Source organism: Streptomyces sp. NPDC043867 (assembly GCF_056435845.1).
In genome coordinates this window covers 57,672-115,342 of the sequence record NZ_JBWKDS010000006.1, presented here as the reverse complement: position 1 = coordinate 115,342, position 57,671 = coordinate 57,672, and the positions used below count along the sequence as shown (strand labels likewise).

Sequence of the window (57,671 nt, the reverse complement as noted above, 5' to 3'; positions counted from 1 at the left end):
GCTGCGGCCACGGCAGCACCGCGGCGCGTATCGTCGCCCGCCACGCCGTGGAGATCACCGGCATCAGCGTCAGCGACTACCAGGTGAACCTGGCCCACAGTCGTCCCCTGTCCCCGGCCCTCCCCGGACGGGCCACGTTCCGGCTGGCCGACGCCATGGAGAACCCCTTCGATGACGAGACCTTCGACGGCGCGTACGCCATCGAGTCCCTGATGCACATGAAGGACAAGAAGGCGGCCCTCGGGCACATCGCACGGGTCCTGCGTCCCGGCGGCCGGCTGGTCATCGCCGAGCACAGCCTCGCGGGCAAGCTCGCCGCGCCGGACGCGGCCCGCATGGCCGACGCGTACGCGTACTTCAAGTTCTCGCTGACCACCGACATGTACGGGGAGCTGCTGCGGGAGGCCGGTCTCGAAGTGGTCGACCACACCGACATCACCGAGAACGTCCGGCGCTGCTACGGCAGCATGATCAGCGGCTGGCGGAACGCCGCGGACAACTCCAGCGGCGAGACGTCGCGCGAATGGGCGGCGGCGGCCGACCTGGGCCACTGGTTCTTCTTCGAGGTCCCGGAGCTCCGCTACGGGCTCCTGACCGCGGTTCGCCCCTGAGTACCGATTAACCACCGTCCACCGCTGGACACCGTTCGCCGCCGTTCGTCACCGAGCGCCGTTCGCCGCCGTTCGTCGCCGAGCGCCGTTCGCCGCCGTTCGCCGCCGTTCGTCGCCGAGCGCCGAGCGCCGAGCGCCGAGCACCGCCGTTCGTCGCCGAGCACCCCTACCGCCGCCGAGGTCGTCGCCCATGCCCTCCCCGCCCTCCCGCGACCGCTGCCCCTACCGCCTGGACGGCAGCGCCGCGGACATCCACGGCGAAGCCGGGGCGCTGCGCGCGCTGGGGCCGGCCGCCCGGGTCGAACTGCCCGGCGGCGTACTGGCCTGGTCGGTGACCGATCCGGGTCTCGTCCGGCGATTACTGGTCCACCCCCGAGTCTCCAAGGACGCCCACCAGCACTGGCCCGCCTTCGTCGACGGCGACCTCCCCGCCGACTGGCCCCTGCGGATCTGGGTCGACATCCGCACCGTCCAGACCGCTTACGGACCCGACCACACCCGGCTGCGCCACCCCTTGGTGCCCGCGTTCGGCGCCCGCCGCGTGCGGGCGCTCGCCCCGTGGATCGAGGAGACCACCGCCGTACTCCTCGACGACCTCGCGCGGGAGGCGGCCCTCGCCCCCGACGGGGTCGTGGACCTGCGGAAGTGGTTCGCCACGCGGTTGCCGTGGCGGACGGTCACCACGCTGGTCGGGCTTCCGGAATCCATGCACGACGGCTTCCAGGCCGTCAACGACATGGTCTTCACCACCGACCTGAGCGCGGAGCAGGCGAGTGCCACCGAGGCGGAGGCCGCGCGGCTCCTCGCGGAGCTGATCGTGCTCAAGTCCGAGCGGCCCGGCGACGACATCGCCACCGCGCTGGTCGACGCGCATCGCGAGGGCCTGCTCGACGAGCGGGAGGTGGGCGACAACATCTGGATGGTGCTGGGCGCCGGTTACGGGACCACGGCGAACCTGCTCGACCACGCCGTGGTCAACCTGCTCACCCATCCGGAACAGCGGGACCTGGCCGTGACGGGCCGGGTCGGTTGGGGCCGGGTCGTGGAGGAGACGCTGCGTCACCAGGCCCCGGTGGCCGCCTTCATGATGCGCTTCCCCACCGAGGACCTCCACGACGAACCGACGGGACTGACGTTCGAGCGGGGCGACGCCCTCGTCATCAACTACGCCGCGGTCGGCCGCGATCCCGGAGTTCACGGCCAGGGGGCCGACCTTTTCGACATCACCCGCCCCACCGTCCGCGAGCACCTGGCCTTCAGCCACGGCCCGACCTACTGCCTGGGAGCCGAACTCGCCCGGCTGGAGGGCCGTATCGCGCTGTCCGCGCTCTTCTCCCGGTTCCCCGGCCTCGGACTCGCCGTCGGCCCCGACCGCCTTGCCCCCCTGCCCTCCCTCATCTTCAACGGCCACCGGGAGATCCCGGTACGGCTCGAAGGAAACCCCCACAGTTGAGCACCCACCTCGGATCACCGCGCCCGTTGACGTCGTACCAGCGAGACATCTGGTCCGTCGGATCCCGAACGCCGGAATCACCGCAGTTCAACTGCGTGCTCCACGAGCGTCTGCACGGTGGCGTCGACCACCGCAGGCTTGCCGCCTGCGCGGAACGCGTGCTGCACCGCCACGAGACGTTCCGGCTGCGGTTCGCCGACAGCGCCGGCGTCCCCTTCCAGCGGGTGGCGCCGGAGACGGTCCCGGTCACCGTGGTCGACCTCTCGGGCGCGCCCGAACCGGACACCGCCCGCGCAGAATGGATGCGCGCGTCGATGGGGCGCGCCCTGCCGATGAACGGCGGCCCTCTGGTCGAGGCCACGGTCCTCCTGGAGGGCGCGGACGTCACGCACCTGCATGTCAAGGCGCACCACATCGTCGCCGACGGCTGGACCCTCGACCGGCTGGGTCACGAGATCCTCCGGGAGTACGCCCGCGCTTCGGAGGGCGACCGGCGGAAGACCGACGGGGAAGCCCCCTCCTACCTGGCGTTCGTCGGAGAGGACGCCGCCTACCTCACGGGGCCCGACGGCGACCGCGACCGCGCCTTCTACCGGGAGTACCTCGCGGACGTGGCACCCGCCCTGTTCACCCGTACGACGGGCGACGGCCCGCGCGAGCGGGGGCGCCACTCGTTCGTCGTCGACGGCGCCCTCGTCGAGCGCGTCCGCGCCGCGGGCCACTGGCCCTCCACCTACGTCGCGGCCATGCTCGGCCTGTGGTTGACGCGCCTGCACCGCAGCGAGGAGGCGGTGCTCGGCGTTCCCTTCCTCAACCGCCCGACGAAGCGGCACAGGGACGTCCTCGGCCAGTTCGCCAACACCCTTCCGCTGCGGATCGCGGCCCCCGGCGGACTGACCGTCCGGGAACTCCTCGCCGAGGTCCGGGACACGACCCGCCGGCTCCGGCGCCACGAACGGCTCCCGCTCGGCGAGGTCCTGCGCGAGGCGTCGCCGGCGGCCGGGAGCCCGCGGCAACTCTTCGACGTGACGCTCTCCTCCGTGAACTGGTCCCGGCCGGACGTCCCGGGAGTCGTCCGGCGCAGCGCCCTGATGGCCCCCTCGCACGACCAGGCGGCGTTGGGCGTCCTGGTCTCCGCCTTCGACGACACCGCCGACATCCGCGTCGACCTGGACTACGCCCGCGACGTCTTCGACGAGGACCTCCCCGTCACCGCCGCGGCCGGGCACCTCAGGACGCTCCTGGAGCACGGGGTGGACCTGCTGGACCGGCCGCTCCGCGACGTCCCCATGCTGACTCCGGCCGAGCACCGGGACCTCACCGCCGGACGCGCGCACGGCCCCCGGGTGCCCTACGCGGACCAGGCGACCCTGCACGGGCTGTTCGAGGCCCGGGCCGCCGCCCTGCCGGAACGGGCCGCCGTCGTCACGGCGTCCGGCGGGACGCTGACCTACGCCGAGCTCGACGAGCAGGCCAACCGCGTCGCCCGCGCCCTGCGGGCGGCGGGCGTCGGCCCGGACGACCGCGTCGCGGTGATGATGGAGCGGGGGCCGCGGCTGCCGGTCGCGCTGCTCGGCATCCTGAAGGCCGGCGGCGCCTACGTACCCGTGGATCCCGATCACCCGGCTGAGTGGGTGGACTTTCTGCTGCGCGACAGCCGCGCCAAGATGGTGATCGCCGATGGGGGGCCCGCCGGCCTCCCCTCGGACGTCGACGGCGAGCCGACCGGCCTCTCCCCGGGCTCCGACGGCGTACCCACCAGCCCCTCCCCGGGCTCCGACGGCAAGCCCGTCACCTTCCCCCCGCACGTGGCCGTCCGACCGATCGACGACCTGCTGACCGGCAGCGGGGCCCCGGTCGAGCCGGTCGCCACCTCCCGGAACCTCGCCTACGTCATCTACACCTCCGGCTCCACCGGGCGGCCCAAGGGCGTCATGGTCGAGCACCGCAGCGTGGTCAACCGCCTCGCGTGGATGCAGCGCCATTACCCGCTCGGGGAGGGGGATGTGCTTCTGCAGAAGACGCCGGTCTCCTTCGACGTCTCGGTGTGGGAGCTGTTCTGGTGGGCCGTCGAGGGCGCGACCGTGGCCCTGCTGCCGCCCGGCGGTCAGCGAGACCCGCGCGAGGTTCTGCAGGCCGTCCACGAGCACGGAGTCACCGCCGTGCACTTCGTTCCCTCGATGCTCGGCCCGTTCCTCGACGTGCTGGAGGAGCCGGCGGCCGCACGCGAGGTCCTCGGGACCCTGCGGTACGTGTTCTGCAGCGGTGAGGCCCTGCCCTGCGCGCGGGTCGAGGACTTCAACCGCCTCGCCGACCGGTATCGCCGTGAGAGCGGCGCCGAAGCGTCGGCGAGGCTCGTGAACCTGTACGGCCCGACCGAGGCGACGATCGACGTCTCGTCCTACGACTGCCCGGCCGACCCCGGCCGCGCCGTCGCACGGGTCCCCATCGGCCGGCCGATCGACAACACCAGGCTGTACGTGCTGGGCGGCGACGACCTGCCGCAACCCGTCGGCGTCGCGGGCGAACTGTGCATCGGCGGCGTCGGCGTCGCCCGGGGGTACCTCGACCGCCCGGAGCTGACCGCCGAGAAGTTCGGCGACGACCCGTTCGTGCCGGGCGGCCGTCTCTACCGAAGCGGGGACCTGGCCCGGTGGCTCGCGGACGGCACCCTGGAGTACCTCGGACGGATCGACGACCAGGTCAAGATCCGGGGGCAGCGCGTCGAGCCCGGCGAGGTGGCGGCAGCCCTGCGCGCCGTCTCCGGGGTGCGCGACGCCGTCGTGGTGGGACACGCCACCGCCGACCGGGGAACCGTCCTGGCCGGCTACTACGTCGCCGAGACCGCGACCGACCTCGACGCGGCGCTGCTGCGCGAGCGGCTCGGGCGGGCGCTGCCGGCGTCCATGGTCCCGGCGTCCTTCACCCGGATCGACGCGATCCCCCTGTCCGCCAACGGCAAGGCCGACCGCCGCGCTCTCCCCCCGCCGGACGACACCGCCGGGACCGCCGCCGGAGCCCTCGGGGGCGGGCAGCCGCGCAACCGCACCGAGGCGGTCCTCGCCGAGGTCTGGGCCCGCGTCCTCGGTCACGACGCGGTGGGGGTGCACGACGACTACTTCGCCCTCGGCGGCGATTCGATCACCATGCTCAGGGTGCGCGCCGAGGCGGAGGCCCGGGGCCTGCGCCTCTCGCTCACCGACATCCTGCGGAACCCGACGGTGGCGGGCCTCGCCCCGTACGCCGAGGAGTGCGACGCGTCCGGCGCCGAGGCCGGCCCGGTCCCGTTCGCCCTCGTGGCCGACGTGGACCGGGCCCGGCTGCGGGACGCCGAGGACGCCCATCCGCTGACCCGGCTCCAGCTCGGCCTGCTCTACCACAGCCGTCGGCACGAGTCCTCGGCCAGGTACCGGGACGTCTTCCGGTACACCCTGGAGATGCCGTGGGACGAGAAGGAGTTCCGCCGCGCCTTCGACCGGCTGACGGCCCGGCACCCGGCGCTGCGGTCTGCCTTCGACCTGAACGGCGCCGAACCGCTGCAGGTCGTCCTGCCCCGGGCGCGCGGTGGCCTGGAGATCACCGACCTGTGTCCGCTGGACGACACGGCGGCCGAAGCCGAGGTGGCCGCGCACATCGAGGAACGCCGCCGCCACCCCTACGCGTTCGACCAGCCGTCGCTGTACCTGTTCCGCGCCCACGTACGACCCGCAGCGGTCGATCTGGTACTCAGTTTCCACCACGCGCTCCTTGACGGCGGCAGCGTCGCCACCCTGCTCCAGGAGCTGCTCCAGGACTACGCCCACCGCCTCGGCCTGGACATCGGCCCCGTGGACGGAGCGGCGCCCCCCTCGCCGGCGGCCCACGTGCGGTTGGAGCGGGCCGCCCTGCGTTCGCCGGAGTCCCGGCGATACTGGCGCGAGAAACTGGCCGACTGCGAGCCCCTGCCGGTCGAGTCGTTCTCGCCCCACCTGCCCGGCACCGGACACCGTCCGGCCTCCCGGCGGGTCGACCTGCCCGCCACCCTCGTCGAGCGGGTGCGGAGCCTCGCGGCCGAGCACGCTCTGCCCGTCAAGTCCGTGCTCTTTGCGGCGCACGCCCTGACGCTGGCGGCGCTCGCCGGCACCCGTGACGTCACCACGGGCCTCGTCACCCACGGCCGCCCGGAGACGGCCGGTGCGGAACGCACCGCGGGGCTCTTTCTGAACACCGTGCCCGTACGCCTGGACACCGCGCGGGACAGCTGGCTGGAGGTGGCACGCGCGAGCTTCCGCCAGGAACAGGAGGACCACCCCCACCGCCACTACCCGCTGAGCGCCGTCCAGGAGGACCACGGCGGCTCAGTGCTGGACACCGCCTTCAACTACGTGCACTTCCGCCAGCTCTCCCGCGTGCTCGACGTGCCCGGTCTGCGTCTGACCGGGTTCCGCACCTGGGAGGAGAACGACTTCCGCCTCCTGGTGAACGCGATCACCGAGCCGGACGGCACCGGCACGTGGCTGCGGGTCGACTGCGACGGGGAGACCTTCCCGGCCGAGCAGGGTGACCTCTACGCGGACTGCTACCTGGACGTCCTGCGCCGTCTGGTGGAACACCCTGACGAGGCACCGGACTTCGCCTTCCTCGCCCCCCGCCCCGTCCTCGCCCCTCCGGCGGAGCACCCCACGGTCGTCTCCCGCTTCGCCGAGCAGGCGGCCCGCACCCCGGACGCGACCGCCGTGGTGGCGGGCGGGGAACGGTGGAGCTACGCCCGGCTGGCCGAGGCCGCGCAGAACGTGGCCGGGCGGCTGCACGCGCTCGGCGCGCCGGCGAACGCCCGGATCGGGGTCGCCATGAACCGGTCCCCGCTCACCATGGCGGTGCTCCTGGGCGTCATGCGCGCCGGATGCGCGGTCGTCCCGGTGGACGTCAGCTATCCGCCCGCGCGGCTGGCCACCATGGTGGAACAGGCCCGGCCCTTCCGCGTCGTGGCCGAGGCCGCGCACGCCCACCTCGCCGGCGACCCGGCGCTGCTGCTGCCCGCCGAGTCGGTGGCCGCGCCCGCGCCGGACGGGCCGGCGCGGGGCGGACCGGACGGGCCGGTGGCAGGGGACGGACCGGGCGGCGAGGACACCGCGTACGTCCTGTTCACCTCGGGCTCCACCGGGACCCCCAAGGGCGTCGTCATGCCGCACCGCACCCTGGCCGCCCTGGTGGCCTGGCAGGCGACGGCGCCCAGCGCGGTCCCCGGCGGCGTCACCCTCCAGTTCGCGCCGCTGAGTTTCGACATCTCCTTCCAGGAGATCTTCTCCACCCTGTGCTCCGGTGGCACCCTGTGCCTGGCCGACGACGCGCGGCGGCGTGACATGCCCGCGCTGCTGCGCCTGCTCGACCGCGAGCGCGTCGAGCAGGTCTTCCTCCCGCCGGTGGCCCTCCAGCAACTCGCGGAGTCCGCAGGGGCACTGGGCGTCTCCCCGCCGGCCCTGCGGGCGGTGATCACCTGCGGCGAGCAGCTGCGCGTCACCCCGGAGATCCGCGCCTTCTGCGCCGGGCTCCCGGGGGTCGTCCTGGAGAACCACTACGGCCCCACCGAGACGCACGTGGTCACCGCGTTCACCATGACCGGGGACCCCGCGGCCTTCCCCGCGCTGCCGCCGATCGGCCGCGCCGTCGACGGGGCCGAGGTGCACGTCCTGGACAAGCGGATGCGCCCGGTGCCGATCGGGGTGCGGGGCGACGTGTACCTGGGCGGCAACTTCCTGGCCGACGGCTACGAGGGTCGGCCGGACCTGACCAAGGAGCGCTTCCTGCCGCACCCGTTCGCGGGCGGGGACCACCGGCTCTACTACACGGGCGACGTCGGCATGGTGCTTCCGGGCGGCGACGTCGTCTTCCTCGGACGCGACGACGCGCAGGTGAAGGTCCGGGGTTTCCGCGTGGAACCGGCCGAGGTGGAGCTGGCCGTCACCGGCCTGGCGCACGGCTGTCCCGGCCTGCGCGACGCCGCGGTCGTGGCCCGCGAGCGGGCGGACGGCGAGACCTTCCTCGCCGCCTTCCTCCTCGGCGAAGGCACGGACGAGGACCTGGCCGGCGTCCGCGAGGGGTTGCGCGCCGTCCTGCCCGCCCACATGGTCCCCTCCCACCTGCAATGGGTCTCCCGGTGGCCGCTGACGCCCAGCGGCAAGCGCGACGACGCCGCACTGCGCCGCCTCCCGCTGGCCGTCCCCGACCGCGCTCCCGACACCGGTCCGCGCGACGCGTACGAGCGGACACTGGCCGAGATGATGGCGGACGTCCTGGGTCTGGACGCGGTAGGAATGCATGACAGCCTCTTCGACCTCGGCGGCACGTCGCTGACCGCGATGCGGCTGGTGGTCCGGATCGAACAGCTCTACCGAGTGCACCTCCCCCTGGCCGAGTTCGTCGCAATGCCCACCCCTGCCGGGCTCGCGGCACGGCTGCGCGAAGGCGGGGCGAAGGCCGCGTTCGACCCCCTCGTACCGCTCCGCCCGCAGGGCTCCCGCCCGCCGCTGTTCATGGTCCACCCGATGGGCGGCACCGTGCTGTGCTACGTCGCGTTCGCCCGGCACTTCCCGGCCGACCGGCCGCTGTACGCGTTCCAGGCGGCCGGAGCCGACCCCGGCACCACGCCGCTGCGCACGGTGGAGGACCTCGCGGACAGCTACCTCGCCGCGCTGCGGAGGGTGCGCCCGCACGGCCCGTACACCATCGGCGGATGGTCCTTCGGCGGCTTCGTCGCCTTCGAGATCGCCCGCCGGCTGCGGGCGGAGGGCGAGCGGGTGACCCTGCTGGTGGTGGACACCACCGCCCTGGACCAGGGGCCACGCTCCTCCCACGACGACGAGGCCATGCTGGAGTGGTTCTTCCATGAGCTGCTCTGGCCGCGCGACGGCGGCGCGGCACCCGCTCCGGCCGTCCCGGGCGGGCCCGGCTCGCCGGAGGAGAGGTTCGCGTCCATGGCCCGCGTCGCGAGCGAGCGGGGCATCCTGCCGGCCGGAAGCTCCGGGTCCGTCGTACGCCGCCTGTTCGACGTCTACCGGGCGAACTGGCACGCAACGCTGGCCTACCGCCCCCCGCGCGAGGACCAGGACCTCACGCTGTTCCGGGCCGCCGAGCCGCTGCCCACCGTCCTGTCCGCCATGCACGGCGCCGCCCGCACCCGTCATCAGGACCCTTGCAACGGCTGGAGCGCCGTGACCGGCGGACGGATCCGGACGGTCCGGGTCCCCGGGGACCATCTGACAATGATGGAAGAGCCGCACGTGGCCCGTCTGGCGAGCACCCTCGCCGAGCTGATCGACGCATCCGACCAAGACCACGGGGTGGGCTGACGCCATGCCATCGGGACGTCCTGCGAAAGCCCTCGTCATCGGTGCCGGCATCGGCGGTCTGACGTGCGCGGTCGCACTCAGGCGCGTCGGCGTCGAGGTCGAGGTGTACGAACGCGCCACCGAGCTGCGCGAAGCCGGCTCGGGCCTGTCGGTCATGAGCAACGCCGTCACCGCCCTCGCCGGCCTCGGCATCGACCTGGCCCTGGACAAGCGCGGCCGGGCCGTGGAGTCGTTCAGGATCATGGACCGGCGCGGCCGGCTCATCAGGGACCTGCCGTTCGGGGAAGCATGCGAGCGGGCGGGCGCGCGGAGCTTCTGCCTCAGCCGCGCGGACCTCCAGGAAGCCCTGCTGACGGAAGCCGGCGACTGCCCGGTCCACCTGGGGGCGACCGCCACCGGATTCGACACCACGGGCCCGGGGGTCACCGTCCGCTTCGCGGACGGCCGTTCGGCGAGCGGGGACGTCCTCGTCGGCGCTGACGGGTTCCACTCGGCCGTACGACGCCACCTCGTCGGGCCCGAGCAGCCACGGGACTGCGACCACCTCTTCCGGCTCGGCATCGTCCCCTTCCAACACCCGCGCCTCACCGAGGGGGCCGTACGCCACTACTGGGGGCGCGGGCAGCGCTTCGGCCTCATCGACATCGGCCACGGCCGGTGCTACTGGTGGGCCGCCATGAGCACCACCCCCGGAACGCCCGCCCCGGACCACGTCAAGGACACCGTCCGACGGGCGTACGAGGGGTGGGCCGACGAGGTGCGGGCGGTGATCGAGGCCACCCCCGAGGCGGACATCCTCACCGTCCCCTCGCGCGACCGGCCCTTCCTGGAGCGGTGGGGCGACGGACCCCTCACCCTCCTCGGCGACGCCGCCCACCCCATGCTGACCACGCTCGCCCAAGGGGCGGGCACGGCCATGGAGGACGCCGTCGTCCTGGCCCGGACGCTGGCCGATCCGACGACGGGCGACGACCCGGTACGGGCCCTGCGCGCGTACGAGGAACTGCGCCGTGACCGCGCGCGGGCGATGGTGGCCGGCTCCCGCAGCATGAACAGGCTGACCCAGGGCGCCCGCCCGCACCGGCGGCTGCTCCGCGACGCCTACTTCCGGCTGGTGCCCCGCCGCGTCCTCGTCCGGCAGACCGCGCAGGCCCTCACCTACCCGGGCGGGCGGGGCGCCGGGCCCGGTGACGTCCGCCGGGACCTGAGTCCCCTGGAACGGTTGTACTGGATTGCCGACCGGACCTCGCCGCTCAACGTCGTCGCCCGCGCCCGGGTCCACGGACGCATGTCCCCGTCACTGCACCGCCGCGCCCTGGACGTCCTCCAGCTGCGGCACCCCCTGCTAAGCGTCGCGATCACCGACGACGGCGCCGGGGCACACCCCGCTTTCGTCCCCGTGGACGGACGACAGATCCTGCTCCGGCGCGTCCGCGTGCGACCGGGCGACCCCGCAGCCGACACCCGGTGGCAGCACGAGGTCGACAACCGCGAACTCGCGGAGGGCCTGGACTGGCGTACCGGGCCGCTGCTGCGCGCGGTGGTGATCACGTCGGGAGGGACGGAAGGCGAAGTCGAGTTCCACGACCTCCTGTTGACGGTCTCGCACGTCGTCGCCGACGGCAAGACGTGCCTGTCCCTGGTCCGCGAGTGGATCGAGATCGCCGCACAACTGGACCGCGGAGTAACACTGCCGACCACTCCGCGGCGGATCCTCCCCGCGACGGACGACCTGCTCCCGCGCCGCCACCGGGGCGCGGCGGGCGCCGCCGGGTTCCGGGCCCTGATGCGCCGGGAGGAACGGGCGTCCCTGACCCGCCCCGCACAGCGGATCGTCCCCGACGGGCACGTCCCGTTCGAGCGGCGGCGCACCCGGATGACGCACCGGTCCCTCACCGCCGACCAGTTGGAGCGCCTCGTGCGGGCCGCCAAGAGGCACGGCACCACGGTCCACGGAGCCCTGGCCGCCGCGATGGTGTCGGCGGTCGCTCGGGACGCGGGCACCCCGGCCGCCGCATACTTCTCGATCGGTTCGCCGGTCGACTTCCGCGCCGACCTCGAACCGTCCGTCCTCCACGACGAGGTCGGCACCTACGTGGCCACGGTCCCCACCCGCGTCCGGTACGAGCCGGGCGGGTCGCTGTGGCCCATGGCCCGGGACATCAGCCAGGACCTGGTGCGGCGCCGGAAGCGGCAGGACCACCTGGCCACGATCAGCCTGCCGCGCGTGGCGGGTCCCGGGTCGCTGGCGGACGGCGAGTCGTTCATGCGGTTCATGGACGAGAAGGGACCGATCAACCTGTGCCTGTCCAACGTCGGCCGCTACGACTTCCCCGAACGGGCCGACTCCTGGCGGATCGACGGCGCCCAGTTCCTCACGGGCGTCTCGGTGATGGGTGCCGTCGTGGCGACGGCGACCACCGTGCACGGCCGGCTCGCGTGGAACTTCGGCTATGTCGAGGGCCTGGTTACGGAGTCACGCGCGCGGCGCATCGCCGACGACTCCGTACACGTCGTGCTGTCCGCCCTCACCGAGTGACCGGCCGGACCGGACACGCGCCGGTCATGGCGAACCCCTTGGTTCCCTCCTCCGCCCCTCCCCTCCGAAAGGTCCCGTTCCGATGACCAGTGCTCCCGACCGCACGCCGACACGACGACGTGTCCTGCACGCCGGCGAGAGCGGTTCGCTGTGGCAGGTCCGGCCCTCATGCGGGATCTTCGAGTTCCGCGGCACGCGTCTGCGGCTCATGGTGGAAGACCCCTCAGAGGTCCTGTTCCCGACCGACTGCGGGCTGAGCCTGCTCAGCGCCCTCGACGGCACCGGCGCTCCCGTACTGGAGGGAGTCAACGCCCTGGACATCGGCGCCGGTTCCGGTCTCTACAGCGTCGCCCTGCTCGCGGCCGGTGCCGAGCGGGTGACCGCCCTGGACATCAACCCCGCCTCCGTCGCCCAGACCGTGGCCAACGTGACGGCCAATGGGCTCGACCGCTCACGGCTGACGTGCGTCACGTCGCCGCTGGAGGAGTACGCGCCGGACGAGCGGTTCGACCTGGTGATCACCAACCCGCCGCACCTCCCCCACGATCCGAGCTACGCCAGGACGGACGGACTGGAGACGGCCCTCGTCGCCCGGAGGGGCGGCCGCGCGGTGTACGACGCCGTCGTCGACCGCGTGGACGGGTTGCTGGCGCCGGGCGGCTCCCTGCTCATGGCGCACTCCTCCCTCGCCGACATCCCCCGGACCGTCGCGGAGCTCACCTCACGCGGCTACGAGGCCGAGACGCTGGAGGTCTTCGAGATGGACATCCCGCTGCTGGCGTACGCCGAGCACATGGAGACCCTGCAGACCCGCCTGAAGGAACTGCGAGCGGAGGGCCGGGCGGAGTTCGACGGATCGCGTTTCACGGTGCACGCCCTGCTGTTCCGACGCCCCCGGCGCGCAGCCCGCCGCTGACGCCCTTCGCGGGTACGGCCGGCCGGTCTCAGACCGACGCGTCCTGCCTGCCCTGCCTGTCCTGCTCTTCCTGCATCAGCCGCGCGATCTCGGCGACGGTGCCCGCTTCCGAGAGCTCGTCGAAGCCGATCCTCAATCCGGCCTCCTCCTCCAGCACGAAGGACAGCTCCACAACGAACAGCGAGTCCAGGCCCAGGGCCGGTGGGGTGGCCTCGGGGGTCACCAGCTCGGGCCGCACCTGGAACCTGCCGGTCAGGATGCCGACCAGGGTGTCGTACATGCCGTTCCTCCGAACTGAGCGGGACGAGTCAGTGCGAGCGTGCGAGGCGCGGCCACACGAGGGTGGTGGCGCCCCAGGCGAGGCCGCCGCCGAAGGCGGTGAGCAGGACCCGGTGTCCCGGTTCGAGGTCTCCCGCGCGGTCGGCACGGTCGAGCAGGATCGGGATCGAGGCGGCCGAGGTGTTGCCGACCTGCTCGATGTCGGACAGCACGCGGTCCGCCGCGACGCCCAGCCGCTGCGCGAGCACGGCCAGGATCCGCGCGTTCGCCTGGTGTGCGACGATCCGGTTCGCCTCCTCCGGCTTCCACCGCGCGGCGTCCAGCGCCGCGCGTGAGGCGGAGGTCATGTGCTCCACGGCCCGCCAGAACACCTCCCGCCCCTCCAGGCGCATGTACGGGTCCGCCGGGGCGCCACCACCGGCCGCTGAGCGTTCCTCGGAACCTCCGCCCCGTACGGTGATCAGGTCGCGGCCGTCGCCGTCGCTGCCGAGGACGCAGGTTCCGAGGGCGCCGAGTTCCTCGTGGTGGCCCGAGCGCAGGACGACGGCACCGGCGCCGTCGCCGAAGAGCATGCTCGTGGGGTCGGCCGGGTCGACGTTCAGCGAGAGCGTGTCCGTGCCGACGACCAGGACGCTGTCGGCCGTGCCTGCGGCGATCAGGCCCTGGGCGACCCCCAGGCCGTAGACGAAGCCGGCGCACACGGCCTGGACGTCCAGCGCGGCCGCCCCGGTCATCCCCAGGCGCGAGGCGACGCTGGGTGCGGTGCCGGGGCACGGCCTGTCCGGTGTCGTGGTGGCGACGACCACGGCCGCGACGTCGTCGACCGCAGCCCGGGAGAGGGCCTCGCGGCCGGCCGCGACGGCCAGGTCCCCGCTGGTGGTGCCCCGCTCCACGACGTGCCGGAACCGGATGCCGGAGCGCTGGAAGATCCAGTCGGGCGACCGCCCCAGGCGCTCCGCCAGCTCCTCGTTGGCCACCTTACGCGGCGGCACGTACGACCCGACTCCCGCCAGGACGGACGCCGGGACCGCTCGGTTCCTCACTGCCCCTGCCCTCGCTCCGGGAGACGGGCCAGAAGCCTCACGGGGATCGCCGCTCCGCACCTTCGACAGCTCTCCCGAACAAAGCTCCATGTGCCCACATGCATGCGCAAATCCCCCGTGGGGCACAGTCGTACCACGCCCGGAAGCCCGACGATCCGAGCGACGCGCGATCCTGGACCACGAAACGCCGCCGGCGACTGCTCGGAAGCAGCCGGCCGCGTGTCAGTGGGCCTTTCCCGCCCGCTGACGGGCAGGTCGTGCCAAGGCATCCCGACACGCACCTGTGCGACCTCATCCGCCAGCCGTCCGCACGCCGCCGGAGGATCGCCTGCTGCCGGCCGCCGACCCGAAATGCCGAGCGAAGCGCCCTATCCACAGCGACAGCGACCATTCACCCCGAGTAGGCGTCCCGCTGGGCGCGACTACGAGAGGATCCGGGAGGAGAGTCACGCTGACGTACTCCTCGACGTCCTGGCGCTGCGCACGCGCCTCCCCATTCTCCCGAGGCACCCCAGGGACCAGGCGGGATGGAGCGCGGCGGCCGACGCGTCGGGACAACTCGCGGGCCTGGCCCAGGTGGTGACCCTGAACTACGTGACCGCACAGGCCGTCCGCCGCGCCCACGAGCAGGTGGCCGTACCCAGCGGTGGCGCCCGGCTGGTCCGGCCCGACCTCGGCCTGGAACACCCCGCCTACTCACGTGAGGAGGTGTCTCAGACGTCCTTCGTGGAACGGCGGCTGATGCCGTCGCTCGCCCCTCTCTCTGTCTAGCCCGCGGCAGTGACACGGCGTGGGAGCGTGCGCGACAGGCGTCGTACCGCGCGGGAGCCCGCAGGGCAGCGGAGCAGTTGTCGCGCGCCCAGGCCGCCGGAGACACGACGGCCGAGCTCGAAGCACTGCAGAAACGTGTCCGGCAGCTCGAAGAGGACGCCACATCCTGGGACGACATGGCACAGAGCTGCATGGAGGAACGCGACAAGGCGCGAGACGATGCCGCCACCGCTGAGGCCCTGCGTCAGGACCGGGACTACTGGAAGAACGAGTACCTGAACCTGTCGAAGGGCGGGAGCGGGCAGGCGGCCACATTCGACGCCTGGAGCGAGATCCCACCTCTGGGAACGGACGCCGTGCCCACTTTCGAAGCTCTCGCCAAGGCGTCGGAGGAGCACATCGTGTTCACGGCGAGCGATGTCGGCCTGTCCATTCGGCGCCACGCGGCTGGAAGACGGATGGAGCCGGTAGCGGGCCGGTCCGCCATCTCGGGCTCCTCGTCGACCAGGTTGAACCCACCAAGGTCCGCGCACCGGCGGGTGCGGTCCCCGAGGAGTAAGCGCAGGCTCGGCCATGAGGCTTGTTTGACGCTGTGGAGGCCGGCAAGCCGGGGCGAGAACGGCCGCCTGGTCTGGTATCCGCCGCCCGGCACGGCCGCACCGTCTGAACGTTCAAAGTCACTCAGCGAGGGTGAGTGAACGAAGGTCGGCGTCCAGCTTGCGAATCAACTCACCAACCCGTCCGCCGCCACCCGGCGCCGTCGGGAAGCGTTTGAGCACGTCGACGACGACCGGCGTCGCATGATGCAGCGTCTGCTCAAGATGTTCGGCACCAACGCTCCGATCGTCGTCCGCGACGAGTTCGACCGCCCTGGCCGCATGAGCGCCAGCTCCGAGAATGTGCTTGACCTGGGTGGCCTTGGCCAGGGGGTGCAGGTAGGCGGCGCCTGCCGCAGACATCGCTGCCCGAGCCGCCTCGCGCGCAGCCGCAGTGTCCGCGCTCTTGGCTGCCTTGAGTGCCGCCCACGCTCTGTCGCGCAGAGCCTTCCCTCGCTCACCACCTCGAGCGAACTCCCACGCGGCGCCGACAGCGTCTCGAGGCCGCAAGTCGGTCGGCTGGTCGCCCTCGAATACGCCGAGCACCCCTTCCGCGCACGCTGCAGCGAACGCGGTGACCTCCCGAAGATCTTGCTTACTCAGAGCGATCTCGCTCACTTCCCCTGTCATGACTCCATCGTCGACCATTGTGCTGGACAGCCAGGCGGCTGGGGCGGCTTCGGACCGGCCCCATGCCGACTGGCTCCCGCGCAGACCGGATCGTGGAAGGCCGCCCGGCCACAGCAGACAGCACATCACCGACCTCGGGGTCGGGCAGGGAGCGGGCGACGTCGGTCTGGGCGACCATGCCGACCAGGTCGTGCCCGTGGATCACCGGCAGGCGGCAGCGCACCGACCCAGGGACAGCCGCGCGGTCTTCGCCAGGCGTGGCCCGGGGCGCGGCGGTTTCTCGTCCGCCATGACTGACACACGGCCACTTGCCCTGATCACCGGCGCGTCCAGCGGAATCGGCCAAGAGCTGGCCCGGCAGTTCGCCCTGCACGGTTATGACCTGGTGGTGAACGCGGAGGACGAGCGGCTGGAGACCGCCGCACAGGAGCTACGTGAGACGGGTGCGCAGGTCCGCGCGGTGCGCGCCGACCTACGGACCGGCGAGGGGCGATTCCGGCTCCTGGACGCGCTCGACGGTCTGACGGTCGACGTAGCCGCCCTCAACGCCGGGACGGGCCAAGGTGGCGCATTCGTCGACACCGACCTCGCCGACGATCAAAAGGTCATCGACCTCAACGTCACCGCGACCGTGCGGCTGGCCAAACCGCTGCTGCGGGCCATGGTGACGCGCGGCGCGGGCCGGCTCGCCTTCACTTCGTCCGTCGCCTCGACGTTGCCCGGTCCCTTCCAGCCCGTCTACAACGCGTCCAAGTCGTTCGTGCAGTCCTTCGCCCAGGCGCTGGCGGAGGAGACGAAGGGCACCGGTGTGACGGTCACTTCGTTCATGCCGGGCCCGACGGACACGGGCTTCTTCGACCGGGCGGGTATGGCGGAGGACACCCGGATCGGCACCATGAAGAAGGACGATCCGGCGCAGGTGGCCGAGCAGGCGTTCGCGGCGATCGTGAAGGGCGAGAAGAAGGCCGTGACCGGGTCGTTGAAGACCAAGGCGCAGGGCCTGGCCGGGAAGGTGCTGCCCGACGGGGTGAAGGCGGCGGCCCACCGGCGACTGGCGGAACCGGGGACCGGTGCCGAAGAGGGTCGCGGGGGACAGGAGTGACGCCGGGGCCGCCGTTGCGGCCGTTGGACGGTGCCGGTGTCACCCGCACCGTCGTGGGCACTCCAGAAGCCATGAGTGCCAACCGACTGGTTCCCGAGTCCGTGGCCCTGCTGACCGAGGGTTCGCCTGGCTGCCCGACGTGATGCGCGCCGAGAACGACACATCGCTGAGCCTCCGCGTTCACGCACATGGCACGGACCGCGGCGACAAGGGCGGAGGGGAAGGCGGCGGCACGCCGCCCGAGCAGCAGCCGGACTCGGTCAGATCTTGAGCCCATCGGAAGATGGCCGGGCCCCGGATCCGGTGACACTGAAGCTGACGGCTGAGACTTGCGAGGCCGAGGGCCTGAGCGCCTTCGGCCCTGGGGAGGCAGCATGGCGATCACAACCGACGTCGCGTACGCCCGTATCGGACGGGGGGTGACCGCTCGCGCCCAGCAGCTATGGGAGGTCGCACTGGAACTGCACCGCGCGCCTGAGCTCGCCTTCCAGGAGCACCGGGCGGTCGAGTTGCTGACCGGCCACTTCGAGCGGGCGGGCTTCCTCGTCGAGCGTGACGTGGCGGGTCTGCCCACGGCGTTCACCGCTCGGACGGGTGACGGCAACGGGCCCTGCGTCGCGCTGCTCATGGAGTACGACGCGCTCCCGGAAATAGGGCACGCCTGCGGACACAACCTGATCGCCGCGGCGGGACTGGGAGCGGCGCTCTCGCTGCGCGACGCGCTGGAGCAGGTGAACGGCACGCTCCTCGCGGTCGGCACCCCGGCCGAGGAAAGCGGCGGCGGCAAGGTGACGCTCACCGATGCAGGGGTCTTCGAAGGCGTCGACGCCGCCCTGATGTTCCATCCGGGCGTGCACACCTGGACTTGGGCGCCGTTGACCGCGCAGTGCCAGGTGCGCGTGGGGTTCCACGGCCGTGCGGCGCATCCGACGGGGAACCCGACCGAGGGCGTCGACGCGCTGGCGGCGCTCGTCCAGCTGTTCAACGCGCTCGCCGTGCTGGGCCGGCGCCTGCCACCTGGATCGCACGTCCAGGGCATCGTGACGGAGGGCGGCACGGCCACCAACATCGTGCCGGCCTTCGCCGAGGGCCTGTTCGGACTGCGGGGCGGCACCACGGCCGCGCTCGACGACCTGGTCGCCGAACTGGCGCGGTGTGCCGAGGGCGTCGCGCTGTCCACCGGTACCACGGTCGACACGGTTCGTGTGACGGCCGGGTACGAGCACTTCCGCGACAACGACGTGCTGTCCGGACTGTTCGCGGAGCATCTCGCACGGGCCGGCATTCCCGCCCGCGAACCCGAACCGGGGGTCTACCTCGGCTCGTCGGACATCGGGAACGTCAGTACGCGGGTCCCCGCCATCCACCCCTTCGTGGCGATCATGGACGATGCGGACAGCGACCACACCCCGCAGTTCGCTGAGGCCGCCGCCGGTGAGCGCGGGCGTGCCGCGATGCTCGCCGCGGCGGAGGCGCTGGCCTGTACGGCAGCGGACGTGCTGCTCACTCCCGGGACGGCGGAGCGGGCGCGGCGCCGCCTGCTGGAGAAGGCGGAGGCCGGCCTGTAGCGGCGCGGGCCCGGCCTGTGCGGGCTGGTGAGCCGCCGGGCCGGCGCCGCCCGCCGAACGGGTGCGCGCCCGGTTCCGGGGTGCACCTGCACGGCCGCATCCGGCGGCAAGCCGTTTCCCTCCCAGGAGGCCAGGGCAGTCGAGGCACATGGACCACTCGAAAGCGCCGGTACTCGAAGCCCTGGCGGCGTACCACGCCGAGAAGCAGACCCCCTTCACCCCGCCGGGCCACAAGCAGGGACGCGGCGCCGACCCCCGGGTCCGCGAGGTACTCGGAAGCGCGGTCTTCCACTCCGACGTACTGGCGACCAGCGGGCTGGACGACCGGACGTCTTCCCACGGCGTCCTCGAAGAGGCACAGACCCTGATGGCGGACGCCGTCGGGGCCGAGCACACCTTCTTCTCCACCTGCGGCAGCTCGCTGTCGATCAAGGCGGCGATGCTGTCGGTGGCAGGGCCGCACGAGAAGCTGCTGGTGGGACGCGACGCGCACAAGGCGGTGGTCTCAGGACTGATCCTTTCCGGTATCCGGCCCGTCTGGGTCACCCCGCAATGGGACTCCCGGCTGCACCTGGCTCACCCGCCGTCCGCGGAGGCGTTCGAGGCCGCCTTCGCCGAACACCCCGACGCGAAGGGCGCCCTCGTCACCACGCCCACGCCGTACGGCACCTGCTCGGACCTGTCCGCCATCGCGCGGGTCTGCCACGAGCGGGGCAGGCCGCTCATCGCGGACGAGGCGTGGGGCGCGCACCTGCCGTTCCATCCGGATCTGCCCACCTGGGCGATGGACGCCGGAGCAGACGTCTGCGTGACCTCTGTGCACAAGATGGGATCGGGACTGGAGCAGGGTTCGGTCTTCCACCTCCAGGGCGAACTGATCGCCCCCGAGGTGCTCAAGAACCGTGAGGACCTTCTCGGCACGACGAGCCCCTCGGTCCTCGTCTACGCGGCCCTGGACGGCTGGCGCCGCCAGATGGTCGAGCACGGTCGGGCCCTGTACGACGACACGCTGGCCCTCGCCGCATCCGTACGGGACCGGATCGCGGACATCGAAGGCATGCACGTACACGGGCGGGACGACTTCTGCGGTACCGGCCTCGCGGCCGACATGGACCCCCTCCAGATCATCATCGACATCACCTCGCTCGGCACGACCGGCTACCGGGCGGCCGACTGGCTGCGCGAACACCACCGGATCAACCTCCACCTGTCCGACCACCGCCGCATCAGCGCCCAGTTGACCCATGCCGACGACGAGGACTCCGCGCGGGTCCTCCTGACGGCTCTGCGGGACGTCGCCGCACACGCGGACCAACTGCGTCCCGCTGAGCAGGTCGACGTCCCGGACCCCGAACAGATCCGGCTGGAGCAGGTCATGCTCCCGCGCGACGCGTTCTTCGGGCCCACCGAACAGGTGCCGTGGGAGAAGGCAATCGGACGGATCGCCGCGGAGATGATCACTCCGTACCCGCCTGGCATTCCCGCCGCAGTGCCCGGCGAGCGCCTGAACGCCGAAGTCCTGCGTTATCTGCGTACCGGCGTCGACGCCGGCATGGTCGTGCCGGACGCCGCCGACACATCGGTCGAGACTGTGCGTGTCGTTGCCGAGGACTGAACCGACCACGAGTTCGGCATGACGGGGCCGGGCGCCCACATCGTAAGGCGGGCGGTCAGCGGCCGAGAGCCTTGGCCAGTTCCTGCTTGTTCATCGAGGAGCGGCCGTCGACACCGCGCTTCTTCGCCTCTGCGTACAGCTGGTCCCTCGTCGGCCCCTGGGCGCCGCTGTGGGAGCGCTCGCCGCCGCGCTGCGGAGCGGACTTCTTGTCCCGGGTGGTATACGCACCTCGCGGCGGGGGTCGAACCGTGCCAGGTGTCGTGATGGGTACAGGCGGCGTCAATCCTCCATTCGGACGGCGACGCCATGGACATCGCCGTCGTGGACGGCCGCATGGCAGGGGTACGAGGCAGGGCGGACGACCGCGTCAACCGGGGCAGGCTGGGGCCCAAAGATCTCTTCGGCTGGCAGGCCAACACCTCCTCCGACCGTCTGACCAGGCCGCTCGTCCGCCGGAACGGCCGTCTGGTGGAGTCGGACTGGGACAGCGCCATGGAGTCGATCGCGGCCCGCTCACGGGACCTGCCGGCAGAGCGCGGCCCCGGCTCTACACCAGCGGGCAGTTGTTCCTGGAGGAGTACTACACGCTCGCGGTGCTTGCCCGGGCCGGCATCGGCACCAACCACCTGGACGGCAACACCCGCCTGTGCACCGCCACCGCCGCCGAGGCACTGAAGGAGTCCTTCGGCTGCGACGGACAGCCCGGCAGCTACGACGACATCGACCACGCCGACGTCATCGCGCTGTTCGGGCCACAACATCGCCGAGACCCAACCCATGCAGTGGATGCGAATCCTGGACCGGCTGGCAGGCCAGGACCCGCCCAGGCTGCTCTGTGTCGATCCGCGCCCCACGCAGGTCGCCCGAAACGCGACCGTGCACCTGGCTCCCCGCAGCGGTACGAACGTGGCACTCCTCAACGCCCTGCTTCACGAGATCATCCGAACCGGCCGCATCGACGGCCACTACATCGCGCAGCACACGGTCGGCTTCGACGGCCTTGCCTCTCAGGTGGCGCAGTGCACCCCCGAGTGGGCGGCGCGGATCTGCGACGTACCGGCTGCGCGGATCCGCGAGGCCACGGAGCTGATCGGTTCCGCCGAACGGCTCCTGTCCACGGTGCTGCAGGGGGTGTACCAGTCCCATCAGGCCACCGGCGCGGCCGTGCAGTTCAACAACCTGCACCTGCTCCGCGGAATGATCGGACGGCCGGGCGCCGGCATCCTGCAGATGAACGGGCAACCCACCGCCCAGAACACCCGCGAATGCGGCGCCAACGGGGACCTGCCAGGATTCCGGAAGTGGCAGAACGACAGCCATGTGGCCGACCTGGCGCGGGTGTAGAACGCCTGTTCCTGACCGAGACCGCCCAGTTGGCTGATGTGGTGCTGCCAGCGGCGACATGGGGGAGAAGACCGGGACCCTGACCAACGCCGACCGCACGTCCTGTTCAGGGGCCGGCACTCGTTCCCGGTCCTCGCGTGCGGACCGTCGGCCGTGGCGTTCCGGTGCCGGCCGTCAGGGTGTGGAACTCACGCCCGAGCCGGGCCGCACCGGCCGGCGGTTCCGGGCCGCCGTGCTCGGGTACGAGTACCGCTTCTGCGGCCTCGGCGGCCGCGAGGTGCCGGCCGTGGTCGTCGCCCGGCCGTCCGTCATGCGCGGGGCCACCGTTGGCCGGTCTGGCCGTTGCAGGTCCACAGGACCAGAGGGGTCCCGTTCGCGGTGCGCGCCCCGTCGGTGTCGAGGCACAGCCCGGCGTGGACGTTGCGGATCGTCCCGTCGGAGCCGAGGGTCCACCTCTGGTTGTCCTGGCCGTTGCAGGGCCAGGTGATGACACGGGTGCCGTTGGTGGTGCCCTGGTCAGAGGCGTCCAGGCACTTGTCGCCGTAGACCCGGATCTCGCCGCCCGCCCAGGTGGTCCACAGCTGGTTGGCGGCCGTGTGGCAGTCCCAGAGCAGTACGGTGGCCCCGGCGGCCGTGGAGGCGTTGTCCACATCCACGCAGCGGCCGGACGTGCTGCCCCGCAGACGCGAGGTGGCGGCGGTCAGCGGGGTGCCACCGGTCACCCGGAACGTGGCCACGCCGTGCGCGGGGACGCTCGCGGAGATCGGCCCGGACGAGCTCGACGTGCCGCCGTTCCACAGGTCCGTGAGGGTGAAAGGCCCGCCGGACAGGCCGACTTGAGCGGCCGTCGTGGTGACCGTCGCGGTGCCGGCGCCCCGGTTGAACAGGCTCACGGCGACCGAACCGTCCGACAGGGGCTTGGCGAACACCTCGGTGGCACCGTCGTCGCGCACCCTGCGTCCGCCCGCGCCCAGCGCATCCTGGTTCACCGCCAGCAGCCGGGGGTTGCGCAGGATCGCGCTCACGTCGGCGGACATGGTGCGGATGTCGTTGCCGGCCATGAGCGGGGCACCCAGCAGCGCCCACAGGGCGAAGTGCGAACGGGACTCGGTCGTCGACAGGCCGGGGCGGCCGACGACCAGCATGTCGGGGTCGTTCCAGTGTCCCGGGCCGGACTGCGCCGCCAGCGGCGCGGTGACGTCCAGGACGTTGCCGACGCCCATCGGATAGCTGTTGGTGTTGCCGTTCTGCCAGATGTCCAGCAGATCCTCGGTCGTCCGCCACAGGTCGGCGACCTCTCCCCAGTTGTAGGCGGCGCCGGTGATGGCGTGCAGGCTGTTGGGGTTGATGCTGTAGACGATCGGCCGCCCGGTGGCCCGCAGGGCGTCGCGCATGAGCGTGAACCGCGCGACCTGCTCGTCACGGGTACCGCTCGACGAACACCAGTCGTACTTCAGGTAGTCGACGCCCCAGGAGGCGAACGTGGCGGCGTCCTGCGCCTCGTGGCCCCTGCTGCCGGTGGACCCCGGATAACCGCCCGTGGCCTGCGCGCAGGTGCGCTCCCCGGGCACCTGGTAGATGCCGAACTTCAGCCGCTTGCCGTGGATGTAGTCCCCGAGCGCCTTCATCCCGCTCGGGAACTTGGCCGGATCGGCCCGCAGGTTGCCCGCCGCGTCGCGCTGCGGGTCGAACCAGCAGTCGTCGACCACGACGTACCGGTAGCCGGCGTCGCGCATCCCCGAGGACACCATCGCGTCGGCGGCCTGGCGGACCTGGGCCTCGGTGATCGAGCACCCGAAGCTGTTCCAGCTGTTCCACCCCAGCGGCGGGGTGAGCGCCGGGCTGCCCGGCGCGGCCGTGGCGGTGGAGTGGGAGGAGGCGGTCACGGACGCGGCGACCGTCAGTACGGCGGTCGCGAGGAGACGGAGCAGTCGTCCGCCTGTTCGTCTGGGCACCTTGGCTCCTTTTCCCGGGGAATCGCCCGAGAGGGTTCGAAATTTCGGACACCGTTCGGAAATCTGGTGTCACGGATGGTAGGCGCGGGGTCGGCTGTGTCAACACCGCCCGGGGAAACGGCCTCGCTCCGGCGCCAAATGCCGGTCCGACTCGGCCATTTGACGGCTCGGCCTGCGTCGCGTCCTCCACGGAGTCCTGCGAATGTTTCGACGCTTCTCGCGATTCTTGCGAGAGGTATTGACGTCGGCCACCGGTTCCCTATCGTTCTGGTTGCTCGATGTGCCGACCGCCTTTCGATATCTCGAACGCGGCGATCCCGGGCGACCGTACGCCGCACCACACCGACAGTCCGGACAACCTCTGACGAGGCCAACCGGAACCACTTACTCGAGGTTTGGGAAGTCTTCATGCGCAGAGGAAGTTTCAGTCGCGGGCGGCTGTCCGTGGTGCTCGCCGCCGCGGTCGCGGTCCTGGTCGCGCTGGCGGCGTTGCTCGTCGCCAACCCGGCTCAGGCGGCCACCAGTGGCGCCTTACGCGGTGTCGGTTCGGGCCGGTGTCTCGACGTGCCGGACGCGGGCCAGACCAACGGCACGTACCTGCAGATCTACGACTGCTGGGGCGGGGCCAACCAGCAGTGGACGCTGACGGACGGCAACCAGCTCACCGTGTACGGCAACAAGTGCCTGGATGTTCCGGGCCACGCCACCACGGCCGGTACCCGGGTGCAGATCTGGACGTGTTCCGGCGGTGCAAACCAGCAGTGGCGGGTGAACTCCGACGGCACGGTCGTCGGTGTGGAGTCCGGGCTGTGCCTGGAGGTCACGGGCACCGGTACGGCCAACGGCACGGCGGTGGAGATCTGGACGTGCAACGGCGGCAGCAACCAGAAGTGGACCGGCCTGTCCGGGACGACCCCGCCCGGCACGTGCGCGCTTCCTTCGACCTACCGCTGGACGTCGACGGGTGTCCTGGCGCAGCCGGCGAACGGGTGGGCCTCGCTGAAGGACTTCACCAGCGTGGTGCACAACGGCAAGCACCTGGTCTACGCGTCGAACGTGTCGGGATCGTCGTACGGCTCGATGATGTTCGGGCCCTTCACGAACTGGTCGGACATGGCGTCGGCCGGTCAGACCGGGATGAGCCAGGCGGCGGTGGCGCCCACGCTGTTCTACTTCGCGCCCAAGAACATCTGGGTGCTGGCGTACCAGTGGGGTGCGTCGCCCTTCGTCTACCGCACGTCGAGCGACCCCACCAACCCGAACGGCTGGTCCTCGCCGCAGCCGCTGTTCACCGGCAGCATCTCCGGCTCCGGCACCGGCCCGATCGACCAGACCCTGATCGCCGACGGGCAGAACATGTACCTGTTCTTCGCCGGTGACAACGGCAAGATCTACCGGGCGAGCATGCCGATCGGGAACTTCCCGGGGAGCTTCGGCTCGTCGTACACGACGGTCATGAGCGACACGACGAACAACCTGTTCGAGGCGGTGCAGGTGTACAAGGTCCAGGGCCAGAACCAGTACCTCATGATCGTTGAGGCGATGGGTGCGAACGGGCGCTACTTCCGCTCGTTCACGGCTTCCAGTCTGAGCGGTTCGTGGACCCCGCAGGCCGCCGCCGAGAGCAACCCCTTCGCCGGCAAGGCCAACAGCGGCGCCACCTGGACCAACGACATCAGCCACGGTGACCTGGTCCGCAACAACCCCGACCAGACCATGACCGTCGACCCCTGCAACCTGCAGTTCCTCTACCAGGGCAAGTCACCCACCGCCAGCGGCCCCTACGACCAACTGCCGTGGCGGCCGGGTGTCCTGACCCTGCAGCGCTGACCTTCCCGGTCCCCGGCGGCCGCGATGCCCGTGCGGTCCGCCGGGGGTCCGGGCGAGCGGTGTCAGCGCGCAGGTCCCGCCTCCGCCGTCTCCGCCGCTGCTGTCGCGCTCGGCGACGGAGACTGCGTGGGTGAGGGGGTGGTGCCCGGGCAGGTCGGGCCGGGCTCGGGAGCCGAGGGACCGGGGCTCGGGGCCGTCGTGGCCGTCGGGCAGTCCGTCGGCGGGGTCGATTCCCCCGGATCCGTGGGCGTGCCCGTGTCCGTCGGGCCGGGCGTGGGGGAGGGGGACCCGGCGGGCGGCGTCGGCCTGGTCGTCGGGCCGTGCGTCCCGCTCGGCGACGGTGTCGGCCGGGGCGTGGGGCTCGGACTGCCGGACTCCGACGGGTCGGGACCGACGACGATGCCACCGCCGTCCGAACCGTCGTCGACCGGCTTGGTCGCGGGTGTCCTGCCGCCCGCACCCGGGCTGCGCGGCACGACCCCCTTGCCGTCGGGCACCGTGTGCGCGCCTGTGCGGTAGAAGGCGAACCACTGCCGCACGGTCCGCAGATACGCGTCGGAGTGGTTGTAACCGAGTACGGCGGCGTCGAGGTCGCCGGCGCGCGAGAGGTCGCGGCTTCCGGCGCACAGGTAGTGCCCGGCGGCCAGTGCCGCGTCGAAGACGTTGCTCGGGTCGCGGACGCCGTCGTGGTTGCCGTCGGCACCCCAGTGGTGCCAGGTCGATGGCAGGAACTGCATCGGACCCACCGCCCGGTCGTACACCGTGTCCCCGTCCAGGGACCCGCCGTCGCTGTCACGGATCAGCGCGAACCCGACGCCGTCGAGCGCCGGGCCGGCGATCCGCCCGCGCGTGGTGCCATCGGCCGTGACGGCACCGCCCCCGGCGTGTCCCGACTCCACCTTGCCGATCGCGGCGAGCAGTTCCCAGGGCAGCCGGCAGCCCGGGTCCGTCCGGGCCACCGCGGTCTCGGCCGCCCGGTAGGCACGTAAGACCGTCGCCGGGATGCCCGACTGGGCGACGTAGGCGGCCGGGAGCCGGACCGACGTGGGCAGGTCCGGGCTGACCAGCGGGGGGAGTTCCGTGTGGTAGGAACCGTCGCCCGACCCGCCGGTCCCGGGTGCCGCGGACCCCGTCCGGGCGGGGCCGTCCTGATCGGCGGCGGGCGCGGCCCGGTGCTCCGTGCCGCCGCTCACGGCCTCGGGAGCGCGGGAAGCGGTGAGGACCGCCAGTGCCGCGACGGCGATCGCGGTCGTCCGCACACCCTTGCGGGTACGGACGGACGGACGTGGCAGACGCAGTGCGGACATCTCAAGCTCCTGTCGATGGGGGAGAGCCGACCGGCGCGCGGTGTCAGCGGCCGAACGTGTCGATGCCGGAGACCAGCCACCGTCCGTCGTGGCGCACCACGTCCACGGCGAGCACGGCACCCGCGTACGTGCCCCGGTCGTCGGTCTTGGCGCTCTTGGCGGCGGTGCTGACGCTGCTCTGGTCGGCGTAGACGAGGACCCGGGCACGGTCGCCGTCGATCCGTTCCACACCGCTGTCGGTGACCGTCGTCGTGATCACGGCCTTCTGCTCGGCCGCGCGGTCGCGCACCTTTGCGAAGAGGTCACGGTGCTGCGCGACGGCCCTTCCGGTGAGCAGCTTGCGGGCGGCCTCGTCGAAGGCGGCCGGGTCGGCGTGGTCGTACGAGAAGAGCGCGGCCACCGCGCGCGTGGTCTGGCCCTTGATCTCGCTGGTGGCGGCGCTGTCGGTGAGCGCCGTGTTCTGGCGTGCGGGCTGCTCCCGCAGTGTGTCGGCCCGGGAGTGCGCCCACCCCGCGAAGCCGCCGAGCAGCAGCGTCAGTACACACAGGGCGCCCACGGCGTAGGGGGTGCGGCGCGGACGGTCCGTGGTGTCCGTGAGCTTGTCCGGGGCGTCGTCGGCATCCGGCCCGGTGTCCTGGCGGGGTGCGGTGCCGACGGTGGTGAGGGAGCGGAGCGGGACCCGGAGGGACCGGCGTGCGCCCTCGTTCGCCGGCCTCGGCGGGTCCTGCGTGACGGTGCCCGCTGCGGGGGTGGCCGCGGAGCCGGACTCCGTGGCGGTACGGGGCCGGTCGGCGCGGGCCTGGCGGCGGCGCTGGAGGTTGATGTGGTGCCGGGTGCTGGACATGGTGCGCGGGTCCTCTCGGTGCGGCCGGGTGACGGGGCGGGCGGGGCTCAGTCGCTCGCCGCCGAACCCACGGGTGCCTGGCCGAGGTCGCTGAGTTTCCACCGGCCGCCCGTGCGGGTGAGTTCACCGAGCATGCGGCTGTCCTTGTCGGTGCTGCCGGTCGAGGCCCGGACGGTGACGCGCAGGGCGACCAGGACGCGGGCGCGGCCCGCACGTTCGTCGAGTTCGGTGACGGCGCCGGACAGCACGCGTGCGGTGGTGATCGTCCCGGCGGCCTTCACCTGCTTGGCGAACGCGGCACGCCCGTCGACGAGTTGGTCGTGCAGGTCACCGGTGGTCGAGGACTCCCACAGGTCCAGGCCGTCGTCCACCTTGCGGTGGTCGAGGGTGTTGAGGTTCTGCACGGCCTGTTCGCCCGCCGTCAGTGCCTGGTCGCGCTGGACCGCGTAGGCGGCGGAGTCGTCGTGCGCGGCCCGGTACCAGTCGGTGCCGGCCCACGCGGCGGTGCCTCCGGCCGCCAGAGCGAGGGCGAGGGCCGCGGCGGGCACGGCCCGCCGTCCCGTCAGGGCCCGTACCGGGTTTCTCATCAGGTGCTCCCGTCTCGCGCTGGGGGTCAGCGGGTCTGGATGTCGGCGATGCGCCAGCGGTCGTTCTCGAAGCGGGCCGTGACGGTCAGTTGGGCGGCCGCGTGGCTTTCCTTCGCGTCGCCGCGTCGTGAAATCTGGTCGAGGAAGACGAGCAGCTTCGCCGTTCCGTCGTGCAGGTCGACCACGCCGGTGCGGACCGCGACCGTGGTCAGGCTGACCTTCTGCCCGGCCAGATCCGACCGGACCCGGTCGAACAGCTCCCCGTACTGCCGGGCGGCCCGCCCCGTGAGCACCGAACGTGCCGACTCCTCGGTCGCGTCGGTGCCCTTCGGGGTGTACGAGAAGATCCGTGCCAGGGCGTTGTCGACATCACCGGCGACACGGTTGGTGGCCTCGGTGTCCGTGAGGGCACGGTTCTCGGCGGACGGCGTGGACCGGACCCGGTGGGCCTCGTACAGGAACCCGGCGCCGGTCACGAGCAGGACGACGGCCAGCGCGATGAGAGCGATCCCGCGCCGGCCGGCTGCGAGACCGGCACGCCGGACGTCGTCGGGTTCCCCGGGCGTGTCACCCCCGTCGTCGCTCTCCTGGTGTTCCGCCGCGTCGGACCTGGGGCTGGGGGTGTCCGCCGCGGACGAGGACCGCGGGGTGTCTGCTGCGGACGTGGCCCCGGGGGTGTCCGCCGCGGACGTGGCTTTCGAGGGTTCGTCCGCGACGGTGGCCGCCGCGTCCTCGGCGTTCTCCCGCGATGCGGTCCGGGCTCCGCCCCACAGCCGGTTCACCGCGTACCCCCCTTCCTCGGGGCGGGCGACTCGCTCGTGCCGTCGCCCGGCTGCGGGACGGCGCCGAGGGCCCGCACCCGCCACCGTCCGTCGCCGTCACGTGCCAGGACGGCCTCCAGCCGCTTGCGTTCCGGGGTGGCGGTCCTCGACCCGACGGGCGTGACGTCGACCCGTACCGTCGCGATCAGCTTCGCCGTGCCCGCCCGGGTGTCGAGCGCGGTGACGGCGGCTTCCGTGACGGTGCCGCGTGCCGAGGGCCCCTGCCGCGCGCGGGTGGTGCCCAGTTCGTCGCGCAGGGGTCCCGTGGCGACGGTCCGCCATGCTCGTACGCCGACCTCGGCGCGTTTCTGCGTCGAGGCGTCGAGGGTGTTCAGTACGGCGAGAGCATGCCGTCCGTCGGCCAGCGCGGTGTCCCGTGCCCGCCCGTAGGCGAGGGTGTCGTCGCTCCGGGCCTGGGCGTACGTCCATGCCCCCGTGGCGCAGAAGGCCAGGGCCAGGGCCAGCCCCGCGCCGGCCAGCGCGCGGGCCCGCCTCATCGGTCGCCCCCGGTGTGGAGGCCCAGGAGGCCGGCCATGCCGCTCGGTGAGGTGTCACCCGCGTCGGGCAGGGCCAGGGCGCCGGGCAGTGCCGCGGAGGTGTTCCGCGATGTGCCCCGCGCCGTCGCAGAGGGTGCCGAGGAACCCGACGGCAGCGAACCGGGCCGGGCCGGTGCCGGTACGCCGCCCCCGCTCGGCGCGTTCGCCGAGCCGCGGACGTTGACGCCGCTCGACGCGGAAGCGGTGCAGGACGCGCCGGTGTTGAGCGCGGGAGCCGTCCCCAGGTCGAGCCCGTTGCGGTAGCGGGTGGCGCCGTAGCCCTCCGTGCAGGGCAGTGGCTCGAAGAACGTCAGCGCCAGACCGAGGTTGAGCTTTCCCCCGTCGACGGCGGTGGCGCCGGCGGCGACCGCCGCCGGGTATTTCACCAGGAGTTCCTCGACGCCGCGCTGCCGGGTGACGGCGACCTGCGAGGTGGTCAGGAGATTGGCCAGGACCACGCCGAGGCTCGGATCGACGTCCCGCAGCAATCCGCTGACCTGGGCCGTGGCGTCCGGAGCGGTGGCCAGCAGCCGACGCAGGTCGGTGTCCGAACCCTTGAGGGCGCGGGCCAGCTCGACCGCCCCGGATCCGAAGTCCCGGATCGCGTCGCCCTCCTCGGCCTGGGTCCGCAGGACCGTCTCCGAGTCGGTGATGAGCCGCGTCGTGGCCGGCAGCGCGTCGTCGGCGGCGTCGACGAACGAGGTGCTGCTGTCCAGCAGCACCTCCAGGTCGTCGCCCCGGCCCTCGAAGGCCTTGCCGAACTCGTCGACCACCGTGCGCAGATCGTCCAGCGGCACCGACCTGACGAGGTCGTCGACGCTGGTGAGGACGTCCGTCACGGGCGCCGGAACCCGGGTGTCCGCGCGGTCCACGTGGGAGCCGTCCGCGAGATAGGGACCGGCGTCGCCGGCCGGCCGCAGATCGATGTACTGCTCGCCGACCGCCGACAGGCTCGCCACCACGGCCTTGGTGTCCGCGGGGATCCGGGGTGCGGACTTCTTGATGCGCAGCTGCGCCACCACTCCGTCCTCGGTCAGCTCCAACGGCCCGACCCTTCCCACCGACACGCCGCGGTAGGTGACGTCGGAGTGCGTGAACAGGCCGCCGGTGGACGGGAGTTCGACGTCCACCGTGTAGTAGTCGGCGACTCCGACGTACCGGCCGAGGTCGGCGTACCGGATGCCGAGGAATCCGAGCACGGTGACGGACAGGGCGAGAAAGGCGATGTTCTTCAACCAGACGGCCCGAGTGATCACCGGTCCTCACCTCCCGCGGTGGCCGTGGCCCGGCCGGGGCTCGACCGCACGGTGCTGACCGACGGCAGCGGCAGCGGTGACGCCTTGCGCGCGGATGGCTCCGACGACGCGTCGGGCGGGCCGGCCGTGGGGGACGGGGTGGGCGAGGGCGACGACTGTGCGGGGATCAGCGGTGGAATGACGACCGTGCCCCTGGGCGCGGTCATCGTCAGATAGACGTTCAGGTAGTCGCCCTTCACCCCGCTGAGCACCTCGTCGGTGAACGGGTACGTCAGCAGGACCTCCAGCGAGTCGGGCAGGTCGGTCCCCGCGTCGGCCAGTGCCTTCAGACTGGGGGCGATGGCCTTGAGATCGGCGATCATGTCGTCCTTGCTCGCGTTGACGGTGGAGACGGCGGTGTCGGACAGCGTGTCGAGCGAGCGCAGCATGGTCAGCAGGGAGCCGCGCTGGTGCTCCAGCGTCTTGAGGCCGGGGGAGAGGTCGGTCAGGACGGTGCTGACGTCTTCCTTGCGTGTGGCGAGGGTCGATGCCAGCCGGTTGACGCCGTCGAGTGCGCCGGTGATGTCGCCCCGGTGCCTGTCCAGTTCGGTGACCAGCTTGTCGACCCGTTTCAGGGTCGACCGGATCTGTGGCTCGCGGCCTCCGAGTGCGGAGTTCAGCTCGGTGGTGATCGTCTTCAGCTGGTTGACGCCGCCGCCGTTGAGCAGCAGGGACAGTGCGCCGAACACCTCCTCGACCTCGGTGTTGCGGTTGGTGCGCGAGGCGGGGATGACACTTCCGTCGGCGAGCCGTCCCGTGGCGCCCGACTTCGGCGGCGCCACGAGCTGGATGTACTTCTCGCCGAGCAGGCTGGACTGCTCCAGCCGGGCGCCGGCGTTCGCGGGCAGTCGTACCGACCCGTTGATCTCCAGGGTGACGCGCGCCGACCAGTTGTCGTTCAGCTCGATCCGGGTGACGCGGCCGACGGCGACGTCGTCGACCTTCACCGCGGCCTGGGGGACCAGGCTCAGTACGTCGTCCAGGTCCGCGGTGACGCGGTACGGGTGGGAGCCCAGGTCGGCGCCTCCGGGCAGCGGCACGTTCTCGATGCCGTCGAAGCCGGGCAGCACCACCACGGCGGCCCCGACGGTCAGCACGAGGCCGATGCCGACGGCGATGAGACCACGCAGGCTGGAGCCGGTGACGACGCCCGCGCTGCTCGCGCCGCGGCTGACCGCCGCCGAGTCCTCACGTGTCTTTCTGCGCATCATCGGCTCGCTCCCCCCGCCGAGGACGACGCGGCGCCGTCGCCTGCGACCGGCAGCGGCAGCACGCTGATCTCGTTGAGGTCGGCGCGTCCGTTGAGCCGGCGCGTGTCCGGGTCGTAGGCGGCCACCAGGTTGCCCGCGGCGAGCGGCGCCACGTCCATGGCCTCCGCCAGGGACGCCCGCTGCCTCACGAGCGCCTGGGTGATGGGCACGAGCTTGTCCACGTTCTTCTTCAGCTCGCCCCGGTTGTCCTTGATGAAGGTTTTGACCTGGCCGAGGGCGATGCCGAGTTCCTTCAGCGCGTCGGTCAGGTCGTCCTTGTTGTCGGCGAAGAAGCCGACGATCTCGTCGAGGCGTTCCTGGGCGGTACGGACCCCGGTGTCCTTCTTCTTCAGCATGGTCGTGAACGACTGGAGCTGGCTGAGGGTGGTGAACAGGTCGTCACTGCTGCCGTCCAGGGTCTTGGCCGCCTTGCCGAACTGCTCGACGGTGTCACCGATCGCGGCGCCGTTGCCGTCGAGGTTGGCGGCGCCGGTGGCGAGCAGCTTGTTCAGGGCCCCTTCGGAGTTCACACCCTCCGGGCCGAGTGTCCTGCTCAGCTCGGTGATCTGGTCGTAGAGCTGGTCGATCTCCATCGGCGTGCGGTTGCCGGCCGCGTCGAGCACGGCGTCGTCACCGAGGCGGGGTCCGGAGCGGTAGGCCGGGGTCAGCTGGACGTACCGGTCGGCGACGACGCTGGGCGCGACGACTACGGCGTGCGCGTCGACGGGCACGTGTACGCCCTCGTCGAGCTCGAGCCGTACCCGGACCTTGGTGCCCTGCGGATGCACGGACTCCACCTCACCGACGCGGACCCCGAGGATGCGCAGGTCCGAACCGGGGTACACACCGACGGCCCGGTCGAAGTAGGCGGTCAGCCGGATGCCGCCGGGGTCGTCGGCCAGCGTGGTGACGGTGAGGCCGCCGGCCAGCACCACCAGGGCGGCCCCGGCCGCGAGGAGTGTTCTGCGCCTGGTCATGACCGGCCCCCTCTTGTGGACGCGGACGACTGCCCGGCGCCCGTCGTCCGCGGCGGCACGCAGCCGGACTTCGGCCGGGACTGTTCGGGCAGGTACTCCGGCGGGACGACCCCGCACAGGTAGCTGTCGAACCAGTGACCGCTGCCCAGGGTGTTGCCGACGAGCCGGTAGTAGGGGCCGACGAGCGCCAGGGTCCGGTCGAGCTGGTCGCTGTTGGCCTCCAGCACCCCGGTCACCCGGCCGAGCGCCTTGAGGGTGGGGCCGAGCTGCTTGTCGTTGTCGTCGACGAGACCGCGCAGCTCCTTGCCGAGGTTGCGGCTGCCGGTCAGCAGCGCCTTGATGGCGTCGCGCCGGTCGGTCAGTTCACCGAGCAGCGGGCCGCCGTCGTCGATGAGCGTCTCGAAGCTCGACTTCTGGTCCTTGAGCGTCTTGGTGAACTTGTTGCTCCCCTTGAGCAGGTCCGCCAGCTTCTGGTCCCGCTTGGACACCGTCCTGGACAGCGCCGAGAGGCCGGTCGCGGCCTTGCGGACGTGCGCGGGCGAGTCGGCGAACGTCTGCGAGATCGTCTCGAAGCTGGCGGCGAGCTGCTTCGTGTCGATGTCGTCGATGGTTCCGCCGAGGTCCTGGAACGCCTGGGTGACGTCGTACGGGGAGGTGGTGCGGGACAGCGGGATCCGCACGTCGGGGCTCTGGCGGGACCCGCCGAGCGGGTCGAGGGCCACGTACTTGTCGCCCAGCAGCGTCTTGATGGCGATGGCGGCGGTCGTGCGGTCCCCGATCCAGGCGTCCTTCACGGCGAAGGTCACCTTGACCTTCGCCCCGTCGAGAGAGACGCCGGTGACCTCGCCGACCTTCACCCCGGCGATCCGCACCTCGTCACCGTCCCTGAGACCGGCCGCCTCGCTGAAGTCGGCGCTGTACGTGGTGCCGGACCCGATGAACGGCAGCTCCTGCACGTTGTAGGCGAGAAGGCCGAGGACGCTCAGCGCGGCCAGCCCGACGAGGGCCACGGCCACCGGGTTGCGTTCCTTCACGGGCTTGATCCGGGGCGCGCGTCGCGCGGGCCGGCGGCCCTGGACTTGCGCTGTCATGCGCCGCACCTCGGTTCCGTGACGGAGATCCCGGTGGGCGGCCTGGAGCCGTCGGAGGTCCGCACGCCGGTCACCTTCGCCTCGCACAGGTAGAGGTTGAACCAGGACCCGTACGACGAAAGCCGCGACAGCGTGGTCAGCTTCGCCGGGGTCCGGTTGAGGAAGTTCTCGATCTGGGGGGTGCCGTCGGCGAGGTTGTCCGAGAGCCGGCCGAGCTGCCTGATGTCCTGCTTGAGCGGTGCGCGGCCGTCCTGGAGCAGGTCGGCGGTGACCGTGGTCAGCGATCCCACGGCGGTGACGGCCCGGCCCAGCGGCTTGCGGTCGGCGTTGAAGCCGGAGACGAGCTCCTTCAGCGTCACGACGAGGTTGTCGAAGGAATTCTCGCGGTCGTTGAGGGTTTTCAGGACGGTGTTCAGGTTGGTGACGACCGCGCCGATCACCTTGTCCTTGGCGGCGACGGTGCTGCTGAGTGAGCCGATGTGCCGCATCAGGCTGTCGACGGTGCCGCCCTCGCCCTGGAGCACCTGGACGATGGATCCGGCCAGTTCGTTGACGTCCTTCGGGGACAGCCCCTCGAACAGCGGCTTGAACCCGTTGAAGAGCAGGGTCAGGTCGAGCGCGGGCGTGGTGCGGTTCAGCGGGATGGTGGAGTTCGCCGCGAGTGTCCCGGACAGGCCGCCGGTGCCGCGGTCGAGGGACACGTACCGCTGGCCGACCATGTTCAGGTACTTCACGGCCGCGGTCGTCGAGCGGGGCAGCGTCCGGTCCTCGCTCACGGTGAACGTGACCCGGGCGGTGCGGCGGTCGACGACACGGACGTCCGTGACCTCGCCGACCTTGACGCCGGAGATACGCACGCTGTCGCCGTCGACCAGCCCGGTGACGTCACTGAACAGTGCCCGGTACGTGCGGCCGGAGGAGCCGGCGCCGGTACCGGCGACGCTGTATCCGAGGAGCGTCGTGGCCAGCGCGGTGACCACGATGAAGATCAGCGACTTCAGGAGCGGCCCGGTCAGGGGGCGGCGTCTGATGTGCGCGTCGGAGGGGCGGGTCACTTCAGTGTCACCTCCGTTCCGCGCAGTACGGGGCCGACCAGCAGGCTGCTCCACTCGGGCAGGTCGCCGGCCTTCTTCCCGGCGGCCGGCGCGATGAGTTCGTTCACCAGCGCGTTCTCCTGGGGGGAGTTGGCCGGGCCGAGATCCTGTGCGACGTCGGCGGACACCGTGGCCGCGGGGCGGGCGGCCGCGCCGAGATACGGCACCGGGTAGCACTTCGGACCGCCGCCGGAGTCGTAGACGGGCGTGTCGCGGCCCGCGGTGTACGCGCCGCGGCTCGTCTCGGTGGTCACGTCCACGTGCAGCCCCGGCCGGTCGGTGCCCTTGCCGAGCGCCTTGTCCATCGCGGGGACGAACTCGGCGAGGGTGCGCAGCGTGCAGGGAAACTCCGAGGAGTACTCGGCCAGCAGCCGCAGCGTGGGACGGGACGTCGCGGAGAGCCGGATGATGTTGTCCTTGTTCTGCCGCAGGAAGGTGGTCACGTCCTCGGCGGTGCGGGTCGTCGCGCCGAAGGTCCGGGACAGGTCGCCCTCCTTCTCGGCGAGCGTGCCGCTCGTGGTGGTGAAGTCGGTGAGCGCCGTGATGATGTCCGGCGCCGCGTCGGCGTACACGTGGCTCACTTTCACGAGTTCCTTGAGATCCCTGTTGAGGGCGGGGAGCTGGGGGTTGAAGCGGGCCAGGTGCCGGCCGAGTTGGGAGAGGGTGGCGCCGAGCTGGTCGCCGCGCCCCTCCAGCGCCTGGGAGACGGCCGACAGGGTCTGGGACAGTTCGGCCGGTCGTACCGCCGTGAGCATCGGCAGGACATCGTCGAGCACCTGCTGGAGCTCGACGGCGCTGGCGGAGCGGTCCTGCCGGATGACGGCGCCCTCGGCCAGCGGCGTCGGGGAGGGTGCGGCCGGCGGTACGAGGGCGACGTAGCGTTCGCCGAACAGGGTGGTCGGCAGCATCTGCGCGCGCACGTCCGACGGGATGTCTGCGAGGACACCGGGCCGCAGGGCGATGCTGAGCCGGGCCCCGTCGCCCGCGGAGCTGATCTCGCGGACCTCGCCGACGACCACGCCGCGCAGTTTCACCTCGGCGCCCCGGTGCATCTCGTTGCCGACGCTGCCGGTCTCCACCGTGATCGGGTCGAAGTCCACGAACTTCTTGTCGTAGACGGCGATCGTGCCGTAGATCAGCAGCGCCGTCACCAGCGGGAACGCCAGGCCGGCCGAACGCCGCACCGCGGTGGACGAGCTCCGTCGGCGCCGCTTCGGCGGCTGCCGGGTCTCGCGTCGCTCCTCGGGGAGCAGAACCGCGCTCATCTCAGCCCGCCACCTTCACGGTCGTGGTGGCGCCCCACAGCGCCAGTGACAGGAAGAAGTCGGTCACGCTGATCAGCACGATGGCGTGGCGCACCGACCGTCCGACGGCGACACCGACGCCGGCCGGTCCGCCGGCGGCCCGGTAGCCGTAGTAGCAGTGCGCCAGAATCACCATCACGCTGAAAAGCAGCACCTTGAGCACGGACAGCAGCACGTCCGTGGGGGAGAGGAACAGGTTGAAGTAGTGGTCGTACGTGCCCCGGGACTGGCCGTTGAACAGCACGGTGATGTACCGGGAGGCCACGTAGGAGGTGAGCAGCCCGACCGCGTAGAGCGGGATGATGGCGATCACGCCGGCGACGACACGGGTGCTGACCAGGTAGGGCTTGGAGCGGATGCCCATGCCTTCCAGCGCGTCGACCTCTTCGTTGATGCGCATCGCGCCGAGCTGCGCCGTGAAGCCGGCGCCCACGGTGGCGGACAGGGCGAGTCCCGCGACCAGCGGGGCGATCTCCCGGGTGTTGAAGTACGCGGAGACGAATCCGGTGAACGCCGCGGTGCCGATCTGGTCCAGGGCGGCGTAGCCCTGGAGGCCGACGACGGTGCCGGTGAACGCGGTCATCGCGACCATCACGCCGACGGTGCCGCCGATGACACCGAGTCCGCCCGAACCGAAGGCGACCTCCGCGAGCAGCCGCTGGATCTCCTTGGAGTACCGGCGCAGGGTGCGCGGGATCCACAGCAAGGTCTTGGCGTAGAAGATGAGTTGGTCGCCGGAGCGGTCGAGCCAGACGAGCGGGGAGGCCACGGGCGCTCAGCCTCCCTTCGGGGGGACGATCTGCAGATACAGGCCCGTCATCACCATGTTCACGAAGAAGAGCAGCATGAAGGTGATGACCACCGACTGGTTCACGGCGTCGCCGACGCCCTTCGGGCCGCCGCGCGGGTTCAGGCCCCGTTGGGCGGCGACGATGCCGGCGATGAAGCCGAAGATGAGGGCCTTGAGTTCGCTGATGTACAGGTCGGGCAGCTGGGCCAGCGCGGAGAAGCTCGAGAGGTAGGCGCCGGGTGTGCCGTCCTGAAGGACGATGTTGAAGAAGTAGCCGCCGAGGGTGCCGACCACCGAGACCAGCCCGTTGAGCAGCACGGCGACGCCCATGGTGGCGAGCACGCGGGGGACGACCAGTCGCTGGACGGGCGAGACGCCCATGACCTCCATGGCGTCGAGCTCCTCGCGGATCTTGCGTGAACCCAGGTCGGCGCAGATCGCGGAGCCGCCCGCGCCGGCGATGAGCAGTGCGACGATCAGCGGGCTGGCCTGCTGGACGACGGCCAGCACACTGGCGCCGCCGGTGAAGGACTGGGCGCCGAGCTGCTCGGTCAGTGAACCGACCTGGAGGGCGATCACCGCGCCGAACGGGATGGCGACCAGCGCGGAGGGCAGGATGGTGACGCTCGCGACGAACCAGAACTGCTCGACGAACTCCCGGAACTGGAAGGGCCGTCGGAACACGGCCCGGCACACCTCGGCAGCCAGCGCGAACATCAGTCCGGTCTGGCGCAGTGCTGCGTTCACGCGCCGCTCCCCGAGACGGGGACCGGCACGGTGGGGGCGGTGGCGCCGCCCGTCGCGTAGGTGCGCTCGATGGCGGCCCGGGCGGCCGGCGGCAGCCGGTCCAGCATGCCCAGCACCCGTTCCCGCCGCCGGGCGACGGCACGTCGCTGGGGGAGTCCGGGGGAGGGCTCCAACTGGGGCACGATCTCCCGGGGTTGCTCCGGGCCGCGGGTGGCGGCGGCCTCGGCGGCGAGCGTGGCGGCGTCCTTCTCCTCGGACATGCCGATCGGACCCTCGCGGCGTCCGCGCAGGAACTGCGCCACCACCGGTTCCTCGCTGGTGAGCAGCACTTCGCGGGGGCCGAACGTGACCAGCTCGCGCCGGAAGAGCATCCCCATGTTGTCGGGCACGGTCGCGGCGATGTCGAGGTTGTGGGTGACGATCAGCATCGTCGCGTCGATCTGCGCGTTCAGGTCGATCAGCAGCTGCGACAGATAGGCGGTGCGGACCGGGTCGAGGCCGGAGTCGGGTTCGTCGCACAGGATGATCTGCGGGTCGAGCACCAGTGCACGGGCGAGTCCCGCGCGCTTGCGCATGCCGCCGCTGATCTCGCCGGGCAGCTTGCCCTCGGCACCCAGCAGACCCACCACCTCGATCCGCTCCATGACGATGCGGCGGATCTCCGACTCCTTCTTGCGCGTGTGTTCGCGCAGCGGAAAGGCAATGTTGTCGAACAATGACATGGAGCCGAACAGGGCGCCGTCCTGGAACATGAGCCCGAACATTTTCCGGGTTTCGTAAATCTCGTGTTCGGGACTGTTCGCCATGTCCACTCCGTCGATGAGGACACGGCCGCTATCCGGTTTGAGCAGTCCTATGAGCGACTTCAGGAAAACGGTCTTTCCGGTGCCGGACGGACCGAGCATGACACTCACTTCCCCAGCAGGCAAAGTCAGTGTCACGTCCTGCCAGATGTTCTGCCGACCGAAGGACTTGGTCAGTCCCTCGACCACGACTTCGATGCCCATTTCACCTCCAGCAGGCGCAGGTCGCGTGTGCACCGTGTGGCGCACGCTAGGTGGTTCTGTCGTTCGTTGACAATGGGTAGGGAGCCCGCACTCGGGGGTGCTCCTCGACTTTGTCACCGCGGAGACAAAAACCGGATCGGAACTTGTCTGCGCGGAGACAGCAGGGCCTCGCACCTCCGGGGGGTCGGCTGTACGAGGCCCTGCTGACGGGGATCCGGCCCTGAAGGAGGGTGGGGCCGGAACCGCCCGTCACGGGTCCGGCCGGCAGGGGGCGCCGACCTGGACCGTAGCTGCGCATCGGAACATTACGGCTCAGTAACCTGGCCGGGCAATACCAGTTGCCGAGTTTTTGGAACGACTGGCTTCGGCCAAACCCGTTGTGTGTGCCAGGAGATAAAAGACGGTCGGAACCTTGTCACTCGGTGCGCAATCCAGGGGTTCCGGCGCACCTGGGGCGGACCGTGCGGGCCTGATGCGGAGCTGCTGGGCCAACCAGCCGGGTCCCGCGCGGATTTGGCATCGGATGACTAAGGCCGAGAGTGGACCGCTCACCTGGGAAACAGTCCCGTAAAGAGCGAAAAGAATCATGGTCTGTGCCATTGTTCTGCGATGTTTCTCACGAGTAACGTCGGAGCGCGGTCGAGGAATCCAGAGCCGCGGGAGCCAGTAGCCCGTAATTTTCTGTCGGGTGATGTGCACCCTCTGCCGGTCAATCCACAAGGAGCGTCCGAGAGTTATGAAGAAATCCCTCAAGAGAACCGCAGTCATCGCGGGTGGGGCTGCTGCCGCCTTCGGTCTGGCCATCGGCCCGTCGTCGGCCGTGCCGTCCACCGTCTGGACCGTCAACCCGACGCCGTCCAGCTTCACGGCCACCAACAGCGGCAACATCGTGCTGACGGCCAACATCCCGATGACGTGTACGACGTCCTCCGCCTCCGGCACGATGGCGAGCGCCACCGGCAACCCCGCGACGGTCGCCAGCATCTCCGCCATCAATTTCGGTACCAGTGCCGCGCCCTGCACCAGCGTCCTCGGCAACGTGACGACCGTGGCCTCCACCCCGTGGACCGTCGTCGCCCAGGACTACACCGCCGCGACCGGCGTGACCAAGGGCTACATCGGCAACGTGAACGCGACCATCACGGTCGGCGCCTGTGTGTTCAAGGTCGCCGGCAAGGCGTCCGCCACCTACACCAACTCGACCGGCATCCTCGCGGTCAACAGTGTCTCCGGTGAGCTGACGGTCACCACGGCGACCGGGTGCGGCACGGTCGTCACCACCTCGACCAAGCCCACCTTCAAGGGCAACTACGCCGTGAAGGTCGCGAACACGACCACCATCCCGACCATCAAGGGCTCCAACCCGTAGGTCGTTCAGTGCTCGGATGCGCCCGACCGGACCACCGGTCGGGCGCATCCGGGTCGTCAGCCCGCAGGACCCCGTACGACCGCACGCCCCTGATCCGACCGAGCGGAGCCACATGATGAGACTGCACCTGACGGTGGGCGCGACCCGGCCGGGCACCCGTGGCCGCAATGCCACGATCGCCGCGTTCGTCGTCCTCGCCGCCATGGTGCCCGCCGGGGCTGTCGTCGCGGCCGACCAGACGGTCGACGTCTCGCTGCCCTACACCTGCACCCTGCCGTCCGGAGAAGTGGACGCCGCCCTGCGCGTCTCCGCGTCGTTGCCCGCCCGGGTCGAGGTGGGACAGGCCATCCGGGCGACGGACGTGGAGACCTCCCTCGAACTGTCCGAGGAGGCGGTGAAGAAGCTCACCGAGAAGGAGGTCGGCGCCGTCTCGGCCGCCACCCGTCTCACGGTGGACGTGGCACAGGGCGACTCCACCGCACAGGCCCTGTGGCGCGGCTCCGCGAACCCGCAACCGGTCCCGGCGACCGGACCGCTGACGCTGACCACCACGGGGGACGTCCCCACGGTCACCGGTCAGGACGACGGCGACCTGACCTTCACCGCGGGGGCCCTCGGCGTGGACCTGGCGATGACCGGGACCGCGCCGGACAACGACCCGGCGCCGCTCACCCTGGAATGCACGCCCGGCAAGGACGCCGCCGCTCTGCTGGCCACCGTCAGGGTCGGGGACGACCCGGGCGGACCGGACGGCTCACCGACCGCCTCGTCCGCCGCCCCGCCCTCCGGCACGCCGGGCCGGGACGAGGGGACCACGGGGGGCGGCCGGGACAAGGACGCCCCGGAGGTCGCGGACCGGCCGGCCGCCGGGGCCGGCGCCCGCCCGGCGGCGCCACCGTGCAAGTACGACGACGGCTACCCCGCCGGTCCGATGTCGCTCAACGCCTACGTCGCCGGGTACGCCAACGTACGCAAGCAGAACGCCGCGGCGCTCATCCCGCCGTTCTGCACCATGCTCGAACAGGGATCGCCCGAGTTCGAGCCGTACCCGGACTGGAGCGGCGGCGTCATCCGCCAGCACTCCACCGGTGACCTGTACAACAACGGCCGCAAGGAGAGCATGCCGTTCAAGGCGACCTTCCTGACCTTCCGCTTCATGCCGGCCGAGGCGACGATGGTGCTGGAACAGGCCGGACCGCTGACGGTCGACTCGCTCGGCGCCACCGACTTCGTCTTCACCAGCACCGACACGTACATCCGGGTGCCGCTCGTGCTACGGGTGATCAAACTGGAGGTCGACGGCACGCCGCTGAACGTCGGCCCGACGTGCCGCACCAGCGGCCCGCTGAAGTCGCCCGAGCCCGACAGCGCCAAGTTCCCCGGGGACCATCTCGTCCTGCACGGGCGTGGCGAGCAGAACTCCGGCGAGCCGGCGACCGGCTACCAGCTGCTCTCCGGCGGACCGCTGACCGGCGAGGTCACCGTCCCCGCCTTCCGCGGATGCAGGAACGCCGGAGAGAACCTCGACCGCCTGTTCACGGCAGCCGTCTCCGGATCCGGCAACTACATCAAGCAGATGCAGGGCCAGACCTGCTACGCCGTCGCCGAGGTGCCGAACCCCGACGAGTGCACCGAGGACCGCCAGCCCCTGAAGGTTCCCGTACCCGAACGCTGAACCGCACCCGAACCGTTCCCGAACGCCGAACCGCACCCGAACCGTTCCCGAACGCCGAACCGCACCCGAACCGTTCGACGACCCCCGCACCCATCCTCCCGTCACGAAAGGCACTTCATGACCCGCCTGCGTCTCTCCGCCAGATCCGCCACCGTCGTCACCGCGCTGACCACCGCGGTCGGTGCCTTCGCCGCGGTCGGCACGGCCACCGCGGCCACCGCTCAGCTGAACGGCGAATGGGCACCTTTCACCCGGTGTCCCGTCGACGCCCCCGCGCTGGTCGCCGCCGACGGCCTGGAGCGGACTCCGCAGTGCGTGGTGTCCTCCTCCGCCAGCGGTTCCATCAAGCTGGGCAACACCACCGTGACCACCGGCCGCACCAACCTGCAGATGGGCGTCGTCCAGAACTCCGACGGCAGCAGCACCGTGGTGGCACCGTCCGGCGGCGCGCTCATCGCCGACTCCGCGACCGTGCCGGGCGGGCTGCTCGGCCTGATGTGCCCCAGCAACGTGCCCGCGGTCACGGCGATCTGCAACCAGCTCACCAACTCGACCCTCAACAAGATCACGGCGACCGTGGAATCCGTCGGGACGCCCTCCGACTTCAACCAGAGCGCCGGCGCCCTGACCGACCTGCCCATCGTCTCGATCCCGGTCCGCATCCACCTGGAGAACCCGTTCCTGGGCAGCAAGTGCTACATCGGCACGGCGTCCAAGCCGGTCGTGCTCCGCCCCGGCAACGTGAACTACCCCGACTTCTCGCTGACCTTCTTCGACGGGGCCGGCAACCTGAACGACGAGGGTGTGATGAGCCGCGTCAACCTCGTGGGTGCCACCCAGAAGGACAGCACGTTCGCCGTCCCCGGCGCCAGCGGCTGCGGACTCGGGCTGTTCGGCCTGATCGACGCCGCGGTGAACCTGAAGACGGGCCTGCCGTCCGCCGCCGGCAAGAACAGCCTGACGCTCAACAACACCACCACGTCCCTCGCCGCTCTCGGAGCACCGGGCACCGTCGCACCGAACGCGGGCCAGGAACTCTCGAAGAACTGGCACAGCGCCGTCAAGTAATGGCCGCGAGGCGACTGTTCTGAGCCACCTCGGCAGCACACAGTCGCCTCAGCAGACCAATCGGTGCCCAAAGTGTGTACGTGCTACGGAAGTTGAACTACTTTCAACTGTCGAGGACGTCATGCGTCCCTCGTCCGGCCCGGACGCCGAACCCGCCCGTTCGGGGCCTCGGTGTCCGTGCTGGCGACCTCCCCTGGGCAAGCAGAGAGCGAGGGACCACGGATGCCTTCACCCGCACGTACACCGGAAGTCGGTGAGCCGCTCGACCCACTGCCCACCGGGTTCGCCGCCCTGATGAGACCGGAGTTACCCAGCCTCGTCAAGGAGATCTGGGCCGAGGTCACCCGCGCCTATCCCGTGTACGGCCGCCTCCTCGACGGACCGAACGCGGACACGGTCCGGCAGGGCGTGGAACAGGCCCTCACGGCGTTCGTCGACCGGGTCGCCGAACCCGGCAAACCCTCCACGCTCCGTGACGCGCTGCTGCGCAGGTTCGGCCGCGTGGAGGCGTACGAGGGACGCGACCTGGAGTCCCTCCAGGGCGCGTACCGGCTGGGAGCCCGCATCGCCCTGCGGCGCGCGCAGTCGGTGGGCCGCCAGTACAGCCTCTCGCCCACGCTCATCCTCGCCTTCGCCGACGCCCTCTTCGCCTACGTGGAGGAGCTGGCGGAGGTGACCCGCGAGGGATACAGCGAGGTGCAGGCCCGCGGCACCTCCGAAGTGACCATGCTGAGAAGGCAGTTGCTCCATCTGATTCTCGCGGCGCCGCCGCTGCCGCAGCCCACCGTCACGGACCTGTGCGAGGCCGCGGCGTGGCCCCTGCCGACCGAGTGCACCCTCGTCGTCTTCCGCTCGGCCGTGCCCGACCCCGTCGAGGCGGCCGGGCTCGCCGGTGACGTCCTCACGGAACTCGACGCCCCGCATCCGCACCTCCTGGTCCCCGGTCCGCTGACCCCCGAACGCCAGGCCATGCTCGGCCGGGCACTGAGCGGCACCCGTGCCGTCGTCGGTCTGACGCTGCCGACGGCGCAGGCGGCCGACTCCTTCCGCTGGGCCCGCCGAGTCCTCCAGCTCATCGATGACGGCATCGTCCCCGACGCCCCCGTCGTCCGCTGCGAGGACCACCTCACCACCCTCTGGCTGCTCTCGGACCCGCCGTTGGTGCGCCAGGTCGCCGCCCGCGAACTGGCCCCGCTGGCCGGTCTGCCGGCCAGCCGGCGCGAGCGGCTGGTGGAGACGCTCCGGGTGCACATCTCGACCCGGGCGCCGGCCGAACAGGTCGGTGACATGCTCGGGGTGCACGCCCAGACGGTCCGCTACCGCCTGCGCAGCCTCGACGCCCGCCTGGGCGAACGCCTCACCGACCCGGATCACCGCTTCGCACTGGAGGCGGCTCTGCGCTCGCTGCACCTGCAGGACGAGGCGGGTACGTGCCCGTGACGCAGGCGGGCAGGCACGCTCACAGCCGCTTGGCGCTGCGCAGCGTCTTGGCGTAGTAGCCGTTGCCGTCCAGCCGGGAGACCCCGCCGACGTCGCCGATGGTCGGGCCGTTGACCTCCTCGCGGCTGGAGACGAAGATCAGGTGGCCCTCGGTGTCGTAGCCGAGCACCAGGCCGACGTGGTCGAGCCGGTCCTTCGTGCGGGTGTCCAGTTTGAAGAAGACGAGGTCGCCGGGCTGGAGCTGGTCGATGGCGGACGGCCGGTCGTCGGCCGTCACCCCGGTCAGCGGGAGCACGTCGACGCCCTCGTCGGAGCGGGCCATGCCGTTGGCGGTGCGCGGCAGTCCGTCGCCGGAGGTGTCCGAGGACATCAGCGGGTAGCGGGTACGGTAGCCGAGCACCATCCGTATGAAGCCCGAGCAGTCCAGGGACTTGGCACGCAGGGGCTCGGGGGTGCCGGTCTGTCCGTCCCTGAAGGGGTAGGGCCGGCCGAGGTAGTCGTAGAAGTCGGACTGCTCCAGGCGCAGGTCGCCGCCCTCGGCGCCGGTGGTGTTCAGCGGTCCGAAGCCGGCGTCACCGGCGTAGGCGGTGCCCTGTCCGTCCTTCTTCTGCGGGGCGCCGGACACGTACTGGAAGGCGATGGCGAAGAGGTCGTCCTCCTTGCTGTCCCGGTACTCGGCGTACCAGTCGGTGAACCACTTCTCCTTCTCGGCCCCCTTCTTCCAGGACTTGGGCATCAGCCGCACCCAGTCCGTGGTGGAGACCTTGGAGGAGGTCGAGGCCGGTTCGGCGAAGGTGCGGGCCCGGCCGGTGAGGGTGGCCAGGCGCGCCCCGTCGGTGAACACCGCCTTGATCTGGCCGTCGGAGCCGCGCAGCACCGAGCGCGCGGGGTTCTCCAGCCGGGACCATTTGGCTTCGCCCTTGTCGTCGGAGGCGGAGCCGGAGGCCTCGCCGCCGTCCAGGACGCCGACGTTGCGCACATCCGTCACCCCGGGCACCTCCCGCTTGCGCAGTTCCAGGGTGAGGTAGCCGGAGGTCGCGACGAGCCCCAGCACCACCAGACCCGAGAGGACGGGCCGCGACTTCTTCTTCCCTGCCATCGGTTACTCCTCGGTCGTTCTGGGGCGGCTTGTCAGACGGTGGGCATGATGCCGAGCAGCAGCCCGGCGGCGACGACGATGTAGGCCATGAGCGAGACCGTGCCGGTCGCCAGCAGGGTGGCGCCCTTGGGCTGGCGCACCATCTGGTAGGCGATCAGGCCGGGCACGATGAAGCCGAGGGTCTGGTTGCCGTAGAGCAGCGGGAACTCCAGCGAGAGCAGGATCATCACCGTGCCCTGGAGCAGCACGCCGAGCAGCACCACCGAGGCGAACAGCCGCTTGCCGTAGAGGATCACCAGCCGCTGCATGATCTTGGTGCCGCCGTAGGTGAGGGCGGTGACGCCGACCACCATGGCCGCCCGCTGGACGTCCTCGATCAGCGTCAGGGCGAGCCAGCCCGGAGTGATCATGCCGCCGGGCGAGAGGTTGGTGGTGAGGTAGCACAGCAGCGAGAAGAACAGCCCTATCGCGATACCCAGGGCGGCCATCTCGGGGGTCAGTGCGGCGGTGGTCAACGGGGTCTCCGGGCGTCGTCGTGCGGCTCGTCGTAGGGCGGCGGCCAGGTCTGCTGGGCGGATTCGTACGGCTGCTGCCGCGGCGCGTCGGCGTACTGCTCGCGGGGCTCGTAGCGCTCCCGCTGCGCGTACTGCTCGTGGGGCTCGTACTGCTGCGGGTACCGCGGTGACGGCCGGGCCGGGATGCGGACCACCGGGATCTCCTGGGTCCGCGAAGCCTGGTAGCGCTCCTCGTACGCCGGGGGGTACGAGGCGAACGGGTCAAGGCGGGGCGACTGCGCCGGGGCCGCCGCGGCGACGGGGCCCGGCCTCTCCTCGTCCGCTTCGCTCTCGTCGGCGGGGAGTTCGGCGAGGTACTCCAGCAACTCCTCGCCCTGGCCGTGGATGTTGCCGATGGCCACCAGGGAGGAGCCGTCGGACATGCGGCCGAGCAGGGCCGGCATGAACTCCTCGGCGGACCGCTTCTCGCCGCCCAGGTCGACCGCCCGGTCCCGCCACTCGGCGGGGATGGCGTCGATGGCGCTCTTCGCGGGGTGCCCGATGACGAAGACGTGGTCGGGCTGGAGGTCGGGGATGATCTCGCCCATCTGCCCGTTGCGCTCCACGCGGTCGGGGCGGCAGTTGATCACCACGTTCAGGGGGCGGCGGACGGCGCCGAGGTCGAGCAGCTGGTTGATGTTCATCAGCGTCGACTCGGGGTCGTTGGCCGCGAACACGTTGGCGAACGCGAGCCGTTTGCCGTCGGGGGCCGCATAGCGCTCCACGGAGAGCACGCCCGGGTCCGGCGGGGCGTCGTACATGCCCTGGAGGGCGACGTCGCGCCGCACGCCGAGCAGTTCGGCGACGACCAGGGCGATCGCCACGTTCTCCTTGAAGGTGAACCAGCTGAAGCCGCGCAGTTCCTCGTCGCTGACGGTCTCCGGGTCGGCATAGACCAACTCGCAGTTCCGGGCGTCCGCCTCCTCCTGGAGGATGTGGAAGCGCTCCTTCTCGGCGGTGACGCAGATGCCGTCCTGGGGCATCGAGCGGCACAGCGACCGGGCCACGTCGTCCAGGGTGGGGCCCATCTCGGCGAGGTGGTCCTCGCGGACGTTGCACAGCACGCCGATGGTGGAGCGGATCAGTTTGCTCTGATTGACCTCCTGGAGGGCCGGCATCACGGCCATGCACTCGATGACGAGGGCGTCGGGCCGGTACGTGGCGGCCCGCCGGACGATGCCGATCTGCTCCACCACGTTGGCGATGCCGAACTTGCGGTAGACCGGCTCCTCGGTGGCGTCGGGGTGGATGAAGCGGGCCGCCGTCCCGGTCGTCTTGGCGACGGTGATCAGGTCACCGCCCCGCAGCGCTCCCGCGCAGAGCCGGGTGATGGAGGACTTGCCGCGGATGCCGTTGACGAGCACCCGCGAGGGGATGGTGTGCAGCGCGGCGTAGTGCCGACGCTGCTCCACGATGCCCGCGACGAACAGGAACAGACAGCCGGTCAACAGGACGAAGTAGAGATAGAGCACGCTTGGTCACCTTCCTCCGGCGCCGGGCCGGGACTCGGCGGGCCGGCGCGCCTGGTTCTGCCGGCGGGCCTGCAACTGCTGGCGGATGAGTTCGAGGCTGCGGACGACGGCGCCGACCTCGTCCTGGTACCGGGGGTAGTGCACGGTCTTGAGGTCGCCGTCGGCGAGCTTCTCGGCGTCCTGCGCGAGGGCCCGCAGGGGCCGTACGACGACGAGGTGGATCCAGCCCAGGCAGACCACGATCAGGGCGAGGCCGAGCAGACCCGCGAGCACACTGCGGTCCTCGCGCTCGTAGGCGGTGATCTCGAAGTGGTCGGCGTTCTGCCAGCTCACGACGGTCCAGCCGAGGTCGGAGGCGACGCCGCCGCCGGTGAACGGCGCCGCGGCGGCCACGGTGACGGAGCCACCGCCGCGGATGAGCAGACCGTTCGCCACGGGCCCGGCGCCCACCCGCACGTTGCCGGCGCGCACCAGGTCGGGCAGCGCGTCGTCCGGCAGCCCCTCGAAGGCGAGGAAACCATCGCTGGCGGCGAGGGTCCGCGCGTCGGCGTTCACGATCCGGACCTCGCCGAGGCCGGGCCGCTTCAGCAGCGAGTTGAGGAACTCCACCCGCACCTCGCCGACGAGAGTGGTGCCCTCGTGCTCCGGCACCGGCGCCCCGGTCTGGACGACGGGCTTCTTCTCACCCCTGCCGGAGACGCGGACGAGCGCCCGGTCCTTCGCGCTCCACGCGTGGGGGCCGGCGCCGGCCCGGGCGACGAGGCCGCCGTCCTCACCGACGACATACAGCGCCTGGTAGCGGGTGTGCTCGCGCAGGGCGTCCTTCAGCAAGGTCTCGGTGGCGGCGGGATCGTCGATGTCGATCAGGTGTGCGGTGGAGACGAGGTCGGCCTGGGCCTCGTTCAGCGCCCGGCGGGCCCGGTCGGCGACCAGGTCGGTGCGGTCGCGCTGGTCGTTGACCATGGGGGCGGGGATGCTGACGGTCCCGTCCGTGCGGTTGAGCAGGAACCCGACGGGGACGCACCACAGCAGCAGGAGCACCGCCGTCAGCACCAGCGGTCCGCGCGCACCGCCCCGGAACCTGCCGGCCCGGCGGGCACCGGTGGCACCGTCCGGGGCGCTCGCGCCGCCGAGCAGGCCGCGGGTGCGCTCCAGCGCGGAGCCGATGCGGGCTGCCTCCCCCCAGCGGGGCACCGCGACGGGCCTGACCAGGTCGCCGCGGGCGAGCCGGCGGGATTCCAGGAACAGTTTGAGCAGCGGACGCTGCACGGTCATCCACAGCACGGCGACCGCGAGCAGTCCGAGCAGCACCAGGGCGCCCGCCGCCAGCAGGCCGAAGAGCTGCCGGCTGCCCTCCGTGACGGTCTGCTGCTGGACCACGGGGAGCATGGCGACGACCGTCAGGCCGAGGCCGGCGGCGACACTCTTCCCGTCCTCCGGGTCGGACGCGGCGAGGGAGGCGTACCCGGCGGTCGCGACGCGGCCGTTGTAGTCATCGCCCAGCAGGGTTCCGCTCACGCCGGGATAGCCGCGGGAACCGGGCTCCCGCGCGCTGACGGGGTTCTGCTCGGTCGCCTCGGCGGCCCGGTCGGACAGCCGCGTCATCTGCTTCTGCAGGAACGTGAGTTCCTCGCGCTCCGCGTCCGAGTTGAGTGCCTCGGACTGCTCGAAGCCGGCGGTGGCGAGGACCTCGCCGCCCCGCGCGACGACGGCCATGCTCCGGAACGGGCCCAGGTTGATGGAGGGCACGGAGAGGCTGTTGGAGGCGATCAGCAGTTGCTGCGCCCCCTTCTTCCCGCCCAGCACGGCCATCGTCATCAGGCGCACGTCACCGGTCTCCAGGCGCACCATGCGCGGGGTGAGCGCCCGGTCACCGGTGAGGACGTCCTTGTCCAGCCAGCCGAGCGGGATGCGCTCCCCGCGGGCGGCGAGCACCTTGCCGCTCTCCAGGTCCAGCACCGTGGTGCCGGTCCACTTCTGGTACGCCTTGCTCAGGTCCGACAGGACGCGCTCGGGGTCCGCCGGCCTGTCCGCGCTCAGCGCGGTGGCGGTGCGTTCGAGGTCCGTGACCCGCTCGTCGATCGAGGCGCGCAGGGCGATGGCCCCGTCCTGGGCGAAGTACTGCTGCGAGGAGAGCACCGCCTTCGGCACGACCGGTTCCGCGTCCGGCCCCAGCACCTTGGCCGTGAGGGCCGCGAGGGCGAGGACCAGCACGCACAGCAGCGCGATCGGCGGCCGGATGCCGCCGAGCAGCGGCATGTCCGCGCGTCTGCGGCTGCGCCGCCGGCCTTTCGGCACGAGGGGCGCGGCAGGAGTCGATGTCACCGGTCTTCTTCCTTGGTCGCTGCGGGTGCTCAGCGCCCGAAGGAAGCACCGCTGTCGCGCGGCAGCATGACGCCGTCACAGAAAAGACTGATAAACGCCGACAAGGTTGTATCCGTCGGCACACAGGGGTGTGTGTCCCTGGTCACTGCTCCAGCGGCAGCCGCTTCAGGCCGTCACCGCCGGGCGCTCCCCGGTTGTAGAGGAAGCCGCGCGTGCGGTCCTCGGCCAGGCGGTAGCGGGCGATCCGGTCGTCGGACAGCCCTTCGGGGTGCTCCAGCGACTGCTGGACGTCCACCACCCGGAGGTCCTCGACCGACCCCTCGGCCGCCTTCTCCCCTGCCTCGGTCTCGGGCGGGATGTCCACCAGCGTGGTGCGGTAGCGGGCGGAGACGTCCCAGCCGTCGGCGGTCTCGCGGAACTCGAACCAGCCGATGGCCCCCTCCTCGGTGAGGCCGGTCGGCGAGGAGTGCCGGGCCACCTGGTTGCCGAGGCTGTAGGCGACCCACGTGCCGTTGACCTTCTGGATCGGCTGCACCACGTGGGAGTGGTGCCCGATCACCAGGTCGACCCCGGTCTCCTCGGTGATCCGCTGGGCCATGTCCAGCTGCGGGACGCTCGGTTCGTTGTAGTGCTCCAGGCCCCAGTGCAGGGAGAGGATCACCACCTCGGCGCCTTTGTCGCGGGCCCGCTTCTCGGCCTTCTTCACCTCGTCCGTACTGGAACGGTTGAAGGCCCAGCCCTCCTTCTCGGGCGTGGGGTTGAGGAAGGACTCCCAGGAGTAGGCGAGGTGGGCGACCTTGACGCCCTTGACGTCGCGGATGTTGATCTGCTCCGCTTCCTTCGGCGTCCGCGCCGACCCGGTGTGCCCGAGGCCCACCTCGTCCATCGCGTTCAGCGTGCGCCGTACCGCGGTCAGTCCGTGGTCGTAAGTGTGATTGGAGGCCGTCGAGCAGGTGTCGTACCCCACGTCCTTCAGAGTGGTCAGGATCTGCGGCGGAACCAGGAACTCCGGGTATCCCTTGAACGGTCCCTTAGGTTTCCCGACCGGCGTCTCCATGTGACAGATCGCCAGGTCGGCCTTGCTGATCACGGGCTTCACCCCGGCGAGCAGCGGCCCGAAGTCCAGTCCGGCCTCTCCGTGTCCGCTCTCCTCGGCATCCTTGGCGGCCTGCTCGACCAGCTCGGGATGGATGAGGATGTCGCCGGCCGCGGCGACGGTGAAACTGCGGCCCCCGGCCTCGGCCCGGGGCTGCGCGGCCTCGGAGCCGCACGACACGGTCAGGCCGGTGGCCGCCGCCAGTACCGCCAGCGAACGGCCCATACGGAGAGACTTACGGAATGTCACCGACTCATGTTTACATGAACCTCACAAGCGACCCTCGGATTACCGTCACGGGACGGTCACGCTTCCAGCGCGTTTTCGTCCACACGGGTTTGCTTCTGGCCTTGGTGGGCTGCCAGGCCGACACGTCCCCGACCTCGGAAGACTCCATTCCACGCGCCCGGGAACTGGTCGACCTGCGCAGCCGCATCCTCGGATACACGGCCGGGTTCCGCGCCGACGCCCCCTACACTCCGCCCGGCGAGGCACAGCGCGCGCGGCTGGCGAAGGCCGTCGGGAGCCTGCTGTCCGGCGACGCCCAGGAGGCGGAACGGCGGCTCGCCCCGCTCGGCCTCGGCCTCACCCGCCTCACCGACACCGACTCCGGCCGCCGCTACGACGAGATCGCCGCCACCGGCACCGGCGCGAGCACCGGCTGGGGCCGCCTGTACCTGAACGCCGACTCCGCCGTCCGGTGGAACGCCCAGGTCCCGCACCCCGTCTCCGACCGCGACACCGAGGCCCTCGGCATCCGGCTCCTGGAGCAGAGTCCCGGCGGCGCCCTCGTCCTCGCCGGCACGCACCGCCGGGCCGGCGAGTACGGTGCCGCCGATGTCGCCCACCGCGAGGACAGCGCCTTCCACACGGTCGTCGTCGAGCTGCAGAAGCGCGGGGTGCCCGGCGTGCAGCTGCACGGTTTCACCAAGTCCTCCGACCGCCCCTACGACGCCGTCGTCTCCACCGGCGCCGTCGAGACCGCGCCCGCCGAGGTGGCCGCCATGGCCGACCGCATGGACGACGACGGGCTGCGGGTCTGCCGGGCCTGGGCGGCGCGCTGCCCGCTGGAGGGCACGACCAACGTCCAGGGCCGCTCGGCGCAGCGTGAACACGCCGGCTTCGTCCACGTCGAGCTGGCCCGGCACGCCCGCGCGGACGACGGCCGCGACACCGAGGAGGCCGCCGACGCCCTCGCCGGGCTGGTCACGGCGTGGAAGTCCGGCGAGTCCGACAGGGGGTGACGCCTCACACGGGGTGCGTGGCGATCGCCGGGCCACCGCTGCTCCCCCCGGTGTCACCTGCCCGGCCATCCGAAGAGGAACGGCGTGTGCCGCGTCCCGTCCGTGTCCGCCTGCGCTTTGATCTGCGGACAGGCGCGCCACCTCGCGTGGCGTGCCGGCCCGGCAACGGATCGTCCACGGAGCGCTCGCCATGACGGAAGAAGAGTCCGGCACCCCCCACTGGCTGTTCGGCGATCAGCTCGGCCCCCACTTCGCCGATCCGGCGCGGGGCGGACCCGACCGGGACGCGCCACTGGTGATGATCGAGTCCAGGGGCGTCTTCCGGCGGCGCCGCTTCCACCGGGCCAAGGCGCACCTGATCCTCTCGGCGATGCGCCATCGCGCCGCGGAACTCGGCGACCGCGTGCGGTACGTCAAGGCGGACACCTATCGCCAGGGTCTGCGCGAGGCGGTGGGGGACGGTCCGGTGACCGTGCACCACCCCACGTCCCACGCGGCCCTCACCTTCGTACGCGCGCTGCCCTCGGTACGCGTCCTGCCGGCCCGCGGCTTTCTCGTGGCGCACGAGGAGTTCAAGCTCTGGGCGGACGGCCGCGGCACGAAACACCTCCGCCAGGAGGACTTCTACCGATGGGTCCGGCAGACACACGATCTGCTGATGGAGGGCGACCGGCCCGTCGGCGGCCGCTGGAACCTGGACCACGACAACCGGCAGCCCCCGCCGCGCGGCCGCACCGGCCTGGGCGTTCCGGCGCCCTACCGGCCCCGGGAGGACGACATCGACGCCGAGGTGCGGTCCGACCTCGACCGCTGGTCGCGCGAGGGGGACGTCGAGTTCGTCGGCGAGGACGGACGCCGCAGGTTCCCCGCCACGCGCCGGGAGGCCCTCGCCGCGCTGCGCCGCTTCGTCCAGCACCGGCTGGCCACGTTCGGCGCGTACGAGGACGCGATCCTCGCCGGGGACCCGACGATGAGCCACAGCCTGCTCTCGTCCTCGCTCAACCTCGGGCTGCTGGACCCCGCGGAGTGCGTCGGACAGGCGGAGGCGCGCTGGCGGTCCGGCGCCGTGCCGCTCAACAGCGCCGAGGGCTTCGTGCGGCAGATCGCCGGCTGGCGCGAGTTCGTCTGGCACGTCTACTGGTACTTCGGCGACCGGTACCGCGAGGGCAACGCCCTCGGCCACCACGAGCCCCTGCCCGGCTGGTTCACGGAGCTGTCCCCGGACGCGACCGACGCGAACTGCCTCACACACGTCCTCCAGCAGGTCAACGCGACCGGCTGGACGCACCACATCCCTCGCCTGATGGTCCTGGGCAGCCATGCCCTGCAGCGGGGGTGGGACCCCCGGGCCGTCACCGACTGGTTCCACCGCAGCTTCGTCGACGGCTACGACTGGGTGATGGTCCCGAACGTGGTCGGCATGTCGCAGTACGCGGACGGGGGCCGCATGACCACCAAGCCCTACACCTCCGGCGGGGCGTACATCGACCGCATGAGCGACTTCTGCGGACCCTGCCGGTACACACCGTCCGTCCGGGTCGGTGCGGACGCCTGCCCCTTCACCGCCGGGTACTGGAACCTCCTGCACCGGCACCGGGACCGCTTCGAACACAACGCGAGGATGACGCAGGCGGTGCGCGGCCTTGACCGCCTGCGCGACCTCGAAGAACTGCTGGAGCAGGAGCGGGGCCGTCGGGACTGAGACCGGCTCCGGGCACGGTGCCGCCGGTTCTGGCGGGAAGCACGCCACGGAAGAGCAGTTCCTCGGTGACCGCCACACCGGCCGTCGTGCCGAGCACCGCCACCGCACCGCCGACCGAGACTCCGCCCTCGGTGCCGTAGCCGCGAAGAGGGCGACGACGGCGAGTGCCGCCGCGAACAGGACGAGCCCGAGCAGGGTGCCCACGCGAAGACCGTTCCGGGCGCCGGCGGGGTCCAGTTCGCGCACCGGGCGCGCCTCCAGCCGACGCACCACGGCCGCGTACAACGGTCAGCGCACCGACCGCGATCACCGCGCCGGCCGCCAGGTACAGCACCGGGTTGCCGCTTTACAGTGCGACGTACAGGCCGACGCTCGCGAACGTCTGCGGGTAGCCGGCCAGTTCGCGGAGTGCGAAGGCCGTCGCGATCACCGTCAGACAGAGCGCGGGCCACCGGCGGCGCAGAGCCAGGGGTGACCGGAGGGCGACGGCCAGGAGTACGCCCGCGGCGTCGTAGGGGTGCCGCGGCAGGTCGCCGAACCGGGCGCCGAGCGGCGCGGTCGCGGGCGCGACCGGGGCGAGCAGGACGGTGCCCAGGGTGTCCCGCACCGTGGCCGGGCGCTCGGTCCAGCGATCCCGCTGTCCTCGCTGCGTCCGCCGACGGGTGGCGTCGCAGATCCCGGCCGGCCGTGACGCCGTCGCTCGCGCGGCCGGACGTCAGTCGCGCAGCCCGTAGAAGTCGTCGCAGAGTTCGAAGACCGGCTCGCCGCGGACCGGGTCCTCGGCGACCGTGAGGCGGACGCGGCCGCCCGGGTGGATCGCGATGAACGGGCCCTTCACGCGGCCGCGGACGGTGAAGCCCTCCGCCATCTCGATGAGGGACACGTTGCGCGCGGCGGGGGTGTTGCGCCGGACCACGGTCGTGCGGCGCACGATGCCCGCGCCCCGGCTGTGTTCGGTGTGCAGGTCGCTCGACGCGCAGACCGGACAGAGCAGCCGGTGGAACATGGTGGTCCCGCACCAGCGGCACCGCTGGAAGGCGAGACGTTCCTCGCTCCGCGCGGCCCACATGGGGGCGCCGCTCTCCGCTGGGGCGGTGGCGTTGTTCTGGGGCGCATCGGCGTCCAGCACGTCCGCCGCGATCCCGATTCCCGGGTGGAACACGATGTCATCTCCCTGCGCTCGGCCGGAATCTGATGTGCTCGGATCGCCGTGCACGAGCGACAGGTTATGGCACTCAGTGCCAGCCGTAAAGGCACTCCGTACCCTCAATCCGTCCAGGCCGACTCGATCTCCTGGACCACCCGCCACATCGGGACCCCGCGCCGGGCCACGACGACCACCACGTCCCCGCCCTCCCGGCGGGTGCCCGGTTCGTCCGCCCCGAAGGTGCGCCGCACATAGCGCAGTGCCCGGTCCACCCGGGCGTCGGCGTCCCCCTCGCCGTCCGCCCGCAGCCAGGACCGCAGCGCGTTGTTGTGGGCCGCGACCACGGCCGCGGCGATCACGTCCGCCTCCAGGGTTCCGTCGCGCCGGCCCGCGAAGCGGGTGCGCAGGTGGTCGGCGAGGGCACGTTCGTAGCGCCAGACCACGGAGAGCTCGTACGCACGCAGTCCGGGCACCCGCCTGGTCAGCCGGTAGCGCTGCACCGAGAACGTCGGATTCTCGGCGTACATCCGCAGCACGAGCCGGGCCGCGTCGCAGACCCGCTCGACCGGGTCCGCCGGACCGGAGCCGGAGTTCAGGAACTCGGTCATCTCGGCGAGGCAGCGCTCGTGGTCCGGGAAGACCACGTCCTCCTTCGACGGGAAGTACCGGAAGAACGACCGCCGTCCCACCCCGGCCAGCGACACGATGTCGTCGACCGTGGTCTGTTCGTAGCCGCGTTCGAGGAACAGCCGGAACGCCGCCGCGACCAGCGCGTCGCGCATCGGGGGTTTCGGGGCGCCCGCCCCGGCCGACGGGCTCCGGCGGGGAGTCTCACTCATGCGGGGAAACTAGCACCGGAGATCACGTATGACACTAAGTGCCTGCGAGGGAGGGGACTGAGTGTCATTTCGGTGGGTGTCCCCGGAGGGCTTGGCCCTCGTCCCCGGCGTCAGCCTCCGTCGGCCGGGCGCACCGCCCACCGCTGCTCGACCCTGGCCAGCCGCCAGTAGGCGAGCGCGGCGGCCCACACGACCACGAACAGACCGACGATGATGAAGCCCACGTTGTCTAGGTCGAGACCGGCGATCCAGCCCGTGACCGCGTCCCGCAGGTCGAGCCGGTCGTGCAGGACGCCGACCAGTTCGATCGTGCCGATCAGGAACGCCACCGCGATCGACAGACCGGTGATGGTGAGGTTGTAGAACACCTTGCGCACGGGATTCGAGAAGGCCCACTGGTAGGCGAAGTTCATGAACGTGCCGTCGAGGGTGTCGAACAGGCTCATGCCCGCGGCGAACAGCAGCGGCAGGCACAGGATCGCGTACCAGGGCAGCCCCGCCGCGGCGCCGCTGCCCGCCATCACCATCAGCGTCACCTCCGTCGCGGTGTCGAAGCCGAGGCCGAAGAGGAAGCCCAGCGGGAACATCTGCCCCGGGCGGCTGATGGACTTGGTGAAGCGGCCGAGGATCCGGTTCATGAACCCCCGTGAATCCAGGTGTCCTTCGAGTTCCTTCTCGTCGTACGTCCCCGCCCGCATCGCGCGAAAGACCCGCAGGATGCCCAGCAGGGCCACGAGGTTGAGCGCGGCGATGAGGTAGAGGAACACGCCCGAGACGGTCGTACCCATGACGCCGAGCACCTGGTGCGTGCTCGACCCCTCGTTCATGATCCGCCCGGCCAGCTGGGTGCCGCCCGCGATGAGCGCCGCGAGGAGGACCACCACGCTGGAGTGGCCGAGCGCGAACCAGAACCCCACCGACACCGGCCGCTTGCCGTCGGCCATCAGCTTGCGCGTCGTGTTGTCGATGGCCGCTATGTGGTCGGCGTCGAAGGCGTGCCGCATGCCGAGCGTGTACGCGGTGACGCCGAGGCCGATGCCGAACGCCTTGGAACCGACCTCGTAGTGCGCCGGCACGACCAGCAGGAAGAGCACCCCGAACGCGACGACGTGCAGGGCGGCGATCACCGCCAGCAGGCCGGCGGTACGGACGGTGTCCTCGCGTCGCCATCGGAAGGCGGCGGGCCCGGTGGGCAGGGTCATGCGGTCACGCTCCAGCACCTCGTGGATCACTTCGTGAGATGCCGTGGCCGGTCTCCTGGCTCGCGGGTACCTCCCGCACGAGCCGAAGCCGGGTGTGGCGGAGGGTCGACGCGCTCGCCCCTGCCTTCCCGGCCGTCCGGCCAGTGGCGCCGCCCTGGAGCGGCACGGGACGGGAACTCCCCGATCACAGTGGCGAGGGCCGCTCCGGA

General features: G+C 71.5%; 44 protein-coding genes, 2 pseudogenes and 1 riboswitch (2 of these 47 cut by a window edge). Of the genes and pseudogenes, 18 read left to right on the top strand and 28 right to left on the bottom strand.

From position 1 onward, the window contains the following. The 5 genes from AC069T_RS08185 to AC069T_RS08165 form a co-directional block, all read left to right on the top strand. A protein-coding gene (locus tag AC069T_RS08185; protein WP_478781938.1) for an SAM-dependent methyltransferase crosses the window boundary here: on the top strand, positions 1–611 show its 3' portion. Its footprint begins 214 nt before the window's first position; the window shows 611 of its 825 coding nt (coding positions 215–825); its start codon lies beyond the left edge, outside the window; it ends in the stop codon at positions 609–611. Between the two features lie 190 nt (positions 612–801). After that, positions 802–2,064, top strand: a complete 1,263-nt coding sequence (locus tag AC069T_RS08180; protein WP_478781937.1) for a cytochrome P450 family protein — start codon at positions 802–804, stop codon at positions 2,062–2,064. Then, positions 2,061–9,392, top strand: a complete 7,332-nt coding sequence (locus AC069T_RS08175) for an amino acid adenylation domain-containing protein (protein ID WP_478781936.1) — start codon at positions 2,061–2,063, stop codon at positions 9,390–9,392. Before AC069T_RS08180 ends, AC069T_RS08175 begins: the two co-directional genes overlap by 4 nt. Positions 9,393–9,396: 4 nt before the next feature. Next, positions 9,397–11,931: an FAD-dependent monooxygenase gene (locus tag AC069T_RS08170; protein ID WP_478781935.1), complete on the top strand. Its 2,535-nt coding sequence runs from the start codon at positions 9,397–9,399 to the stop codon at positions 11,929–11,931. Between the two features lie 82 nt (positions 11,932–12,013). Then, positions 12,014–12,847: a 50S ribosomal protein L11 methyltransferase gene (locus tag AC069T_RS08165; RefSeq protein ID WP_478781934.1), complete on the top strand. Its 834-nt coding sequence runs from the start codon at positions 12,014–12,016 to the stop codon at positions 12,845–12,847. A gap of 28 nt (positions 12,848–12,875) precedes the next feature. On the opposite strand, the gene AC069T_RS08160 is transcribed toward AC069T_RS08165, so the two are convergent. Further along, entirely contained in the window at positions 12,876–13,127 is a 252-nt protein-coding gene (locus AC069T_RS08160; protein WP_478781933.1) for an acyl carrier protein, read from the bottom strand. 28 nt (positions 13,128–13,155) lie between these two features. Continuing rightward, complete coding sequence (locus tag AC069T_RS08155; RefSeq protein ID WP_478781932.1) at positions 13,156–14,118, bottom strand: beta-ketoacyl-ACP synthase 3; 963 nt, start codon at positions 14,116–14,118, stop codon at positions 13,156–13,158. A 645-nt stretch (positions 14,119–14,763) separates the two neighbouring features. Between AC069T_RS08155 and AC069T_RS08150 the strand changes: the two genes are divergently transcribed. Together AC069T_RS08150 and AC069T_RS08145 are read left to right on the top strand one after the other, a co-directional pair. Beyond that, on the top strand, positions 14,764–14,940 hold the full coding sequence (locus AC069T_RS08150; RefSeq protein WP_478781931.1) for a hypothetical protein: 177 nt from the start codon (positions 14,764–14,766) through the stop codon (positions 14,938–14,940). A gap of 77 nt (positions 14,941–15,017) precedes the next feature. Beyond that, a complete protein-coding gene (locus AC069T_RS08145; protein ID WP_478781930.1) occupies positions 15,018–15,638 on the top strand; it encodes a hypothetical protein in 621 nt (206 codons plus the stop codon). On the opposite strand, the gene AC069T_RS08140 is transcribed toward AC069T_RS08145, so the two are convergent. Then, the gene (locus tag AC069T_RS08140) at positions 15,618–16,166 is read right to left on the bottom strand and encodes a putative immunity protein (protein WP_478781929.1); all 549 of its coding nucleotides are present in this window, start codon (positions 16,164–16,166) and stop codon (positions 15,618–15,620) included. The two genes, AC069T_RS08145 and AC069T_RS08140, sit on opposite strands and share 21 nt — an antisense overlap. Before the next feature lie 289 nt (positions 16,167–16,455). Here AC069T_RS08140 and AC069T_RS08135 point away from each other — a divergent pair, with 289 nt between their 5' ends. From AC069T_RS08135 to AC069T_RS08125, 3 genes are all read left to right on the top strand, one after another. Then, positions 16,456–17,268: an SDR family NAD(P)-dependent oxidoreductase gene (locus AC069T_RS08135; protein WP_478781928.1), complete on the top strand. Its 813-nt coding sequence runs from the start codon at positions 16,456–16,458 to the stop codon at positions 17,266–17,268. A gap of 374 nt (positions 17,269–17,642) precedes the next feature. After that, positions 17,643–18,836, top strand: a complete 1,194-nt coding sequence (locus AC069T_RS08130) for an amidohydrolase (protein ID WP_478781927.1) — start codon at positions 17,643–17,645, stop codon at positions 18,834–18,836. Positions 18,837–18,984: 148 nt separating this feature from the next. Continuing rightward, a complete protein-coding gene (locus AC069T_RS08125; protein ID WP_478781926.1) occupies positions 18,985–20,451 on the top strand; it encodes an aminotransferase class I/II-fold pyridoxal phosphate-dependent enzyme in 1,467 nt (488 codons plus the stop codon). Between the two features lie 55 nt (positions 20,452–20,506). Here AC069T_RS08125 and AC069T_RS08120 read toward each other — a convergent pair. Beyond that, a pseudogene (locus AC069T_RS08120) lies at positions 20,507–20,671 on the bottom strand (plasmid stabilization protein); the annotation flags it as partial. Between the two features lie 35 nt (positions 20,672–20,706). On the opposite strand from AC069T_RS08120, the pseudogene AC069T_RS08115 reads away from it, so the two are divergent. Then, positions 20,707–21,895, top strand: a pseudogene (locus tag AC069T_RS08115) (molybdopterin-dependent oxidoreductase); the annotation flags it as partial. 208 nt (positions 21,896–22,103) lie between these two features. Here the strand turns inward: AC069T_RS08115 and AC069T_RS08110 are convergent. Then, entirely contained in the window at positions 22,104–23,750 is a 1,647-nt protein-coding gene (locus tag AC069T_RS08110) for a glycoside hydrolase family 27 protein (RefSeq protein WP_478781925.1), read from the bottom strand. Positions 23,751–24,158: 408 nt separating this feature from the next. Here AC069T_RS08110 and AC069T_RS08105 point away from each other — a divergent pair, with 408 nt between their 5' ends. Next, the gene (locus tag AC069T_RS08105) at positions 24,159–25,580 is read left to right on the top strand and encodes a non-reducing end alpha-L-arabinofuranosidase family hydrolase (RefSeq protein WP_478781924.1); all 1,422 of its coding nucleotides are present in this window, start codon (positions 24,159–24,161) and stop codon (positions 25,578–25,580) included. Positions 25,581–25,642: 62 nt separating this feature from the next. Here AC069T_RS08105 and AC069T_RS08100 read toward each other — a convergent pair whose 3' ends face one another. The 14 genes from AC069T_RS08100 to AC069T_RS08035 form a co-directional block, all read right to left on the bottom strand. Beyond that, positions 25,643–26,887, bottom strand: coding sequence for a lytic murein transglycosylase (locus AC069T_RS08100; protein ID WP_478781923.1), 1,245 nt, complete (start codon positions 26,885–26,887; stop codon positions 25,643–25,645). Positions 26,888–26,930: 43 nt separating this feature from the next. Beyond that, on the bottom strand, positions 26,931–27,731 hold the full coding sequence (locus tag AC069T_RS08095; RefSeq protein WP_478781922.1) for a hypothetical protein: 801 nt from the start codon (positions 27,729–27,731) through the stop codon (positions 26,931–26,933). A gap of 47 nt (positions 27,732–27,778) precedes the next feature. Further along, positions 27,779–28,318 carry a hypothetical protein gene (locus AC069T_RS08090; RefSeq protein ID WP_478781921.1) on the bottom strand — a complete coding sequence of 180 codons (540 nt, stop codon included), beginning with the start codon at positions 28,316–28,318 and terminating at the stop codon, positions 27,779–27,781. A 26-nt stretch (positions 28,319–28,344) separates the two neighbouring features. Then, positions 28,345–29,100 (bottom strand): hypothetical protein, encoded by a 756-nt coding sequence (locus AC069T_RS08085; protein ID WP_478781920.1) that lies wholly within the window; start codon positions 29,098–29,100, stop codon positions 28,345–28,347. Continuing rightward, the gene (locus AC069T_RS08080) at positions 29,097–29,636 is read right to left on the bottom strand and encodes a hypothetical protein (RefSeq protein ID WP_478781919.1); all 540 of its coding nucleotides are present in this window, start codon (positions 29,634–29,636) and stop codon (positions 29,097–29,099) included. The genes AC069T_RS08085 and AC069T_RS08080 overlap by 4 nt, the downstream gene beginning before the upstream one ends. Further along, positions 29,633–30,931 carry an MCE family protein gene (locus tag AC069T_RS08075; RefSeq protein ID WP_478781918.1) on the bottom strand — a complete coding sequence of 433 codons (1,299 nt, stop codon included), beginning with the start codon at positions 30,929–30,931 and terminating at the stop codon, positions 29,633–29,635. Before AC069T_RS08075 ends, AC069T_RS08080 begins: the two co-directional genes overlap by 4 nt. Then, positions 30,928–32,178 carry an MCE family protein gene (locus AC069T_RS08070; protein ID WP_478782089.1) on the bottom strand — a complete coding sequence of 417 codons (1,251 nt, stop codon included), beginning with the start codon at positions 32,176–32,178 and terminating at the stop codon, positions 30,928–30,930. The genes AC069T_RS08075 and AC069T_RS08070 overlap by 4 nt, the downstream gene beginning before the upstream one ends. Then, positions 32,178–33,197 (bottom strand): MCE family protein, encoded by a 1,020-nt coding sequence (locus AC069T_RS08065; protein WP_478781917.1) that lies wholly within the window; start codon positions 33,195–33,197, stop codon positions 32,178–32,180. The genes AC069T_RS08070 and AC069T_RS08065 overlap by 1 nt, the downstream gene beginning before the upstream one ends. Beyond that, complete coding sequence (locus AC069T_RS08060) at positions 33,194–34,288, bottom strand: MCE family protein (protein ID WP_478781916.1); 1,095 nt, start codon at positions 34,286–34,288, stop codon at positions 33,194–33,196. The genes AC069T_RS08065 and AC069T_RS08060 overlap by 4 nt, the downstream gene beginning before the upstream one ends. Further along, positions 34,285–35,343 (bottom strand): MCE family protein, encoded by a 1,059-nt coding sequence (locus AC069T_RS08055; RefSeq protein ID WP_478781915.1) that lies wholly within the window; start codon positions 35,341–35,343, stop codon positions 34,285–34,287. Before AC069T_RS08055 ends, AC069T_RS08060 begins: the two co-directional genes overlap by 4 nt. Beyond that, the gene (locus AC069T_RS08050) at positions 35,340–36,548 is read right to left on the bottom strand and encodes an MCE family protein (protein ID WP_478782088.1); all 1,209 of its coding nucleotides are present in this window, start codon (positions 36,546–36,548) and stop codon (positions 35,340–35,342) included. Before AC069T_RS08050 ends, AC069T_RS08055 begins: the two co-directional genes overlap by 4 nt. Positions 36,549–36,648: 100 nt before the next feature. Further along, positions 36,649–37,455: an MlaE family ABC transporter permease gene (locus AC069T_RS08045; RefSeq protein WP_478781914.1), complete on the bottom strand. Its 807-nt coding sequence runs from the start codon at positions 37,453–37,455 to the stop codon at positions 36,649–36,651. Between the two features lie 6 nt (positions 37,456–37,461). Beyond that, positions 37,462–38,193 (bottom strand): MlaE family ABC transporter permease, encoded by a 732-nt coding sequence (locus AC069T_RS08040; RefSeq protein WP_478782087.1) that lies wholly within the window; start codon positions 38,191–38,193, stop codon positions 37,462–37,464. Positions 38,194–38,219: 26 nt separating this feature from the next. After that, positions 38,220–39,230: an ABC transporter ATP-binding protein gene (locus AC069T_RS08035; RefSeq protein WP_478781913.1), complete on the bottom strand. Its 1,011-nt coding sequence runs from the start codon at positions 39,228–39,230 to the stop codon at positions 38,220–38,222. Positions 39,231–39,966: 736 nt separating this feature from the next. Between AC069T_RS08035 and AC069T_RS08030 the strand changes: the two genes are divergently transcribed. The 4 genes from AC069T_RS08030 to AC069T_RS08015 all read left to right on the top strand — a co-directional run bounded on the left by AC069T_RS08030 (position 39,967) and on the right by AC069T_RS08015 (position 44,782). Further along, positions 39,967–40,599 (top strand): hypothetical protein, encoded by a 633-nt coding sequence (locus AC069T_RS08030; RefSeq protein WP_478781912.1) that lies wholly within the window; start codon positions 39,967–39,969, stop codon positions 40,597–40,599. Positions 40,600–40,711: 112 nt separating this feature from the next. After that, positions 40,712–42,274: a DUF6801 domain-containing protein gene (locus AC069T_RS08025; RefSeq protein WP_478781911.1), complete on the top strand. Its 1,563-nt coding sequence runs from the start codon at positions 40,712–40,714 to the stop codon at positions 42,272–42,274. A 117-nt stretch (positions 42,275–42,391) separates the two neighbouring features. Further along, positions 42,392–43,342, top strand: a complete 951-nt coding sequence (locus AC069T_RS08020; RefSeq protein WP_478781910.1) for a hypothetical protein — start codon at positions 42,392–42,394, stop codon at positions 43,340–43,342. Between the two features lie 222 nt (positions 43,343–43,564). Then, complete coding sequence (locus AC069T_RS08015; RefSeq protein ID WP_478781909.1) at positions 43,565–44,782, top strand: PucR-like N-terminal domain-containing protein; 1,218 nt, start codon at positions 43,565–43,567, stop codon at positions 44,780–44,782. A gap of 19 nt (positions 44,783–44,801) precedes the next feature. Here the strand turns inward: AC069T_RS08015 and AC069T_RS08010 are convergent, their stop codons facing one another. From AC069T_RS08010 to AC069T_RS07990, 5 genes are all read right to left on the bottom strand, one after another. After that, positions 44,802–45,881, bottom strand: coding sequence for a C40 family peptidase (locus AC069T_RS08010; RefSeq protein ID WP_478781908.1), 1,080 nt, complete (start codon positions 45,879–45,881; stop codon positions 44,802–44,804). Between the two features lie 32 nt (positions 45,882–45,913). Continuing rightward, a complete protein-coding gene (locus tag AC069T_RS08005; RefSeq protein WP_358850423.1) occupies positions 45,914–46,396 on the bottom strand; it encodes a poly-gamma-glutamate biosynthesis protein PgsC/CapC in 483 nt (160 codons plus the stop codon). Further along, the gene (gene pgsB / locus AC069T_RS08000) at positions 46,393–47,907 is read right to left on the bottom strand and encodes a poly-gamma-glutamate synthase PgsB (RefSeq protein ID WP_478781907.1); all 1,515 of its coding nucleotides are present in this window, start codon (positions 47,905–47,907) and stop codon (positions 46,393–46,395) included. The genes AC069T_RS08005 and pgsB overlap by 4 nt, the downstream gene beginning before the upstream one ends. Before the next feature lie 6 nt (positions 47,908–47,913). Further along, positions 47,914–50,166: a cache domain-containing protein gene (locus tag AC069T_RS07995; protein ID WP_478782086.1), complete on the bottom strand. Its 2,253-nt coding sequence runs from the start codon at positions 50,164–50,166 to the stop codon at positions 47,914–47,916. A gap of 208 nt (positions 50,167–50,374) precedes the next feature. Beyond that, positions 50,375–51,553, bottom strand: coding sequence for a CapA family protein (locus AC069T_RS07990; RefSeq protein WP_478781906.1), 1,179 nt, complete (start codon positions 51,551–51,553; stop codon positions 50,375–50,377). 17 nt (positions 51,554–51,570) lie between these two features. Between AC069T_RS07990 and AC069T_RS07985 the strand changes: the two genes are divergently transcribed. After that, entirely contained in the window at positions 51,571–52,572 is a 1,002-nt protein-coding gene (locus AC069T_RS07985; RefSeq protein ID WP_478781905.1) for a hypothetical protein, read from the top strand. Between the two features lie 190 nt (positions 52,573–52,762). Next, positions 52,763–54,274, top strand: coding sequence for a cryptochrome/photolyase family protein (locus AC069T_RS07980; RefSeq protein ID WP_478781904.1), 1,512 nt, complete (start codon positions 52,763–52,765; stop codon positions 54,272–54,274). A gap of 346 nt (positions 54,275–54,620) precedes the next feature. On the opposite strand, the gene AC069T_RS07975 is transcribed toward AC069T_RS07980, so the two are convergent. The 4 genes from AC069T_RS07975 to nicT all read right to left on the bottom strand — a co-directional run bounded on the left by AC069T_RS07975 (position 54,621) and on the right by nicT (position 57,462). Next, a complete protein-coding gene (locus AC069T_RS07975) occupies positions 54,621–54,950 on the bottom strand; it encodes a DUF7134 domain-containing protein (RefSeq protein WP_478782085.1) in 330 nt (109 codons plus the stop codon). A 39-nt stretch (positions 54,951–54,989) separates the two neighbouring features. Further along, positions 54,990–55,343 carry a Zn-ribbon domain-containing OB-fold protein gene (locus AC069T_RS07970; RefSeq protein WP_478782084.1) on the bottom strand — a complete coding sequence of 118 codons (354 nt, stop codon included), beginning with the start codon at positions 55,341–55,343 and terminating at the stop codon, positions 54,990–54,992. 197 nt (positions 55,344–55,540) lie between these two features. Next, positions 55,541–56,203 (bottom strand): TetR family transcriptional regulator, encoded by a 663-nt coding sequence (locus AC069T_RS07965; protein ID WP_478782083.1) that lies wholly within the window; start codon positions 56,201–56,203, stop codon positions 55,541–55,543. Positions 56,204–56,370: 167 nt separating this feature from the next. Next, entirely contained in the window at positions 56,371–57,462 is a 1,092-nt protein-coding gene (gene nicT, locus AC069T_RS07960) for a Nickel transporter NicT (protein ID WP_478781903.1), read from the bottom strand. 28 nt (positions 57,463–57,490) lie between these two features. Beyond that, a riboswitch (cobalamin riboswitch) is annotated at positions 57,491–57,671 on the bottom strand (it continues 58 nt past the right edge of the window).

Excerpts from the sequence above, each read along its gene's own strand:
- AC069T_RS08180 (WP_478781937.1), top strand. The coding sequence starts at position 802 with ATGCCCTCCCCGCCCTCCCGCGACCGCTGCCCCTACCGCCTGGACGGC.
- AC069T_RS08170 (WP_478781935.1), top strand. The coding sequence starts at position 9,397 with ATGCCATCGGGACGTCCTGCGAAAGCCCTCGTCATCGGTGCCGGCATC.
- AC069T_RS08165 (WP_478781934.1), top strand. The coding sequence starts at position 12,014 with ATGACCAGTGCTCCCGACCGCACGCCGACACGACGACGTGTCCTGCAC.
- AC069T_RS08160 (WP_478781933.1), bottom strand. The coding sequence starts at position 13,127 with ATGTACGACACCCTGGTCGGCATCCTGACCGGCAGGTTCCAGGTGCGG.
- AC069T_RS08140 (WP_478781929.1), bottom strand. The coding sequence starts at position 16,166 with ATGACAGGGGAAGTGAGCGAGATCGCTCTGAGTAAGCAAGATCTTCGG.
- AC069T_RS08135 (WP_478781928.1), top strand. The coding sequence starts at position 16,456 with ATGACTGACACACGGCCACTTGCCCTGATCACCGGCGCGTCCAGCGGA.
- AC069T_RS08130 (WP_478781927.1), top strand. The coding sequence starts at position 17,643 with ATGGCGATCACAACCGACGTCGCGTACGCCCGTATCGGACGGGGGGTG.
- AC069T_RS08125 (WP_478781926.1), top strand. The coding sequence starts at position 18,985 with ATGGACCACTCGAAAGCGCCGGTACTCGAAGCCCTGGCGGCGTACCAC.
- AC069T_RS08105 (WP_478781924.1), top strand. The coding sequence starts at position 24,159 with ATGCGCAGAGGAAGTTTCAGTCGCGGGCGGCTGTCCGTGGTGCTCGCC.
- AC069T_RS08100 (WP_478781923.1), bottom strand. The coding sequence starts at position 26,887 with ATGTCCGCACTGCGTCTGCCACGTCCGTCCGTCCGTACCCGCAAGGGT.
- AC069T_RS08095 (WP_478781922.1), bottom strand. The coding sequence starts at position 27,731 with ATGTCCAGCACCCGGCACCACATCAACCTCCAGCGCCGCCGCCAGGCC.
- AC069T_RS08090 (WP_478781921.1), bottom strand. The coding sequence starts at position 28,318 with ATGAGAAACCCGGTACGGGCCCTGACGGGACGGCGGGCCGTGCCCGCC.
- AC069T_RS08080 (WP_478781919.1), bottom strand. The coding sequence starts at position 29,636 with ATGAGGCGGGCCCGCGCGCTGGCCGGCGCGGGGCTGGCCCTGGCCCTG.
- AC069T_RS08070 (WP_478782089.1), bottom strand. The coding sequence starts at position 32,178 with ATGCGCAGAAAGACACGTGAGGACTCGGCGGCGGTCAGCCGCGGCGCG.
- AC069T_RS08065 (WP_478781917.1), bottom strand. The coding sequence starts at position 33,197 with ATGACCAGGCGCAGAACACTCCTCGCGGCCGGGGCCGCCCTGGTGGTG.
- AC069T_RS08060 (WP_478781916.1), bottom strand. The coding sequence starts at position 34,288 with ATGACAGCGCAAGTCCAGGGCCGCCGGCCCGCGCGACGCGCGCCCCGG.
- AC069T_RS08040 (WP_478782087.1), bottom strand. The coding sequence starts at position 38,193 with ATGTTCGCGCTGGCTGCCGAGGTGTGCCGGGCCGTGTTCCGACGGCCC.
- AC069T_RS08035 (WP_478781913.1), bottom strand. The coding sequence starts at position 39,230 with ATGGGCATCGAAGTCGTGGTCGAGGGACTGACCAAGTCCTTCGGTCGG.
- AC069T_RS08030 (WP_478781912.1), top strand. The coding sequence starts at position 39,967 with ATGAAGAAATCCCTCAAGAGAACCGCAGTCATCGCGGGTGGGGCTGCT.
- AC069T_RS08025 (WP_478781911.1), top strand. The coding sequence starts at position 40,712 with ATGATGAGACTGCACCTGACGGTGGGCGCGACCCGGCCGGGCACCCGT.
- AC069T_RS08020 (WP_478781910.1), top strand. The coding sequence starts at position 42,392 with ATGACCCGCCTGCGTCTCTCCGCCAGATCCGCCACCGTCGTCACCGCG.
- AC069T_RS08015 (WP_478781909.1), top strand. The coding sequence starts at position 43,565 with ATGCCTTCACCCGCACGTACACCGGAAGTCGGTGAGCCGCTCGACCCA.
- AC069T_RS08010 (WP_478781908.1), bottom strand. The coding sequence starts at position 45,881 with ATGGCAGGGAAGAAGAAGTCGCGGCCCGTCCTCTCGGGTCTGGTGGTG.
- AC069T_RS07995 (WP_478782086.1), bottom strand. The coding sequence starts at position 50,166 with ATGCCGCTGCTCGGCGGCATCCGGCCGCCGATCGCGCTGCTGTGCGTG.
- AC069T_RS07990 (WP_478781906.1), bottom strand. The coding sequence starts at position 51,553 with ATGGGCCGTTCGCTGGCGGTACTGGCGGCGGCCACCGGCCTGACCGTG.
- AC069T_RS07985 (WP_478781905.1), top strand. The coding sequence starts at position 51,571 with ATGTCACCGACTCATGTTTACATGAACCTCACAAGCGACCCTCGGATT.
- AC069T_RS07980 (WP_478781904.1), top strand. The coding sequence starts at position 52,763 with ATGACGGAAGAAGAGTCCGGCACCCCCCACTGGCTGTTCGGCGATCAG.
- AC069T_RS07970 (WP_478782084.1), bottom strand. The coding sequence starts at position 55,343 with ATGTGGGCCGCGCGGAGCGAGGAACGTCTCGCCTTCCAGCGGTGCCGC.
- AC069T_RS07965 (WP_478782083.1), bottom strand. The coding sequence starts at position 56,203 with ATGCGCGACGCGCTGGTCGCGGCGGCGTTCCGGCTGTTCCTCGAACGC.
- nicT (WP_478781903.1), bottom strand. The coding sequence starts at position 57,462 with ATGACCCTGCCCACCGGGCCCGCCGCCTTCCGATGGCGACGCGAGGAC.